Origin of the sequence: Paenibacillus sp. FSL P2-0136, assembly GCF_037975325.1 — a bacterium.
Taxonomy (GTDB): Bacteria; Bacillota; Bacilli; order Paenibacillales; family Paenibacillaceae; genus Paenibacillus_AQ; species Paenibacillus_AQ silagei.
Map to the genome: position 1 here is coordinate 4,956,825 of NZ_CP150244.1, position 57,671 is coordinate 5,014,495.

The following is a 57,671-nucleotide window of genomic DNA, read 5'->3' on the forward strand; positions in this document are numbered from 1 at the left end:
TCATTCACATTGATGAACTCATACCCGTGCTTCCCGGCTAATTGTTCCACCGCGCTGTTCGCTTCCAATAGAGCCGCATTGGTTCTCGTTCTGAAGTAGTTCTCCCGCATCTCCTCATCCATTCCGGGGAATTCAGCCTTGGCATTCACCGGATAATACGCCATGACATACACCTTGCACTCCGGCAGCCTCTCTCTAATTCGGGTCAGAATCTCATTGTAATTCGCAAGCAGCTTCTCCAGCTTATACTCCCCGTCCGCTGAGCTGATGTCGTTGGTGCCGATATTAATGAACAGCTTCGAAGGCGCAAGCGCAAGCACGCATACCTCCAGCACTTCAAGCAATTCCCGGGTTACATAGCCTGCAATCCCGCGGTTATAAATCACCGTCAGCTTCTCCAGCGTCTGCTGTAATTCATTCACCGGAAAAAACTCCATTAGCGACGAGCCGGTCATCACGGTCTGCCCTTTTAGCGCCAAGGTATTCAGAATGCTATACTTCTTCACCTTCTCTTCTTTCTCTCTCTGCCACTGAATCTCCATCATCTCGTCAAATTCTTCCTGGGTCATTCTATTCTCCTCCACTTCTATTGCTCTATTATTCTACCATTGTTATCCTTTATCTCTCAGCTTGCAACCCTTGCCCAATTGTGTCGGAAATATGGAAATTGATCTCCATGTAAGGTTTATGTTCTATGCACACGTGTTCTGAATAGGTTAGATATCGGGTGCAGTCAGAGGTGCACATCTGGCTGGATTGCCCGCAAGGTACCGGTACGCCGGACCTCAATTCTACAGTTGAAGGGCGGAATGTTTTTGAAAAAGGTAGTTGGCTTGCTCCTGTCGGTTGCATTGTTGTCTTCGTTCTATGTTGCCAGTCCCCCCGAGGTATCAGCCGCATCGCCAATTGTGGTGAATTCGACGATTGTAGTGAAGGCCGGTGAGACGTATAACGGCAATGGCCAGACGTTCGTCGCCAATCCGAGCACGCTCGGAGACGGCAGCCAGGCAGAGAACCAGAAGCCCATCTTCCGGCTGGAAAAGAATGCTACACTCAAAAATGTAATTATCGGCGCTCCCGGCGCAGACGGGGTGCACTGTTACGGGAATGCTACCATCTCCAACGTAACCTGGCAGGATGTCGGCGAGGATGCCCTGACCCTGAAGGCCTCCGGCACCGTCAATATTACAGGCGGAGGTGCGTACAAAGCCTACGATAAAGTGTTTCAGGCGAATGCTGCGGGCACCATCAACATTAAGAATTTCAGAGCCGATGATATCGGCAAGCTGGCCCGCCAGAACGGCGGCACCTCCTACACGGTGAACTTCACACTGGACAACTCGGACATTTCGAACGTCAAGGATTCCATCTTCCGCACAGACAGCAGCAGCAGCGCAGCCCGGATTACCAATACCCGCTACCGCAATGTGCCCACCCTATTCAAGGGCTTTGCCTCGGGCAAGACCAGCCAATCGGGCAACACGCAATATTGAGATAAAATAAAGTCAGGGCAGCTCGTGTGAATACACCCGTCTGATGCCCGCAACATACCGCCGTTAACAGTAACCGCCTTCATTTCCGGCTCTTCCGGGATGGAGGCGATTTCAGTATATACGGAGGATAAGCACACATGAACACAAGCATACACGGCGAGGCGGGATTAGATTTATTTTGGACACATCTGCCTCTAGGAACTCTATCGACATAAGCTCACATGATATGCTATTATGATAGCCTGATAACGTATTAACGAACTAAAGCAACCGATGCGGCAGGCAATCTACTAGGGGGATTAGAGAGATGAAGAGACAGGGAATATGGGTTCTATTAACCATCATGGCTATTGTACTAATTACAGGCTGCTCAGGGTCCGGTTCAGGCGGCAAGGACGGGATGCTGGTGATCGGCATAGACGACAAGTTCGCCCCGATGGGCTTCCGGGATGACGACAATGAGCTTGTCGGCTTCGATATTGACTATGCGCGAGCGGCTGTCAAGAAGATGGGCAAGGAGGTTACCTTCCAGCCAATTGACTGGTCCGCCAAGGAGTCTGAGCTCAACAGCGGGCGCATCGATATGATCTGGAACGGATACACCATCACGGACGAGCGCAAGGAGAAGGTGCTGTTCACCAAGCCTTATCTGGAGAATAGCCAGGTGGTAGTCGTGCTGGCGGGTTCATCGCTGTCTGCGCTTAAGAATCTGGCCGGCAAAGAAGTCGGATTGCAAAGCCTCTCCTCTGCCGCCGATGCCCTGGATGCCAGTCCGGTCAAAGCCGAGCTTAAGGACGTGTCCGAATACCCCGACAATGTCCTGGCTCTGACAGACCTCAAGTCCGGCCGTGTGGATGGGGTAGTTATTGATGAGGTTGTCGCCAGATATTACATAGCCAAGGAGCCGGATACGTACAAGCTGATGGAAGAATCACTGGCTCCTGAGCAATATGGTATTGGAATCAAGAAGGGCAATGATGAACTGCTGACAGAGCTGCAGAAGGCGCTGGACGAGCTGAACAGTGACGGAACAGCCGCTGAAATCTCAACCAAGTGGTTCGGAGAGAATAAGGTATTGAACTAGATGCTATCGTTTAGGAGCCGGTTAAGCCATGGATATCGATTATATTATTAGAATTTCCGGACCGATGCTGGAAGGCGCCCGGACTACGGTGCTGCTGTTCCTGATCGTGATCGTATTGTCCATTCCGCTCGGGATGGTGGTCACTCTGATGGCCAAAAGCACGCTAAAGCCGCTGGCCTGGATCGCACACGCTTATATTTACGTCATGCGCGGAACGCCGCTCTTGCTGCAATTGTTCTTCTTCTGCTTCGGCCTGCCGCAGATTCCCGTGATCGGGGAATATCTCGTTATGGACCGCTTTGTAGCGGCCAGCCTGGGCTTTATTCTGAATTACGGCGCTTATTTCGCCGAGATTTTCCGGGGCGGGCTGCTCTCGATCGATAAAGGCCAGCATGAGGCCGCCAAGGTTCTGGGCTTAAGCCGGTGGCAGACGCTGCGCAAGGTGATTCTCGCCCAGATGTTCCGCGTGGCGCTGCCTGCGGTCGCCAATGAATCCATTACGCTGGTCAAGGATACCGCTCTGCTGTATGCCGTGGCGGTGCCTGAGCTGCTGAATTTCGCCAAGACGGCGGTGAACCGTGATTTTACCGTCACTCCTTTTGTCGTAGCGGGCGTCATTTATTTGCTGATGACACTGGTGCTGACCTTGTTCTTCAAGCTGCTGGAGAAACGTTTCAAATTTGAGTAGAAGGGCTGTATCGCTATGAGTAGCATGATTGAAGTACGTCAATTGAAGAAAGACTTCGGCAGCCTCAGTGTGCTGAACCAGATTAGCTTTGACGTGAAGCCCGGCGAAGTCGTTGCGGTGATCGGACCCTCGGGCTCCGGCAAAAGCACTATGCTGCGCAGTCTCGTGCATCTGGAGGAGGTCACCGGGGGCAGCATCTCAATCTGCGACAAAACGCTGGTTGAGAACGGACGCTACGCCAGTACGGCGGCAATTAGAGACATCACCTCAAGGATGGGGATGGTGTTTCAGCATTTTAATCTTTTTCCGCATCTCAGTGTGCAGGACAACCTGGAGCTTGCCCCGCGCACCCTGAAGCGGGAGAGTGTGCAGCAGATTACGGCCAAGAGCCGTGAGCTTCTCTCGAAGGTAGGCCTGGCCGACAAAGCCGACGTCTATCCCTCCACGCTATCCGGCGGGCAGAAGCAGCGGGTTGCCATCGCCAGAGCGATGATGCTGAGCCCGGATATTCTCCTGTTCGACGAGCCGACCTCGGCGCTTGATCCTGAATTAACTGGCGAAGTGCTGCGCGTCATCCGCCAGCTCGCCGAGGAGAACATGACGATGATGATCGTCACCCATGAGATGAGCTTCGCCCGCGATGTCGCCGACCGCGTGTTCTTCATGGACAACGGGGACATTGCCGAATCCGGCACACCGGAGGAGATCTTCGGCAGCCCGAAGCTGGAGCGGACGCGGACGTTTTTGATGCGGGAGTAGGCTTACTTCCGCATACATCCGCCCACGTGTCTTCTCGCGAGCACAATGTGATCGGTTTTTCGATTACATTTGCTCCGTGTGCCCTCGCCCAGCACTATGTGATCGGTTTTTCGATTACATTTGCTCCGTGCGCCCTCACCCAGCACAATGTGATCGGTTTTTCGATTACATTTGCTCCGTGCGCCCTCACCCAGCACAATGTAATCGGTTTTTCGATTACATTTGCTCCGCGTGCCCTCACCCAGCACATTGTGATCGGTTTTTCGATTACATTTGCTCCGCGTGCCCTCATCTAGCACAATGTGATCGGTTTTTCGATTACAATTGCTCCTCGTGCCCTCACCCAGCACAATGTGATCGGTTTTTCGATTACATCTGAACCACATGTCTTCACGCGAGCACCAGCATACTGTATCTCATCTTTGCAAACAAAGGACCGGAACGCCACTACGGCGGTTCCGGTCCTTTTCTGGCAGTTCACTGCCCTGTCAATCCCTCATGCCTCCGGCACCTGCTCCGGCTCTACCGGTCCCATCGGCGCTGCCGGCTCCGGCTCCTCCTCATCCCAGCGTTTGCGGAGGAAGAGCTGATAGAGCTTGACGATGATGATCTTGAGCATCATGTAGACCGGAATAATGACCAGGATGCCGATGATTCCGCCGAAATCGCCGCCGGCCAGGACGAGAATGATGGTGGTCAGCGGGTGGATATCCATGCTTTTGCCGAAGATATAAGGGGCCACGAGGTTATCCTGAATCTGCTGCGCAACGAGTACCACCACAATGGACCAGACCGCCGTAGACGGGGACTCAATCAGACCGATGATGAAGATTGGCACGGTAGACAGAATGGCTCCGATAAACGGGATAAAGTTCATCAGCACCGCCACCAGCGTCAGCAGCAGCGCATACGGCAGGCCGATGAACAGGAACCCGATGTACATGAGCACGCCGAGCGCCAGATTGACCAGCACTCTGCCGACGATGAAGCTGCCCATCACGTTATCAATCTCGGCAACCACCCCCGCGCCTTCCTCATGATACCGTTTGGGGAAGAAGCTCACGAGCTTATCGCCGAACTTCCCACCCTCCTTCAACATGTAGAACAGCAGGATCGGGAAGGTGAACAGCACAACTGCAAAATTAGAGACAAAGGAGAACAGCCCGGACACATAGCCCGTTGCCAGCGAGAAGCCTGTATTCAAATAGCCCATCAATTGGCTGGACAGGTTCATATTCTCGGGAATCAGTCCCGACAGCAGCTCAGTGTTCTCCAGCTTACTTAGCTGCTCCCCCACTGCTCTCAGCACACCCGGCATATTGTTGACCAGGTTCAGCAGCTGACTTTGCAACGATGGCCAGACGCCTACCGTGAAGCCCAGCAGCAGAACAGCAATGACCAGATAGACCAGCAGGATCGCCAGCGTCCGCTTCAATTTGCGCGAGGACAGGAAGTCGATCAGGGGCCGAAGCAGATAATAGAAGAATACGGCCAGCATTAACGGCACCATCACAACATTGAACAACGAGATAACAGGGGTAAAAATAAAGTCTACCAGTGAGCCGACATAGATAATGCCCAGCACCAGCAGCACGGCAATACACACGCGGATAAACAAATTCAATTTGGCCATAGTGGGCTCCCGTTCCGTTATTTTGAACAGCGTTTCTTGTTCACTTAAATATAGCCGGGGTTTCTTAATTCAGACTAAACCAAGTCTAAAGATAAGCTAAAGATTTGGTCTCCAGGCCGGAATACGGCTATGTTTAATTTCGTCATGAAACGGCTCTGAGATAGACGGGTATGATTTGCCGAAAAGAAAGCTGCCGTCCGCGCGGTTAGCCAATAGTTTCGACCACATTACCTTCCTGGTCTTTGATGTAGGTCTTGCGGATCTGCACCTTCAATTCCTTGGCGGCAGACAGCAGGAGCTCCCCTTCCTTAGGCTGGAGCTTCTCTTCCAATTCCAGGACCACCTCTTCCGTCAAGCCGATGCGGACAAAATCCTCGTTGACCACAGTCCCGTTAGCGGGCTTCCGCTCCAGCATCACTTGCCGCTGCTTGCTGGTCAGTGTCAGCGGCTTCCCCTTCAGCAGACGGCCGCGCAGCAGCTTGGCTATAGTCGGTGCCTGCCTTGCTCCTATGGTCAGGACAGCAGGTGCTGCACTGAACAGGCGGCTTGTACCCGGCTCATAATCCAGTTCATCTACATACAGAATGCCCGTCTGTGATCCGTCACGCTCAATGCCCTGACGTACCGCTTCCTGGATGACAGGTAGCCGGAGCAGCGAATCCCGGGAAAGATCGGTGATGCAGAGAGGGAGCACCTCCTGGCTGGCCTCCAGGAAGGCGTTGGTATTCCAGGACATCATCGTTTCCAGCTCATCCGCTGTGATTCCTACCATCTGCAGGAATTCCACACGGCCGTTGGGCGTATCTACAGCCGGAAGCTCCGGGTCATCGGTGAACGCCAGCGCCGTCAGCCGAGTATCCGCCCCCAGGCAAATCGGGCCATTGGCATCCAGGTGATGGCCGGAAGCAAAGATATTTCCGCTGGAGAATACATATCTGGCCATGTTCTGCAGCAGATTGATCGCCCAGGCTGGAGGCTCCTGCTCGCCTGCACTGCGTGCCAGACGGAAGGTCAGCTCGAAGCCGTATCCGCTGTACTCAGGATCTTCGGACTCCTTCTCGAACAGCTCGGAGAAGCCGAAGGTTACGAAATGCCAATGCGGATAAGGCTGCTCGGCTGCATAGGCGCTGATTCCGTTCAGCGGGTCATTGCCTCCCAGGCTATACGGCAGCATTGCCGCGTAATGCTTCGGCTCCTGTTGCCCGTACAGTCCCTTCATCTGATCTTCAATGGCATCCCAGCCGATAGCTTCCACTTCTTGCTCACTCATCTTGTTCCCTCCCGGTTCATATTTATGTACAGACGGAATTCCCGTATCCGGCCCAGAATCTCCCGTTCATTACCCCAATTCCATCATCACAAACCCCAAACCATATAAATTCCGCAAAAAACGGCAAGCTCATCTTACGAGCTTGCCGTTTGGTGTATCTTCATTAATATAGGTATCAGTTAATGCCGACCAGCAGGTCCTTGCGGGCTACGCCGCTCTTAGCTGCCGCTTCAGCTACAGCCATGCGGATTCTCTCTACTACACGCGGATCGAAGGCGTCTGGGATGATATATTTCTCATGCAGCTCAGACGGGTCAATCACTGAGGAGATCGCCTCTGCTGCCGCCAGCTTCATATCTTCATTGATATCCGTAGCTTCACAATCCAGCGCCCCTCTGAATATGCCCGGGAAGCACAGCACATTGTTAATCTGGTTCGGATAGTCGGAACGTCCGGTCGCCATGACTCTTACATGCGGCGCGGCAATCGCGGGATCAATCTCCGGCATCGGGTTCGCCATGGCGAACACAATCGGATCTGTGGCCATGTTCAGCACATCTTCCAGCTTCAGCACATCCGGTGCAGAGACTCCGATGAAGACATCTGCGCCTTTGATCACATCGGACAGACTTCCGGTTTCAAGATATGGGTTCGTAATCTGGGCGTAATCGCTCCAATGGCTGCGCTCATAATCCGCCAGCCGGTTAATAGCGCCCTCCCGGTCCACGCCGATGAGGTTGACCGCTCCGGCATGCAGCAGCATTTTGGAGACGGAGATGCCGGCTGCACCTATGCCGTTGACTACGATTTTGACATCCTTGATATTCTTGCCGCATACCTTAAGCGCGTTCAGTAGTCCCGCAGTAACCACAATCGCCGTCCCATGCTGATCATCATGGAAGACCGGAATGTCCAGCTCGGCTCTTAGTCTGGCTTCAATTTCGAAGCAGCGCGGAGAGGAGATGTCCTCCAGGTTAATGCCGCCGAACGTCGGGGCAAGCGCTTTTACAATCGCAATAATCTCTTCGGTATTCTTGGTGTCCAGGCATATCGGCACGGCGTCGACGTCTGCGAACTGCTTGAACAGCGCCGCTTTGCCCTCCATAACCGGCATGGCCGCCTTCGGCCCGATATCGCCAAGCCCCAGTACAGCCGTACCATCAGATACGACAGCTACGGTATTCTTCTTCGTGGTTAGCTCATAGGCCTGGGACTGATCGTCGGCAATCGCCTGACAGACCTTCGCCACACCCGGCGTGTAGACTTTGGACAGGTCGTCTTTGCACAGAATCGGATGCTTCAGGGTAGTTTCGAGCTTACCGCCTTTATGCAGCAGCATAATTTCTTCTAATAGTTCCATGAATAACTCCTCCATTCAACTGGTTAACCGTTTGCTTGCATCTATTCTCAGATCTTACTATATATAGCGGATATACCTGCATCCGGAACCGTACCAGACCCGTATGCAGGCCCGTCAACTCTGCATTTCATATACTCCCTTAGTCATTCTCCGCGATAATTATCGGATTGGCAAGATAAAAGCTGACACCTGAAAATTGTCCACGATTTAGACACGATTGGATACGATTTCATGTGATTCAGGCGCATCCTCTGCGGATTGAGCGCCTTGATCAGCCACCCCATACAGAGATGAGCAGCGTGGCTACAACTACTGTAATCGCACCGCCGATACGGGTGGAGATCTGTGCGAACGGCATCAGCTCCATGCGTCCCGAGGCAGACAGAATGGCTACATCGCCTGTTCCGCCAAGGCCGCCGCGGCAGCCGGTAACAATGGCCGCTTCAACCGGGTACATATTGACCCATTTGCCGGTAAAATAGCCGGTGATCGTCATCGCCACGATAACAGTAGCGCAGACAATAATATAAGGAAGCGAGATCAGGGCGGCGACATCCTTCAGCGGAATGTACAGCATCCCGAGGCCGACCATCAGCGGCCAGGTTAAAGTACCGGATACCAGCTTGTAGAGCTGATAAGCGCCCTGCTCGATTTTGGACGGGAGCAGCTTGGAAATCTTCAGTAATGCCGCTGCGAAGATCATCAGAATCGGACCCGGAATGCCGACAAACGGCGACAGCAGATGTCCGGTGATGAACAATCCGCAGGCGAACAGCAGGCCCGCGCCCATCAGCAGGAAGTCCGGCTTCGCGCTGTCATACGTGCTGCCCGCCAGCTTCTGGCCGTCCTTCGACTTCACCAGGACACCGTTCCCGGTGATGGACGGATTTTTGTCAGCCATCCGCTTGAGCAGGCCCGCTCCAATAATCGCAAACACGTTGCCGATCACCGCTGCCGGAATCATCTGGGCCACATAGGAGCCGGATTCCCCGCCGAGGATCTGCGAGAACGCGATCGACAACGGGAGAATCCCTTCACCGACACCGCCGCCGATAATAGGCACGATAATGTAGAATAGTGTCCGGTGTGCGCTATAACCAAGCAGCATCCCTACACCCAGGCCCGCAGCCACTGCGGCGAGGGTTCCGGCCATCATCGGAATGAAGATGCGAATGAAGCCGTTAATCAGCGTGGTCCGGTTCATCCCGGTAATACTTCCGGCTACCAGAATCGAGATGTACAGGTACAGGAAGTTCGAGGTCTTCATCAGCGTGTTGACCGATTCAAGCACCGAAGGATCAAGCACATTCCAGAACACCAGGAACGATGGAATCATTAGAGAGAGGATCGCAGGACCGCCGATATTCTTGAGAATCGGAAGCTTGAAGCCCAGATCACTGAGCAGCACCCCCAGTACAATAATTACTGCAAAGCCGCCGATCATGTCGTTTGGCAGTTCACCAAGCACAGAAGCCGCAAAAATAATAAGTGCAAATACCACATACAATGGGAGCGGAATAACGCCTACTTTTAAATGCAGAAGCTTCTGGACGAAACCCTGTTCTCCTTGCTTCAGTACAACAGGCTGCTGTTCCGGTACCGAAAGTGGGGGTTGAATTGCTTTTTGCATGTTAACCTTACCTCCTTAACTCTTTTACAAATTCATCATAGCTGCTTTGAAAGCGCTTTTGTTTTTATGAAAGTAATAAAGGGGTTTTGTAAATTATTAAAGTAAGCGCTATCAGGAGAGGGGCTGGGGGCGCTGGCATTGGTATAGAGGATTGGTACAGAGGATTAGTGAAGGGCAGTGGTAGAGGACATTGTTGGTAAATAATATTGGTAGAGCAGTCTACTTAGTCGATATAGGCGCCGGGGAGGGCGAGTGGTGGAATAGGTGAAGTCAGAAAGAGACAGGTAGTATCAGGGGGAGGCAGGTAACATTAGTTAGTATTAGGAGCTTTTGACGGAGCCAGGTTACTTCAGGTGCATTAGTGCTCTTCATTTGCGCTTACAGCCCACTTTCGGCCAATTCAAAGGGATTTATCCCTTTCCTTTCAGCATCCAGCCCACTTCCGCTGTCTGTGCAACACAAAAAGCTCCGCCGCAGGTTGCGTGGCAGGAGCTCCAATATTAGTTAGTTGTACTCAAATATACTTAGTAATCAATCCCTTACCATTCGGAGCGAGTCTGTATTTCTGTACTGGCCTGCCGATGCTCCCGTAGACCAGATCCATTTCCAGCACTCCCATCTCCGTTAGCCCGATCAGGTATTTGCCGGCGGAGACCCGGGAAATTCCGGATACCGCCGAGATCTCCTCAGCGGAGAACAATTCGCTGCCGCAGGCCTCCACCGCCCGCCAGATGGTCTGGAGCGTCTGACGGGTGAAGCCCTTGGCCAGTTCATGAGATGTCGTCCGTTCCTGCTTGAACCGGGACAGCCGGTCCAGCTCCGACTGGTTCAGCCGCTCCTGGCTGCGGAATAGCTTGTTCTGCTCCCGGTATCCATTAAGCGCCGCCCGGAGCCTGGAGAATTCAAACGGCTTAATCAAGTAGTCCACCGCTCCGTTCTGTAGCGCTTCCTGGATGCTCTCCTTGTCGCTTGCGGCCGAGATGACAATGACATCAATCTTCACGCCTCTGCGCCGGATCTCGGACAGCAGCTCCAGCCCGTTGCTCTCCTTCATGTAAATATCCAGCAGGATCAGGTCATAGGCCTGCTTCTCCAGCATCCCCAGCACTTCTTCCGCCGAGCTGGCCCAGCCATCTGCACGGAAGCCCTCCACCTGCTGCAGATAAAACTTGTTCATCTCCGACACCATGGGATCATCTTCAACGATAAGTACTTTTATCATAATGGCTTATCACCACTCTTCATGGGCTCTCCACCCTTTTCATGATTTATCTTAATTCTTTGCCAAATAAGGAATCTGCACCGTGAATTCAGTGCCTTCCCCTTCCCGGCTGTCATACGTAATCGTTCCGCCCAGCTTATCTACACTTCGCCGCACCAGATACAGCCCCACGCCCCGGTCGCCGCCTTTGGTCGAATAGCCCTGTTCAAACAGGTGGGCTCCATTCTCCGCAGCTATGCCTGTCCCGTTATCGCTAACCTTAAGGGTAAGCTGGTTGTCCTTATGCCTGAATCCAATCTCGATCTGCTTGTTGTCTGCGCCTTGCAGCGCCTCCAGCGCGTTGTCCAGCAGGTTGCCCGCTATCGTGACCAGCTCCCGCGCCACCTCATGATCCGCTACTTCAGGCAGCATACCGTCATCCCGGATCACCAGCCGCACATCGGCCTCCCTGATTCTGCTGAGCTTGCCGAGCAGGAAGCCAACCATCACCGGGTCTTTGACCTGCCGGACCACTGAGTCCGCCTCCGTCTGGATGCTCTGTACAATATCCGTGAGATATTCCTCAAGCCGGTCGTATCTGCGCATAGTATTCAGCCCCATGATGACATGCAGCTTGTTCATGAACTCATGCGTCTGCGCACGCAGTGCCTCGGCGTATAGGGAGATGCCGGAGAGCCGCTCCATCAGAATACTGATCTCGGTCTTGTCCCGGAACGTGGCAATCGCCCCTTCGATGATTCCGTTCACCCGGACCGGAACCACATTCACCAGCAGCGTGATGCCGCTCTGCTCCACTTCCTTATCCTGCAAGGCTTCCCCGGTCTCCAGCACCTTCTCCATCCGCAGCAGCGGCCAGAACTGCCCGGCCTGCCTGCCTACCGGTTCCTGGTTCAAGCCGACACTGCCCATCAGCCGCCGGGCCTCGGCATTCACCAGGGTAATCCGCGAGTCCTTGTCGACGGCCAGAATCCCTTCTTTGGTCGATTGCAGCATGGCGCTGCGCTCCTCCAGCAATTTGGCGATTTCTCCCGGCTCCATGCCGAACATCATCCGCTTGATTTTGCGGGCGAGCAGGATGGCACCGAATATCCCCATCAGCCCGCCGACCAGGATGCCTGAATAGATAATCCAGCGGTTCTGCTGAACGGCGGAACGGACGCTGCCAAGCGATATGCCTACAGCTACTGCTCCAACCTGCTTGCCGTCAGCGGCGAAGATCGGTGAGAACGCTCTCACAGAATAACCGAGCGAGCCTTCAGCCACGGATATGGTCTCCTTGCCATGCAGTGCATCGGTCTCATCCCCGCCCATGAAATGCTTGCCGATCAGGGCCGGATCAGGGTGGGAACGGCGAATGCCGCCCATATCCATCACCACCACAAATTGAACGTCATTAATAGCGCTGATATCGGTTGCATAACGCTGGATGCTGCCGAAATCAGACTCTGCAAGCAGCCCATCCACCACCCCCGGCGTGCGGGATACCGTCCGTGCAATGGTGATGGCCTTGTTCTCCAGAGAAGACCGGGCCTCTTCGGAGAATCGCATGCCGAACATTACATACACAATCAGCAGCACCAGCACGACGATCAGGCAGATCATCAGAGTAATGGTGGTTTGAAGGCGTAATCTTTTTGTACCAATTCTCACAATGCTCCACCTTCAGGAAATTTTTCTCGATTATAACGCAAAAGCCTTCAAAGCGCGATAATCACAATTCTAAGTAAATTCTGCTATGACTCCGTAATCACCGACTGGTTCCGCCCTCTGCTCTTCGCCAGATACAAGGCCTGATCCGCCTTCACGAGCAGTCCCGTAAAGTCCGCAGCATGCGAAGGATAGTGGGCGATCCCCTGTGAAATCGTAAGCTGCGCCGCAATCGGCGCCTGGCTCCGCTCGACAGCAAGACGGATTCGCTCAGCAGCGCTGAAGGCTTCCGCAGGTGTAGTCCGGGCCAGCAGGATAACGAATTCCTCCCCGCCGTAGCGGTAACAGACATCATCCGGGCGAAGCGAGGTCACAATAACCCGGACAACATGCTTTAGAACTTCATCGCCCAGCTTATGGCCGTACGTGTCATTGACAAGCTTGAACTTGTCTACATCCAGCATCACCAGTGAAAAAGGAATACCGGAGCTCATCCGCTGGCTGATCGTATGCTCAAGGGACCTGCGGTTCATCAGACCAGTCAGCACATCCGTTTCGGCTTCATGGGTCAACTGCTCGGTCTGCTGCTGGATATTGGCCAGGGCAAGCGACACGCCGTCTGTCAATAAATAGGCTTCCCTGCTCCAATACCGCTTCGCTTCCTGCAATTCTATCTGCTCCTTGCCCATCTTGCTCACAACATCTGCCAGATAGACGAAGGGGCGCGCAAACTTGCGTGCCAGAAGAATAACCCCCAGCAGCAGGACGATGAACGGCAGGGAGGAATACCCGATTAGGATACGAAAATGGCCCATCAGCTCCTTATGAATCTGGCTGATCGGGGAGACGACCACAATGCCCCAACCATTGGCGGGCACACTGGAGTATCCGGCCAGCATCTCGATGCCCCGGGTGTTCGTGACAGGCTGTTCTCCGCTTTGCTTATTCATCAGACGCTGCACAACCCCATTGCTGCTGACATCTGTGCCGATCCGCGCTTTATCCGGGTGATACACCAGATGTCCTTCGGAATCCACAATATAATAATAAGCCCCCGAATCATCCTCCTGCCCATTGTCAAAAATCTCAGACAGCACGTTATTCTCCTGAAGGTAGATGGTGCCGCTAAGCATTCCGGCGTAGGTACCCGCAGCATCGAAGATGGGCTGGCTCAAAAATACAATTAACCGCTTGGTATTGGCAGTCAGGTATGGAGAAGAGGTATACGGCTTACGGAGCGCTAATGCTTCCTTGCTATTCTCTGAGGTGATGTGCTTGCCTGTAGTCCCTATGCTGGCAGGTGAGACATGGCGGACGAATCCGCTGGCGTCGACCACGGTGATGGAATTGAAGAAATTGCTGCTACTGCGCATCAGATCCAGGGAATCATTCACTTGCTGAGCCGGCATAGCTTCTATGTCAGACAGCCTTGCGGCGTTGTATTTCAGACTCCCGCACATAGACTGAAATAATGAATCCATGGTCCTCGACATACGGTCAGCATTGATGTAATTCAAATGAAGCGTGGTCTCCATTAATGAACGTTTCTTAGACTCATAAGAACCCAGCAGAAGAATACTCGAAGTTAGGAGAACCACCAGTGTCACCAGACCCGTGAGCAGCGTGGTGAGACTCAGCTTTTTACTTTGACTAACCTTACTCTTTAACCCTTTAGACAAAACTGCAATCCTCCTTGGAGCAAGAAACGCAAAGATACACCCATCATACAGCAAATACTGATAATGTTCGACAGCGGATTTACGGCAGTACAGGCGGTGGATATCTCTCGGACATAGCAGAATAAGCCCGCACAAGCGAGGCTCATCTTCAAGCGATAAATCAGGTTCAGGTTAAGGTTAAGATCAGGTTGACCCTACGCCTGCAAAATCTCATCCACCCGTTCCTTGGCACCCTCCCAGGAGGTCATCAGCGGAAAAGAGTATTGCTCACGTGCTCTCAGATTCCACGGATGCGGGATGCAGAGCACCTTCTTCCCTGCCTGAACGGCGGGCAGCAGGTTATGCGGGCCGTCATCAATCAGCAGATCGTAGCCGATCAGATGCTTGCGCCTTGCGGTGAAGAAATTGTCGGCCGGGATATACGGCATATGCTTCTGCAGCCAGTTCCATTTCTCAGCCACCGACTTCGGCGAAGCCGCCGTAACAATGATGACATCATACGCATGGTGAAGCTTCTCCATCTCTTCCACTACATATTCATCGAACAGCTCCAGCTCCTCATATAAGCCGGGTCTCCCGAAAAAAAGCTCCATCGTGCTGTCCGGATGACGCAGGTGGTCCGTGTTCCAATCCATCATGTCCTCATAGCGGAGCGGGTGCGTAGGAAACTCAATGTTATTGTGGTATATCGCACGCTTCACGAGATGGCAGATGGTATCGTCCATATCGACGGCGATGATTGGTTTGCGCATTGAATCTCCTCCATATACATTTTCATTTATTATAGGCAACCGGGGAATAAGTGTCCAGACATCCGCCAGACTGCAAATGAGACACCTCCTTTTTGGTTTATGCGCATGATTTACGTACGACGCTCGGTGAGCACGCTCCGCAAACGGAATGTTGTTCCAATAAACCCTAATTCAAGTGCACTTCTGCTCTTCAATTACGTTCGCTGCCCACCTCCGACGAGATCAGGTGAACTAAACGCAGAATCCAATGTTATTCTTCCTTTCATGGCGGTGCTCCGCCTATCTCTTGCCAATTCTAAGCGTTATTTACTCACCCGCCGCTTGTAAGGGGTAGCATTGTTGCAATTCTTGCAGGATTTCAGCATAGACCGCTTCTATGAGGCACCATTGTTGCACTTCTTACAACAGACGTGAACTATAAATTCCCAAACAATAAAAAAGCACATGCCCTCCTACCGGAGCACATGCATTGCTGCCTAACGCAGCCACTGTGTATTGTGAACACTCAGGTTCACCATTCTGATCATTAGCCGTTATCTCCGCGACCGTCCCTTGACCAGGTTGATCACGAACAGGACCGCTGCGACAAACAGCAGAAGATGAATCATATTGCCCATGAAATTAAAGATGAGGCCTAACAGCCATACCACCACTACAAGTCCGATTAATCCCCACAGCATAAGCTTACCGCCTTTCTCTTCCGGTTTGATTTGTTTGTATTTTACCCTTGTGGAGGGGGATTTAAACGGCTAGTCCTTCAGATCCGGCTATGGAGATAGCTATTTTGAGCGCTCAGGACATTGCTTAATTGCGGCACAGGCTGTTATACTGTTTTTTAAATGATACAATTGTATTATATAAAAGGAGTCGAACCTAGTACCATGACCAACTCTTCCAGTCACCCGAAACCCGCTGCCCAAAAACTGCGGATCAGGCTGCTTAAGCTGCTGCTAATCCTTGTGTCCGCTGTCCTGCTTCTCGCAGGATCAGGGTTCCTGTATGAAGCCATCGCCTCTACCACTGACCGTAAAAACTATCCTGCACCGGGTCAACTGGTGGATGCCGGAGGTTATAACCTCCACATTCGCCAGATAGGAGCGGGAGCACCCACTATCATTCTGGAAGCAGGCAGCGGCGAAACCAGCCTGTCGTGGAGAGATATCCCTGAACAGTTAGCTGCACATGCCACCGTGGTCACTTACGAACGGGCCGGGTATGCCTGGAGCGAGCAGGCGGATACGGAACGCTCAGGCGCCAATATTGTGAACGAGCTGCACACCGCCCTTAAGAATGCAGACATTCCTGGCCCTTACCTGATGGTCGGCCACTCCCTCGGCGGCATGTACGCCCGGCTGTTCACTCAGACTTACCCGGAGGAAGTGACCGGACTGGTACTGATTGATGCCAGACCTGAGAATGACGATCGCGAGACGAAGCCGATTCTGGCCGCCGAGAAGTTTGCCGGCAACCCCAGTGCCTCCCTGCTGAGCCTGCTCAAGCGCTCCGGTGCGCTTCGGCTGTTCCAGAATCAGCTCCTGGAAGGCCTGGTTGCCGAGCAGGACCGCGGGGAATTCATTAACGTCATATCCACGCCAAGCTATTTTGCTGCCAAGGAGCAGGAAGCCGCCCTGGCCAGCTCAACCGAGGATGCAATCCGTGGACAGAGCTTCGGCTCGCTTCCGGTCAAGGTGATCGCCCGGGGCTTGCCCCAAGACTACGTCTCCTTCGGAGTATCCATTGATGCAGGCCGGCGACTGGAAGCGATCTGGCAGGCGGGCCAGCGCAGTATGCTGAGCCTATCTTCCAATAGTGAGCTTATAGTGGCGCAGAAGAGCGGACATATGGTCATTCACGATCAGCCGGAGCTGGTTGTGCAGACGATTCTGGAGATGCTTACAGATTAGCAGCGGGGTTAAGGATACAGCGGCTTGATTACATTCCAGTTAGCGTGCATGTGCAAGGTTACCGGGGAGCAGCCCTTGGGCATCAGAACGCCAAGTCCATAGCTATGCTCGAATTGTACTGCATAGTACTGCATCTGCAGATCTTCCCAGTAGCGGTATACGCCGAAATCGTCTTGCATAACCGCAATATCATGGAACAGAATAACGCCGTTATCCGCCAGCTTCGGCAGCCATGACTCATAATCATGCTTGACCGCCTCATAAGTATGAAGACCGTCAATATGCAAAAGGTCAATGCTTCGGTCTGCAAATTGAAGCAATGCCTCGTCGAAGGTCATGCGCAGCAGATGGGAGATCCCGGGGTAATAGGTGGCCGACGAGGATAGCACAGATTGATAACAGGATTCATCGTACAATCCCGAATGCTGGTCGCCTAGCCACGTATCGACTGCATAACATTCCGTTGCAAGCCCATAATCCTTGACGGCCTGGCAGAAGGCGAAGTGAGAAGCTCCATAATAAGTTCCTAACTCCACCACCCGGTTCGGCTGCATATGACAGACCAAGTCGTAGCCGAATCTGCGATGCCCTTCCCAAGCGGTATTCAGATGTATCCCCCGCTCATCCGTCTCAAACACAGGTCTATTGCTGTTCCATCCATTCACATAGGTGCCCTCCTAAGATCTCTGTCAGCTCTTGCTATGGTGATTTCTTATATAAGTTAGTCTATTCAGAGAGATACGGATTTGATTAAAGCTGATCCGCAAAATCCGTGAATTCCGCTCGCTTTCCGGCCGGAGCAAAAGTGTATTATTTTCACAGGATTGCGGGATAGCCGGCATTCGTATGTAAAAGAGCAAATAAGGCGCATCCCGCTTGGGACGCCCCTTATTTGCTGTATATAGCTTTCCTACCGCGCACGCTGGCGCAAAGGACTTCCTTTCTTCGCCAACGAATTCCGCTCTGTCCGGCCTTCCCCTTCGGAATCCTCCTTGCTGGGTCTTACCGCGAAGAAGCTCAACAGCCCGCCGACGGCTCCGACGCCCGCCATGGTGAAGAACAGAGTCCAATGTCCCCGGTTCATCAAGAGGGACACCACCGGCGGGCCCAGCGCGACCCCGATGAATCTCATACTGCTGTAGAGGGAAGTAATCGTGCCCCGGTTCTCCTTCTCGATGCCTTCGGTAATCAGCGCATCCATGCAGGGCAGGACCACCCCGATCCCGATTCCGCTTAGACTCAGGAACCCGACCATGTAATAGATGTTCTCATTGAAGCCGGTAATCAGCGTGGCAGCGGTCAGTAAAGCCATGCCTCCGAAGCCGAGCCATTTCATGAGCAGCTTGTTTTTGCCAATGATCTTGCCGCTTCCGTAAGAGGCCAGACATAGCAAAGCAAGCGGAATGGCCAGAACGAAGCCTTTGTAGGCACCGTGCAGGTTATATCTCGATTCGAGGATCTCTGACAAATAGAACAACACCCCGAAGGTGGCGAACATGCAGATGCCTCCGATGGCGAAGATGGCGTACAGCCAGCGGCCCTTCTCATGCAATACGCTCTTAATGCCGCCCAGGAATTCCTTAAGGCTGGTCTTCTCCGCTTCCTCCTCCGCCTTGGGCTTCTTAACAAGGAAGATCACAAGAATACAAGAGATCAGACACAGCACAGGAATGGCGATAAACGGCGCATACCATAGCAGCGTCCCCAGATAAGCACCCAGGATCGGGCTTACCACTTTTCCGAAGGTATTGGAGGTCTCAATAATTCCGAGCCCTTTGCTCACCTCCTTCTCATCCTTGAACAGATCACCCACGAAGGGAATGACAATGGGAAAAGCGCCTGCGGCACCGATCCCTTGGACGAAACGTCCGGCAAGAATGATCCAGTAAGCCGTCACTCCTGTGAAGAACCAGGCAGCGGCTACACATCCGGCACCGCCCAGGGCGGCCAGGATCAGGCTGGGCAGAATCACTTTTTTGCGCCCGAAGCGGTCCGATAAATAGCCGGCGATCGGAATCATCAGGATGGCGATCAGGCCATAGACCGTGATAATCATACTGACCCCAAAAGCGCTCACCCCCAGCTCCTTCGAGATCTGGGGCAGAATCGGCAACAGCATCGAATTGCCCAGTGTCATAATCAGCGGGATGGAGGCGAGCGCGATTAGCGCCCCTTTTGAACCCTTTTCCCCTTGGGATTCTTTTGACCCCTTCATGGACGAACCACCTTCTTTTATATTCGCATCCTGCTTATTGTCGGTCTAACGGCTGTATTTATACCCCTTGGGACCTGCCTTTAATCATCAGATACCAGCTGTAGCACAACGAACAGGCCAGTACATACGATATGGACGTCCAGCCCAGGTTCCAGCCGTGATCATACCTCACTTTGCCGCTAATGACCAAACAGAACTCAAACAAGGTTTTGCCGCACGTAAAGAGCAGGATCAGCAGCAGCGGATTCAGGGATGTCCTCCTCACCGTATAGATGAGCAGACAGGAGATCACCGGAAATACCCCCAGATTATATGGGAGATACGAAATAACTCCAGGTCCGGTCGGGGTGATACTCCACCACTTCATATGGTACCCGATCTCATCGAATGCAAAGGCGATTACACTGGCAATCGGTGCGATATGAAGGATGACTGCGCTGTCTTTTCTGAGAAAATAACTGCCGATACACCAGGGAATGATCCAGCCGATGATCACATTAATAAGCATAAGCCTCTATTCCTCCACCCTAACTTCACATCTGCTTATTATGGCATGACAGTCAGCCTTTTATCCGTGTAAACAAGTTCACAACTTCGCACTGTAATATCTCCGTTTCCTGCGGGACATGCTACTCCATGTTCAAATCCAACCGTAAAGGAGCTTACCTATGACAGGAATTCTAGGCGGCAACCCCAAGGAAGAGCCGATGCATTATGGAGAGATCTTTACCCTGTGGGAGACCTCAATGGCAGCAAAGGGTGCTTTATCCGGCTACAGAGCTCATATGTATCACGCCGGGGACAGCGACCTAAAAAAAATTCTGGCCGCCATGATCGACCAGGCGGAGCTGGAGATCAGCGAATGCGACTCGCTGCTTGCAGAGCAGGGCATTGCTGCTGCTCCGGCACTCCCGAACCGGCCTGAAGCGAGACTGGAGGATATTCCGGTGGGCGCACGGTTCACGGACCCTGAGATTGCAGCCATGGTTGCAGCCAGTCTGGCGGTTGGGATGGTAGCGTGCAGCCAGGCGATGGGTCAGTCCATCCGTGAGGATATCGGCGCATTGTTCGCCAAATATCATCTGACCAAGGCGGCCATCGGCCTGAAGAACCTGCATCTGCTGAAGAAAAAAGGCTGGCTGGTTCCCCCGCCGCTGCTGGTCAAGAGACCTGAAACGGTCCACGCGTAACGCAGCAGCTCCAGCATCTGTAAAGCAAGAGGCCCGCGATTCTTCGCGGGCCTTCTTCAGGTCTGGTTGTCCTATTATTGCCTTCTGCGGAATATGCTAATTATAAAAAGGAGGAGGACAACATTAACATATTCATAGGTTATATGGTTCTCGGGTTATCCCTGTCAGCCCCCATCGGGCCTATTAACGCCGCCCAATTGGACAAGGGGCTGCGCGGAGGCTTCCTGCCGGCATGGGTGGTGGGTCTTGGGGCCATCAGCGCCGATATTATCTACATGTTGCTTGTTTATTTCGGCATAATTCATCTGCTGGATGCCCCGTTCGTCAAGGCCTTCCTGTGGCTGTTCGGCTTCTTCGTGCTGGTCTACAGCGGCGTGGAGAGCATCATGCATTCGGGCGAACTCTCAGCAGCAGAGGTGCGCGGAAGCGGAGCTTCGCTGTCCAGATCCTTCGTGTCGGGATTCCTCATGTCGCTGTTTAATCCCCTCTCCATCCTGTTCTGGCTGGGAATCTATGGCTCTATCTTAGCCAAGGCCGTCAATGCGTATCCGATGCAGCAGTTATTGGTCTACAGCGGGGCCATTGTCCTCGGCATTGTGCTCTGGGATGTGACGATGGCGGCAGCCTCCAGCCTGTTCCGCACCTTCCTGACCCGGCGGGTACTGAAGGCGATCTCTGTCTTGTCCGGCCTGTCGCTGGTCGGCTTCGGCTTCTATTTCGGGATTCAGGCGGCCCGGCTGCTGTTCTCTCATTAGATCTTGTTCTTCCGCAGCCGGATGCCCTTAATCCGGAAGCCGGGTCCTCCCGGCAAGGAATGGAAGCTTCCCGTATGCGCTTCTGGGCGCTGTTCATCCCCTGCTCCCTCTTGCTTGTGCTTATTGCGGTAATGCTGGAGTATCCAGTCGCTTAGCGCAATTAAGACTACGATCAGCAGACTGATATAGAAGCCCGGACGGCTGAGCTTATGGAACAGCGTTCCGCTGACCGCAGCCAGAATCAGTACCAGCCCGCTCCAGCGCTTCACCCCACTTAGCGTACTTGGCTTCAGCAACTTGGCCGAGGAGAGCAGGATGAAGGCCCAGTTATAGAGAATCATCAGCCCGGCGGCGGTGGTGATGTATTCGTACACTTTTCCCGGCAGCAGCAGTGCCATAATTACAGCCCCCGTCAGACCGCCCGCGATCAGGCACAGCGCCAGCAGCGGATACTTGTCCTTCCACTTCCTGGAGAACACCTTGGGCGCATCCCCCTCCTGGGCCAGCGTAAGCATCATCGAGGTAATCGCATACAGCGACGCAGTCATCGTAGAGAACCCTGCAATGATCAGCACGCCGTTGAACAGATGGGGCACGAAGGCCAGATGGTCGCTGCGCAGGGCCAGCACAAACGGACTCTCCTTCGGGTTAAAAGCACTAAGCGGCACCATAATCACCGCCAGTCCAATGGACAAGATGTATACCGTTCCCAGCCCCAGCAGCATCACCTTCCCCGCCTTCGGCGCTTCCTCCGGCTTCTGGAGCCGGTAAGACATAATTCCCAGCACCTCGATCCCGCCATAGGCATAGAAGGCGAAGATGAAGGCGGACCATAACCCGATGCCCCCTGACGGGAACAATGCCTTATAGCTCATTGGCACCTTCGGAGTGAACTTGCCACCGCCAATCCAGCCTGCCAGAAGCAGGGCCGCAATCACCAGGAACATAAGAATAGCCGCCACCTTGATGACGGCCAGCACGTTCTCCACCCGGTCGAAGCCTTTGTTGCCGAAGAATACAATCCCCAGCGCGACCACCGCATACCCGGCTGCAAATATCCACATCGGCACGCCCGGGAACCAGAACCGCGAGAAGATCGACAGCGCCGTAAGCTGGCTGCCCATAATCAGCAGCTCCGAGAACCAGTATAACCAGCCGCTGCCGAACCCCGCCCAGTTGCCGAAGGCCTGCTTGGCATAGGAGCGGAAGGAGCCTTGCTCCGGCTGTGCCGCCGTCATCCGCGCCAGCGCATCGAAGACGGCATACGTTCCCGCCGCCGCAAGCAGATAAGCCAGCAGCACCGCCGGCCCGCCCATAGATATCGCCAGCCCCGAACCGAGGAAGTACCCCGTGCCAATCGTCCCCGCAATACCGAGCAGGCTGAGCTGCCACCACTTCAGTTTCTTCTCATTGCCCGTTGATTCAGAAGTCTGCTTCATGAATTCCGTCCTTATCGTGTTCAGAATTAGAGAGGTCTCTAAGAATTCTATAATTCCCTAAGGGCGGGAATTCATGAATTTAATTTCGGGACAGATGCCTGTAACCGGTCTGTATGCTCTGAAGTGAGGTGTAACGGGGCAGGTAGCCTATTTGGGTGGCACTATGGTTAAGTGAATAATAGTTATTCTTGGAGCCGGTTATCGAGTTATAGGAAGAGTTATCTTCTATTTCATACCTAAGCCCGTAGTGATCTGCAAAGTAATCCAGAATCTCAAACTTCGCCGCAGGCTTTAGTGAAAACACATCATATACCTCATTCCCTACCTCTTCCCTCATACACAGCTTGATAAGCTGGATCAAATCCTCGGGATGCACATAGTCCCTAACGATGTTGTCCGGTGAGGTGTGCAGTATCTCTCCCTTTCTAAGGTGGTGAATAATATCCGTCAGCAAATAACGGGAGTTCAAATCAATGAACGCGCTAAAAATACCGAAGACCCTTAAGTCCACAATGCGGTGCTGGCTCAGACTTCTGTGTTTGGCCTCCATGTTCAGCTTGGTAATCCCATAAAATTCCTGAGCGGACAGATGGTTGGGATCAAGCTTAAGCCATTTCCCGTCCGTAGCAGGCTGATCAAATTCAGACCCGTATACCGCCCCACTGCTCAGATTGATGTATATAGCAGCCGGATTCTTGTGCAGATAGTCCAGAATCAGATTGTCGTATTGCTCAGTAATCTGAAAGACCTGGAACGGATGTTGAACCAGGTTCTGCGGATCTCCAATTCCCACCCCGTTAATAATGACATCATAGTCCGCCGTTCGTGCAAATTCATTGTATTCACAGAGCTTAACACGCTCCTGAAGCTGGTTCTCCGTCAGGAAAAGGACCATTCTCTCCCTGGACCGTGAGAATAAATACAATTCATATTCCTGCGCCGCTGCAAGACCGAGAATCAGGTTCTTGGCGATATGACCCGTGGCTCCTAGAATGGCAATAGTCTTACGCTTATTGTTTATCATGGCCGCATCACCGAAATCTCCCGCAGCTTCAGCAGGCCATCCTCATAATAATCTTCATTCGCATAATAGTCCGTGTAATACTGCTCAAGGTTAGACACATCACTGGCAAATCTATTTCTAACAATTGTTCCGTACAACGGTAGAATCACATTGTAGAAGCGTTTCTTTTTTTCCTCTTGAATGGTCTCACTCTTCAAGGTACGGCCTTCATAATGGTGTAATGCATCCAGGAAATGTTTAATACATACCTCACCTACGTTGTATCCCTCCGGAATTATTCCTGCGTAAAGATAAAAATTACGATTGATAATGCAAAACTTAGGATCAAGAATTAGAATTTCATAGAACCAGTAGATTTGATTAATACTTGTATAAGCATATTTGCTTTTATCCTCAATTTGATCCCACACGGATTTTTTCATAGTATTCATGGAAATCTGCATTGCATTATTACTCGAATGAGCCAGGAATAAGTCACCGCCCTCTAAAGTATAAACCCGGTTATCAGGATGAAATGGCATCGTATGAATCAGCGCACAATCCAAATGCTCCAGAAGAATTCCGATGAAATCAATCAGCGCTCCATCCAGCCAGTAATCATCGTCTCCCTGTAGTTTAATGAAGCTGCCATTAGCCAGCGTACTGACATAAGCGATGTTCAAGTCGCCACCGATATTCTGTTCATTGCGGCTGTAACGAAAACTGGAGAATAGGTTAGTGTATACACGGCCTACCTCCTGTGTATTATCTGGCGATGCATTATCTGACACCACTACTTCAACTAGATCCTCATCGGAGACCTGATTATAGATGGATTGCAGATTATTGCCAAGATGATGTACGCGATTGTAGGTCGGAATCACGATCGACAGCAGTGGATGTTCTGTGCGGCGGGCAAGTGCGGACTCTCTCTCCGTATCACTGTTCACTTTAACCCACTCCAGTAACTCAGGAACGAATACTTGTGTAACAACAGCCGGATTACCCGAGACTCTGCAAAAGCTTGGAACATGATCCACAACAACACTGTTAGGCTCAATAATACTGAATTTCCCGATCTTGACCGGTCCGTCAATTACAGCGTGTGCACCGATTACGCTTCCATCGCCCACTATCAGTTCCCCGCTGGTTTTAAGAACATCTGTCGCTTGTGCCCAGCCTGGATAACCTGGTCTGACTGAAGCCGCTACAGAGTCCGTCAAGCTGACATAAGGCCCAATCATCACATTCCGGCCTATATGGACTTTATGGCTGCACTGCACATGCAAACCTGTCTCTAACCGGCTCCCATCCCTGATTGTAAGTTGGGGAGTATTGCCCGAAGCCGGTTCATGAATGTTCCAGTAATACCCGCCTTGCACCGTGACATTTCTACCTATTGAAACGCTGGATGGATTCGATATGTAACCCGTCTCCTTCAGAAGTGATGGTGGATTGTTCAAGAGAATAGCCCCTTTTTCATTAAGACATTTACATATACGTTATTCACTAACTGCACAAGTTATGAGTCCATCTGAACCGTCAGGTCCAGGAGAAAATCCGGATGAAGTGAATCTTATGGACCTATTCCCGCAAAATCCGCATATAAATAGGCTTATCAAGTCAAGTGAAGCCGGCATGCTATGGGTATGGCTGTGTTTCAGGAAGGAGGAAGCATAAATGAGAATGAGGGTTGCGGATTATATCACGCACTCTTTATATGATGAAGGCGGGGAGACCGTATTCCTGGTCACCGGGGGAATGATTATGCATCTGACCGATGCGCTCTACCAGCATGGCAAGCAGGAATATGTCTGCTGTCACCACGAGCAGGCTGCCGCAATGGCCGCTGAGGCTTACGGAAGGATGACCGGCAAGCTTGGCGTCGCTTACGTTACCGCAGGGCCTGGAGCGCTGAATACCATTACAGGCATAACCGGAGCTTATGTCGATTCTTCCCCAATGATTGTAGTTGGTGGGAATTCCAAGGTTGCGCTTGCCCAGGTGAAAGGACCGCGGCAATTCGCTCTGCAAGGCTTCGATTCTCTGGATATTTTTCGCCAGATTACCAAATATGCTGTCAGGCTGGAGGACCTCTCACAAGTCCGTTATGAAGTGGAGAAATGCATCTATCTCGCCAAGAACGGCCGGGTAGGTCCGGTCTATCTGGAGGTGCCGGTGGATCTGCAAGGCGCAGCCTTTGACCCGGATGACTTCCCGGGATTCACAGAACCAATAGCCAAGGTACACGAGATCACAGATGCTGAGCTTGATCAGGTTCTTGCTGCGCTGAAGCGCAGCAAGCGGCCTTGTCTGCTGGCAGGTGCAGGCGTCCGGCATGGAGATGCGGTGAAAGCGCTGCATGCATTCGCGGAAGCTACCGGCATTCCCGTACTGACCTCCCGTCTGGGAATGGACCTGATGGATCATGATCATCCCCTGTTTGTCGGCCGTCCCGGTACATACGGTGACCGGCCAGCGAATTTTACGGTACAGAATTGTGATCTTCTGCTAACCGTGGGCTGCCGGCTTGGGATCGGGCTGGTCGGTTATGATTTTGCCGACTTTGCCAAGAATGCCTTCAAAATCCATGTGGATATTGATGCCAGGGAATTGAATAAGCCCTCGGTTATTCCTGACATTCCGGTGCAGGGAGAAGCCCGCAATTTCTTCATAAGGCTCACTGCGTTATGGGACGGAGAAGCCTCTTATACCGGGTGGGTCCGGCAGACACAATACTGGAAGCAGCGTTACCCTGTTGACTTGCCTGAATATGACGATGACAGCAGCGGCATCAATTCCTACCGCTTCATGACCCGGTTCTCAGAGCTCGCACCAGAGGATGCCCTCTTCGTAGTTGACACCGGCTCCTGCTTCCATGTCCATGCCCAGGCCTTCAAAGTCAAAGCCGGGCAACGGCATATCATCACAGGCGGATTATCCACTATGGGTTATACGCCCGGTGCCATAGGTGCATCGGTAGCCGCTGGCCGAAGAGAGGTCTTCTGTATTACAGGTGACGGATCGTTTCAGATGAATCTGCAGGAATTGCAGACCATCCGTCATCATCGGCTGCCTGTGAAGTTCATTCTGATCAATAATGGCGGTTATCTGCTGATCCGCCATACCCAGTCCAACTTCATGGGCGGGCGTTATCTGGGGGAAGGACCGGATTCCGGGGTAAGCTTCGTTCCATTCGAGCGGCTTGCCGAGACGTTTGACTTAGGCTATCTGAGAATCTCACAGCTTGACCACCTGGATGATCAGCTTAACGAGCTGTTCCGCCACCCGGGGCCGATGATCTGTGAGATTATGACACCAACCGATCAACTGCTCATTCCGCGTGTATCCTCCCGTCAGCTGGAGGATGGAACGATGATATCTACAGCTTACGATGATATGTTCCCTTTTCTGCCGAGGGATGAATACCAATCTAATTGCTTGGAGTGACTGCCATGCGCACGAATCAGCTGAACGTTGCCATTCTGGGAAGCGGCAATATCGGGACAGACCTGCTTATCAAAGTTCTGCGCTCCGAGTCCTTGACATGTTCCCTCTTCTCAGGGAGAAACCCGGATTCCAGAGGACTTCAGCTTGCCAGGGAGCTTGGCGTACAGGTATCCGACAGAGGCATCAATGCCATTCTGGACAATCCCGGATGCTGCGACATTGTTATCGATGCTACCTCTGCCGCCGCCCACATCCGTCATTATCCCTTGCTGAAGGAACTGGGCAAGTTCGTGATCGATATGACACCCTCGCAGCTAGGGACAACGTGTATCCCGGCTGTGAATCTGCAGGAATGTCTGGACAGTAACGATGTAAATATGATCACCTGCGGCGGCCAGGCTTCCGTGCCGCTAGCCTATGCTATTGCCCAGTCCCAAAAGGAGTTATCGTATATAGAGGTTGTATCAAGCATCGCCTCTCTGAGCGCAGGACCTGCCACAAGAATTAACCTGGATGAATATATTGGAGCTACTGAGGATGCTCTCCGCAGCTATACCGGCTGCAGGCGGGCCAAGGCCATCCTTAATCTGAACCCTGCCATTCCCAGTATAGATATGCAGACTACACTCTTCGCCGTTGTTCCTGAACCAGATATGGATAGTCTTAGCAAGGCAGTAGAGGAAATGGTCACCCGAATTCAACACTATGTCCCAGGCTATCAGATTATTGTACCTCCGGTCATTGAGAACGGCAGAATCGCCATGATGGTCAAGGTCCAGGGACTTGGCGACTTCCTTCCCACCTATGCCGGAAATCTGGATATTATTAATTGCGCGGCGATCGCCCTGGCAGAAGAATATGCCAGACGCTCGCTTATTGTGTGCAAAGGAGAATGATCATGCTCCCACTTATCATTAGCGACCCTACGCTTAGGGACGGCTCCCATGCTGTGAAGCATCAGTTGACCCGGGAGAATCTGGATCTTTATTCCCGGATGGCAGAGAAGGCAGGGCTAGCAGTGCTGGAGGTCGGACATGGCAACGGCCTCGGTGCCTCCTCTCTTCAGCTTGGTGAAAGTCTGCTGTCTGATGAAGAGATGCTGTCCATCTGCAGAAGCAATCTCCGGCACACGCTGTTATCGATCCATGTCATTCCAGGGTTCGCTACAATTAACCGCGATCTGCGGGCTGCCCTGGATCTGGGAGTCGATATCGTGCGTGTCGCCTCCCATTGCACAGAGGCAGATCTGACAAAACGCCATATCGAATATGTGCGCGGACAGAACCGGACCGCTTACGGTGTTCTTATGATGTCTCATATGGCTCCCGCTGAGGTGCTGAGCATCGAAGCTCTTAAGATGCAGAGCTACGGAGCACAAGCCGTCATTCTGATGGATTCGGCAGGTGCTTATCTGCCCAAGGATGTCACCGGAAAGATTCAGTATTTGCGCAGCATCCTTGACATCCCTGTGGGCTTCCATGCTCATAACAATCTGGGCCTGGCAATCGGCAACTCACTGGCTGCCGCCGAGGCGGGAGCCTCCATCCTTGACGGCACAGCACGCGGTTTCGGCGCCGGGGCCGGCAATGCGCAGCTGGAGGTGCTGGTTGGAGCGCTTCATCAATCCGGCTGGGACACAGGAATTGAGCTCTATGCGCTGCTTGAGCTGGCAGAGCAAGCAGAGAGTGCCTTCGCCAAAGCGCCCAAACTCGGCAGCATGAGTATCGTAAGCGGTATGGCCGGTGTGTTCTCCGGCTTCGTGAAGCCGGTGGAACGGATTGCCAAGGAGTACAATGTTGATCCCAAGGCGGTCATGGTCGAGCTTGGACGCCGGAAGGTCGTGGCCGGTCAGGAGGATCTGATTCTTGAGGCAGCGCTGACCTTAGCGCGACATGACTTCCCTTGAGCTTCAATAAATACAATAAAGCAGGCAGTTGTAACCCACGGCTGCCTGCTTCTGCATTACTCTGACCTGCCCCGTCTTTCTTCCAGCACCTTCTGCAATTCGCTTCTTTGGCCAAGCAAGACCTGATTACCCGGCAGGTAAGCCAAGGCCTGCTCATTATGCTGCCAGGCCTGCTTCCATTCTCTTGCAGCGGCGCAGCAGCGGCTGACCAAGACATGAGGTAGCCAGGTATAATAAGCTTGGGAGACAGGACGGTTCCCCGGTCCTGCTGTCTGCCGGGCGATCGCCTGGAGATACCAGTAGATTGCACTCTCCCACTCTCTGCGCTCCTCGAAGAATCCGGCGACACCGCAGCAGACATCCGCCTGGGGTAGCCCGTAGCTGAAGGAGCGGAAGAGGCTATTCAGCCTGAGCCCCGCTTCCCCCAGCTCCCGGTAACATTCGGACAGCCGCAGACAAGCTGTAATCCGTTCATCTTTGCAGCCGTTTGGTTCCTTCAGCAACTCTTCATAGGAAGTCGCCGCAGCTTGATAGTCCCGTGTCTCGAAGCATTCATTCGCATAGTGAAAGAGCAGCCTTCCTTCAGCCTTGCCTTCCTCAGCGATCCAGCGCTTCAGAATCTGCAGGTTGCGTTCCGTATGAACAGCGGATGGACGATGGTCCATGTAAATATCCGTGTTCATGGAAGCGCCTGCTCCAATATCCAGTTCCTCGTGGACACGCCCATGCCACTGGAAATGCTGCCCGCTTCTGACAATCCGGGGACGATATTCCGAATGGACCACTACTAAAGCGGAACCCGCTTGGGAGGGCTGTGGAAATAGCCGGCTTCCCATCAAGATCACCTCTACACCGGCTTGTTCCTCCTTCAGTTGCCGTTTCAAGCGGGCCAGTTTCTCCGCTTCAGGTGCGGCCAGAAGCTCATCGGCATCCATCCAGAACACGTAAGGCATCGTCGCCTGTTCAAAGGAATAGTTGCGGGCCGCTGCGAAATCCTCATCCCACGGATAAGTGAACACCTTCTCTGTATACCAGCCTGCCACAGTGACAGTCCTGTCCGTCGATCCCGTATCCACAATAATGATCTCATCCATCAGGTCTCTGACCGAGTCCAGACAACGTCCTAACACAGCTTCTTCGTTCTTCACAATCATACACAGACTGAACAGACCTTCCTGTTCTGCTTCCATCTCCCCGCCTCCTGAGAATGATTCGATATACAAAAATATAAAAAAGAAACCATCCCGCAAAGGATGGCCCTTAAGCTCGCTGCAAAATAAAGCAGGTTCCTTTCAGGATCAGGTTAATCTGTGAACAGACCATACAACACCTGGATCTGTAGCACCTAAATCCAAATTAAGCGCCAATCCATCTGGCTGATAGATGAGGCTGATCACATCATTTGCCGCAAGCTCCACTTCACCTGCTAAGGTAACAGTACCGCTTCTAAGAAGTGTTCTAAGGGTTAAAGTTCCGGCGACAGCCACATCCAGTACCGGTAATAATCCGGTGACCAGATCTATAGCTGGAGCTGGCGTAGTTTTTTGGACCACTAATGACGGATTCACATCTGCACCTAACGCTGTGGTGACCGCAGCATCAAAAGCAAAGTTAATTGTAGCTTCAATAGAGTACCTACCTGCTTCTGGAACGGTGTATTCACCCAAAACTGCATCGAATGCCGCATTGCCGTAATACGGCGACGTTTCTTCCCAGCCAACAAACGTGGCCGTGGTGCCTGTCACCAAGGTTGGCAGAAATACCGAGAAGCCTTCACCTGCTAATACAGGACCAGTCGTTCCTGTGACTCCTGTCATTCCTGTAAGCCCTGTAGCTCCCGTTTCCCCGGTAAGACCCGTGACTCCGGTGGCTCCTGTGGCTCCCGTCTCCCCAGTAAGACCCGTGACTCCGGTAGCTCCTGTGGCTCCCGTTTCCCCAGTAAGACCCGTGACTCCGGTAGCTCCTGTAAGACCTGTGTCTCCCCGAGCTCCTCCTCCGGGCCCTGTGGTTCCTTGGGGGCCTTGGAATCCTGTAGTTCCTGTAGGTCCAGGTTCTCCTGTTGTTCCTGTAGGTCCTGAGGCTCCTGTGGCTCCTGTGGCTCCTGATTCTCCTCCCCCTTGCCCGGTAGGTCCTGTAGGTCCTGCTGGTCCAGCTTCTCCTGGCGCCCCTGGTAATCCTGCCGGGCCTCTCTCTCCTGCCGGGCCTGTTGCTCCCGCCGGACCTGTGGCTCCGCCGCCACTACCACCTCTGTCTGCCCCTAACAATTCTTCCGATACTAAACGGTGTGCCGTTACCAATTGACCCGCTGCGTTCTTGCCCCATAGCGAGATCTGCACCGGCTCAACTTCCTCCGATGAATTCGGTGAGGTAATAAATGTGAATTCATAAGCATTGACGTCGGCATAGTAATTCTTCGTGATTACCTGGTTCGCTGCAACATTGAGTAATTCGCTTACGTACATCACTCTCGTTCCGCCGGTCAATTGATAACCCTGAATGGTTAATGAGTACGCAGAAGCCTCGCTGCGGTTATCAATTTTGACTGTAACCTGCTGAGTAGGTCTCACTCCGTTCACAGGATTATTCTCAATAGGTCCTGTTGATAAAAAAGCCATTACATGGTCACATCCTTACAGATTTGGATTTCATTCCAGTATGCGCAGGGAATAATGCTCAACGGACAACCCCGGTCAGCAGCATACTTAATGATTAATATAGTAGTATTCAAGTGTACAGGTTTGGTGTGGACTTAGTGGATGAACTCATCAGAATGGGCTTCATCACCATCCACCAATTCTCCTCTGCTCTGTGAATACCAATATATGCTCCAAGTCCAGAATGTGTCCGTCAGTCAAGCTGGAACATTCTCTTCTGCGCTGTTCATGAATCTCAGCTACCCTCAACAAGAGATTCTTCTGCTATGCTGGACAAGTATTGTCCGTAGGTCAGCTTACGCAGCGGCCGGGCTAGCTCCAGCAGTTGCTCTCTGGTGATATAGCCTTTATTGAAGGCAATCTCTTCGATGCAGGCCACGTAGAGCCCTTGCCGCTTCTGGACGGTCTCGACCAGATTAGCGGCCTCCAGCAGCGAATCCGGCGTTCCGGTATCCAGCCAAGCCATCCCCCGGCCGAACACCTCCACATTGAGTTGCCCTCTGTTTAAATATTCCTGGTTAACATCCGTAATCTCGATTTCACCGCGCCGCGAAGGCTTAATGTGTCTTGCAATCTCCACGACCTGCCGGTCATAGAAGTACAAGCCCGGCACTGCATAATGAGAACGGGGATACAGCGGCTTCTCTTCCAGTGCAACCACTCGACCCATGTTATCAAATTCCACAACGCCGTAGGCGGAAGGATCCTGCACATGGCAGCCGAAGATCGTGGCACCTTCCCGCCGCCGGACGGTTCTCTCCAGAATAGAGCTGAAGCTCTGTCCATAGAAAATGTTATCCCCCAGAATCATACACACATGATCCGCACCAATGAATTCCTCCCCGATCAGGAATGCCTCTGCAAGCCCCCGCGGCTGTTCCTGCACCGCATATTGAAAGGATAGTCCGAGCTGTTCGCCGGTGCCCAGAAGGTCCTGGAATAATCGGACATCTCTTCCGGTCGAGATGATCAGAATCTCCCGGATGCCTGCCAGCATCAAGACAGATAGCGGATAGTAAATCATAGGTTTGTCGTACACCGGAAGGATCTGCTTGGAGATCGACTTCGTTAACGGATGCAGCCTCGTCCCCGAGCCGCCCGCCAGAATAATTCCTTTCATCTATCCACGCTCCCCAATTCTTAACATTTCTCCCCTTGTCCCCTTGTTATGGAGTGAAGATCAACACCTTGGTTTCCGGAACCGTATGGGTTGATCTTCATTTATGTTATTGAATTTGGACTACACTTCTATTTGCTCTGTGTCTTGTAATGTCCGCTAGAGAAACTGTAATATAGCGGTACGAGAGAAGGATCACTGTCCGGATTATAATTAATGGTCCGAATTGAGAAATCCGCCATGCTAATTATATAAATGTTCTCCCACCCGATATTAACTAGATATTGGCTATCGCCAGTGAAATTCAGTGCACCGAGTTTGAAGATATCTGTCATTGGAATAGTCTGTGTCGTCTGATTGCTGGTTGATATCAGCTTGAGCTCCTGGGTTCCCTGTACACACACCCATCGTTCATCCGGTGACAGAATGATCGTATACTGATTGATAGGCCCCCGCAAACTGTTTAATAAGTTACCATTAATGTCGATACGGCTAACATTCAATGGGATATGGTTGTCAGGAGTTTCCCCATTGTCCATGATATAGGCTTCGCCGGATTTTAACTGACGAATCCCCCACGTGCTGTTATGACCAGCTGCAGGCTTTAAGCCGGTGTTACTGAAATTTCCAATCTCTGCGTAGACGTATAAAGTGTTCTTCATGGACGGTGTCAGCCGCACTTCCATACTGTCAGGCGTAACCACGAGTGGATTGGAGTAAGCCGTTCTTTCCAATGCGACCGAATAAGCTCCAAAAATATTCTCGGTAAGCGTTCCCGTTGCAATCTCATACGCATGAACCGCCGGATTATACTGACCCCCAACGAGTAAGAAAAAAGCATAACGGCTGTCAGGAGACACCGCAGAGTATTGTACAACGGATGTCGTGGAGAAGGTATCAATAATACTTCCATTGACCAGATCAAAGACAATCGTCTGCACATTTCCAGTCGATATTCCAGTCGATAAAAAAAGATGGCGCTGATCAGGGGTTAATAGCAGATCTAATACTTGCGCACCCAGGTTTAAATCCACTGTCCAATCGAGGGCGCGGGATTGAATATTGAACCGGTACAATTTATCTACAACCGCATAGTAAATGTACTTGTCGTCTCCTGAGGCGGCATAAGCTACTTGCCCTAAGAGAAAGTTGATACTAGGATCCACAGGGATTATTTGAATGGTAGCCGACCGGGCATCCAGGATTCCAACCCCACCATCCTTCAGAAAATAAGCCGTTGCCTCGCTGACGACGTAAGGTGTCCCGCTGCCCATTACCTCTGCCGCCAGATACCGGTTCTCCATAATCAGAGAGAGCGCACTCGGAATATTTAAGTCAATTTGCACTTGAACAGAATAGACTCCCGGTCCGGCTTCGGGGATATGCGTCAGGCTGAACGGGAATTGCACACTGGCTCTTTTGCCGGGATCAGCTTCACCGCTGCCATAGCCTTGGACGATGGACCTGAATTCAAATGAGCGGATCACTGCATTATTGTAGAGAACATTGATTGAAAGAGGAATTCGAACAGCTTCTGCCAGCGGGAGATAGGAGACGCGGAGATCCCCTTGTAGTTGTACGCGTTGTCCGGCCTTCGTCTGCAATGTATCCAGGGTGAGAACCGTTTGTAGCTCAGAGGTCAATACCTGTGAATCAGCACGATATTGATATAAGGGAGAGGGCACGGATTCGCCTGTCGCTCCGGTTGCACCGGAAGAACCTGCCGGTCCCGTCGGGCCTTTGCTGCCGGTACCTGTCGGTCCAAGTGCGCCCCGCAGACCTTCCACCCCTTGTGAGCCTTGCGGTCCTTTGACACTATACCCTGTAGTCCCTGTTACGGCTATTCCGGTTGCACCGGTAGGACCAATTCCTGTGAGCCCTGTCATCCCGGTCAGACCAGTCGGACCGTAACCTGCTGTGCCTGTGAAGCTTGCGGGAAGCCCAGGTTCGCCTGTATCTCCTGTCGGACCGGTCACTCCGTACCCTGTTGCCCCTGTCACGCCCTTATTGCCGTAATCACCGCCGCCGCCCCTCGTACCTTGGGTGCCAGTCGTTCCAGTCGGGCCGGTCGGACCGGTATGCCCCGTGGCGGCTCTAACGGCATGAACAGAAGCTATCCCTGCAACGGCTCTGCCTATAGAAGGATCTGCCTTGACGTTAATATAGCTGACGACCCGGGCTCGTATAGTGTACGCATACGTTCCCGGATTCGCCGAATGGTTGACCGTAACTTGTAAGGTTCTGGTAGTCTCTCCCGTTCCGGTATGGGACAGCGTGACCAGTTGAGTCTGCAGTACACTGCCGGAGAGCATCGTTTCCAGCTCAATCCGCAGCAAGGATGGACCGGAAGTCACTGCCTGGAAGATAACAGGAATCTGGAACGTTACATGCGCCTTAGGCTGCGCTGCAACAATGTCAAGTGTCTCTGCCAGGTGAATAGCCGGTCCCGGTGTTCCCAGAGGGAGAGTGGTTAGATTCGACATCACTTCACCGCCTTTGATATTCTCTGCAACATCAGATGCTGTCAGGTATTACCGTTGAAGATAAGGTGCATTGATTAATATAGACATCCCTTTGATCTTGTTCCTCACCAACAACCAATATGGATAACGACAGGGTCGTTGCCGGGCCATCATACATAACGTAAAATGGTAAAACCTGTGCAGTTCGAAATAAATCCGTTTGTTTCTGCCAATAATCTGTATACATATACAATGTGTTCTGGGCAGTATCCGTAAGTGTAATTGTCATTTCCAATCCATTATTCTCTATAATTGAGTTACTCCAATATTCGATTTCTACCATCCCCTCTATTTGGCAACGGCTGCTTCCAGGATTCACCGGGAGAGATGCAATCAAGAAAGGCTCATTATAATTCACTGTGATGGAGGGACTGCTTCTTGTGTAAGTTAATGTTGGAATAAAAACTTCATTCGCTCCCGCTCCTGTAGGCCCTCTGGCACCTTCTGGCCCAGGATCTCCCTGCTCACTGCCTGCCCCGGGCGGACCCGTGAAGCCTGTAGGCCCAGTTCCACCGTCTGGCCCAGTGTCACCTGTTATTCCAGGACCGGTGGCTCCGACAGCCCCCATCCCTGTAACTCCTGTTGCTCCTGTGACTCCTATTCCGGTGGCACCGGTGGCTCCGGTAGGTCCATTGAGTGCTCCCATATAGGTTGTTGCCCCTGTGGGTCCTGTAGGACCTGTCAGGCCGGTCGGGCCTGTAAGCGAGACGCCATCCTCGCCCATTCTCCCCTCGCCACCAGATAGACCGGTACGTCCGGTTAGACCAGTGGGTCCTGTTGGGCCTGGAGGACCTATCGGACCGTTGAATATAACAGGCCCTGGTCCCGTCTGGACTAGAGGGGAGCCGACCCGAATATCCGAGGCGATGTTCTGAACATGCAGCAGTTTCATTCTCAGTTCGTATTGGTGAATACCTGCAGACAGTTCATCGGTGAATCTGACGGTGGCTTCAGTCTGAACAAGGCCAGCGGCCAAGGCTGTTGATTCTATCGATACACCCCGAGTTTCAGCAAGTGCATTAGCTCTCCATAGTTCAACATTTAAATGCAAATGATAATAACCAGGGGACCGTATATCCAGAAGCATTGGAATCGACAACTGCACTTGCGCAGATGCATACGGCTGTTCCACATCCGTCCGGATATCCGTAAGCACAAGCTCATTGCCGCTCTCAAGAGGAAGCGACGAATAGATGTCCATGTATATTCAACTCCTTTATTACTCAGATGCTGTTCTTCTGTACGATTCTTGAACAGATAGTTCAGTTCCCTCTTAGGAATACCTTCGCAGTTGCATTAAAGGATTCATAGCTGATAGTTGTGTTTGGAGTTATCGTACTAGCTGTAGCCGACAATGTGTAGCTGTGAAGACCTAATGGCGGATGATCATCAATGGCATAGAAGAACAGCGATTGTTCGGAAGGAATGGAATTAGATGATGGATCATTCGAATAATTATAGAACAACATCCAATTAAACAAAGCGCCTTCAGGAAGGTTGACTCCATCACGTTGTATCACATAAACAATATTATTGCTGTATTCGTAATCCGGGGGATTCCCGTAGCTGATCTGTAGAGTGCCAGCTACAACTACACATTGATCAGTCGAGGTAACCAGTACTGGCGGAAGTTGGCCTACAAGCTCACTCTCTTCTGGACTGCTCGACAGCAGAGCATCACTCACAACTACCGGCAATGCACGGCTGGGTCCGGTTACACCTGTGGGGCCAGTTGTCCCTGTATTACCGGTAAATCCTGAACCTGGACCTGTGTACCCGGTCTCCCCCCTTGCTCCGGTCGTTCCTGTCGGGCCCTGCAGTCCATACCCGGTCATACCCGTGGCTCCGATTCCTGTCATTCCGGTTGGACCGGCAGGTCCCACCCCGGTAGTTCCCGTAGGGCCCGTTGGTCCGGTTACGCTTCCCGATCCGGTTGCCACAACCACGCCCGTAGCTCCAGTGGGTCCCTTAGGTCCCTTCGTTCCCTTGATCCCAGGGCCGGTTGTACCGGTCGGACCGGTGCTCCCGGTCGGACCGTTAGGCCCACGTGTACCACGTGGACCTTGCGTACCCGTTGGTCCGGTCGGACCGATGTCATCCTCGTCAGCCGCGACTCCTTGTACAGAGACTGTAGGGAGGCCGGCCAGCGGATTCGCCGCAATATTCTGTGAAGACAGAACCCTCAGCTCCACTTCAAAGGATTGCTCCCATTGACCAAAGCTCCCTGTAATACTTGCATTCACATCCGCAATTAGCGCTTCCCCTGCGTTGCCGCTGCCGATATAAGGCTCGGTCAGAGTCTGAAGCATCGTTCCATCTTTCAGAACAGACAGCCCGACGATTAGGTGATAATTCCCGGTCTCCGCCGGCTTGAACGACAGAGGCACACTGAAATCAATTTGGAACGAGGGATGACTCTCTTCCAGCAATACCGGACTTGCCAGCCGGATTGCCGGTCCCGGACTTCCCAGTTGCACCGGAATTAATGATGACATGTGAACACAACCCTTCTGTCACTTTATAATTCGCCTTGTCCGCTTGATGTGAAAACAGATTAATCCCCGTAGTTTCAGAAACCACAGGGATTGACCTAAGCATAACTTGTGCAGCGCGCGTAACCTCGCTTTATTTACTCTGCGTTTTGTAAGCTCCGCTGGAGAGGGTGTAGTTCAGCGGCCGATTAGCTGGTTCTGGCGGAAGGCCAAAGGTTCGGATTGAACGATCCTCTAAGCTTATCGTGTAAATATTTTGAGTCCCTATAACAACTAGAAAACTACTGTCTCTTGTGAAGTTGACTCCTCCCCGGAAGGTTTGATCCGTTATTGCGGGGAATGAACTTCCTGCTAAAGTATTAGAATCAAGTACAGAGAGACCATATGCGCTTTGGATGCAAACAAACTGCTGATCCGGTGATAGAACCAGCGAGTATAATGGAACTCCAAATTGTACCAACAAATAATCTCCACTGGGTCTAAGAAGGTTGACATTAGCATACTGCACCGAATTATTTGGATCTACCCCGTTATCTATGGTTATACAATTTCCGTTATTTAACTGCACAATGCCCCATGACCCGTTACCGGATGTAGTTCTGAGACCCTTGTTATTGAAGTTACCAACCTCCGCGTGAGCATAAAAGACTTGTGCCAGACCTGGAGTAAACCTCACCTCGGTACTGTCAGGTGATACTACCAGCGGGTTGGAGTAGCCTGGATATAACTGAGGCTGAATAGGATACAATCCATTGAAGATATTCCGCTCCAGTGTTCCCAGGGCAATGTTGTAGGCATGAACCTCACCCGTATAGATATAGAAGAAGGCATAGCGGCTGTCTGGAGAAGCGGCGGAGAAGAGAACATTCGATTCCAGCGTCAGCGTTCGGACGGTAACACTGTTCACCAGATCATACACCTGCACCTGGGGACTGGCTTCATCCGAGATGAACAGATATCTCTGGTCAGGCGTAAGCAGCAGATCTGTTGCCTGCATATCCTGATTCAGATCGATTCCCCAGTTCACCACTTGGGCCTTTGTGTCGAACTGGTATAACCTGTCTTGTACCGCATAGTAAATGTCATCACCTGTTGAAGCGGCATAAGCTGCATTCGCGTTGAACTGGATATTGGGATCCATCGGAACCGATTGGGTGGGACCAACCAATGCATTGATGGTTTGCACCCCGCCCGCAGCCAGGAAATAAGCGTAACTGTTCGGGGAGGAGATGGTGCCGACATCGACTGCCTCTGCCACAAGATACCGGTTCTCCGCCGTCAGCGTCACATTATCCTGTGGATTAGAGTTCTGCGACAAAAATACAGTATATGTTCCTGTACCGGGTTCGGGGGCATGCGTCAGGCTAAAAGGAATCTGTACGCTGGCCCGTTGTCCGGGATCAGGCATATCGCTCCCATAGCCCTGGACTATTGTCTGAAAGTTAAACGAGTGGAAGAAGGAATTGATAGAAAAGTTATATGCAAAGCCAATAGTAACAGAAATTCTTGTAGCTACTGAGAGCGGGAGATACGTGATTCGGACATTACCCTGTAATAGAACGCGTTGTCCGGCCATAGTCTGCACGTTCGAGGTTAGAAAAACTCGCGGAGAATCAGTCAACACCATCGGATCAGTACGATATTGATATTGGGCAGGAGACAGCGGTTCGCCGGTTGAGCCGGTTGCACCAGTAGCGCCGGCTGGCCCTCTTGGGCCTGGACCCATCGTCCCTGTTGGTCCCGGCGCTCCTTGCAGACCTTCCTTCCCTGGTGCACCCTGCGTCCCCTTCACACTCGTACCTGTCGCACCTGTCACCGCATTACCGGTTGCACCTGTCGGACCTACTACGGTCAAGCCCGTCGCCCCTGTTGGACCAGTGGGCCCAGTGCCGATTCCGCCAGTGACGCTTGCGGGAGGGCCTGGTTCACCTGTATCTCCTGTCGGACCGGTCGCTCCATATCCTGTAGCTCCTGTCACGCCCTTGTTACCGTAACCGCCGCCGTCTCCCCTTTGGCCTTGGGTGCCGGTCGTTCCAGTAGGGCCGGTCGGACCGGTAATTCCTGTAGCAGCCCGAATTGCCTGAACAGAAGCTATCCCTGCAACAGCTCTGCCTATATAAGGATCGGCCTTGATGTTAATATAACTGACTACCCGAGCTCGTATAGTGTAGGCATACGTTCCCGGATAAGCCGGGTGGTTGACTGTAACTTGTATTGTTCTTGCAGTCTCCTCAGTTCCATTATTGGACAGCGTGACTAATTGAGTCTGCAGCACACTGCCGGAGAGCATCGTCTCCAGTTCAATCCGCAGCAGGGATTCGCCTGGAGAGCTGCTCTGGAAGATAACAGGGATATGAAAGGTCACATGCGCCTGAGGCTGAACTGCAGTGATTTCGAGCGTCTCTGCCAGGTGAATAGCCGGGCCCGGCGCTCCCAAAGGGAGAGTTGTTAGATTCGACATAATTTCACCGCCTTAGATATATTACGTAATGCTAGTTATTCGGAATTACCGTGGAAGTTAAGACAGCTGGAAGAATCACGATAATTAATCGTTCTTGATCATCACCGGTAATTACTTCAGTTAGCGTCAATGTAGTCGGTGGCCCGTCATACATAACGGTAAATGGAAATGTCTGAGCGAATTCAACATATTCAGGACCTTGTTTCTGCCAATAATCAGTATACTGATACAATGTATTTCCAACAGAATCAGTAAGTGTGATGGTTAACCGTATGCCAGAATTTAATCGAGGAGATGGTTTCCAAAACCATAAGCCTACAATCCCCTCTATTTGGCATCGTCCACTTCCAGGATCCACCTGGAGAGATGCAAGCAGTTCGGGCTTATTAATATACCCTACATCCCCTGGTGAAACTTTGTAAGTCAATATTGGAATAGATGCTCCATCCGCTAAGGTTCCTGTATGTCCCCTGGCACCTTGGGGTCCAGTTCCCCCCGTTTCGTTACCTGATCCGGGCGGACCGTTGAAGCCTGTGAGTCCTGTCGGACCATCTGGTCCGGTATCGCCAGTAATTGCTGTACCCGTTGCTCCGGCACTTCCCACACCCGTAGGTCCGGTTGCCCCTGTAACCCCTGTTCCGGTTGCTCCGGTTACACCGGTGGGTCCGGCAAAGTTTCCTACATAGCCGGTTGTCCCTGATGGACCCGTTGCTCCGGTTAGCCCGGTCGGGCCTGTAAGCGAGACGCCATCCTCTCCCATTCTCCCGGCGCCCCCAGATAGACCGGTACGTCCGGTTAGACCAGTGGGTCCTGTTGGACCTTGGGGACCTATAGGACCGTTGAATATGACGGGTCCCGGACCGGTCTGTAACCGGGGGGAGCCCACCCGGATATCCGAAGCGATATTCTGATAATGGAGCAGCTTCATTCTTAGCTCGTATTGATGAATGCCTGCGGGCAGTACATCATTGAATCTGACCGTTGATTCTGTCTGAACCAGTCCGGCAGACAGTGCTGTGGATTCTATGAATACATCACGTATCTCAACAAGAGCGTTAGCCCTCCATAGTTCAACATTTAGGTGCAGATGATAATAACCGGGGGACAGAATATCCAGCAGCAATGGAATCGACAACTGTAATTCCGCAGATGCATACGGCTGCTCCAAGTCTGCACGGATATCCGTGAGCACCAGCACATTGCCGGCTCCAAGGGGAAGCGACGAATAGATGTTCATGCATGTTTCAACTCCTTTATGTCTCAGTTGCCTCTTTGGAATACCTTTGCAGATGCATTGAAGGATCTATAGCTGATTGTTGTATTGTCAGACACATCATAGATATGAACGCGCAACGTATAGTTGTGAAGACCCGGGGGCGGATTCTCATCAATCGCATAGAAGGACAGTAATTCTTCAGAAGGATCGTAATTAGATGCCGGATTAATTGAATAATTGAATATTTTTGACCAAAAAAAGAAACCGTTAGTATCAAGTTCCTGACCATCTCGACGCACTTCATATAGAAGATTGTTATTGTAATGGTGATTAGAGGGATTCCCGTACATTATCTGAAGAGTACCCGATATGACTACACATTGATCTGTCGAATTGATCTGTACCGCCGAAAGTTGCCCCACAATTTCACTTTCGATGGGACTGCTCGACAGCAGAATATTGCTCACAACGAGTGGTAACGCCCGGCCTGGTCCGGTTACACCTGTGGGTCCTGTCGTCCCCGTGTCTCCAGTAATACTGGATCCGGGCCCCGGATTCCCGGTCATGCCAGTGCGTCCGGTCATTCCTGCCGGTCCAGGCACCCCATATCCGGTCATACCGGTGGCTCCAATTCCTGTCGCTCCCGTTGGCCCGGTTACTCCTATCCCGGCAAGACCTGTTGCGCCTGTAGCTCCGGTTCCGCTCCCCTCTCCCGTTGCCACCACTACACCCGTAGCCCCTGTGGGTCCCTTTGGTCCCTTCGTTCCCATGATGCCAGGGCCGGTTATCCCGATCGGACCGGTGGTGCCCGTTGGACCTTTCGTACCTTTCGTACCATAGGGACCTTGTGAACCGGTTGGTCCCGTCGGACCGAATTCATCAGCATCAGCCGCGGATCCTTGTACTGAGACTGCTGGAAGACCAACCAGCGGATTCGCCGCAATATTCTGTGAAGACAGAATACGCAGCTCCAGTTCAAAGGACTGCACGCCTTGCCCGAAGCTCCCCTTAATACTTGCATTCAGATCAGCAACCAGCGCTTCTCCGGCGTTGCTGTTGCCGATATAGGGTTCAGTAAGGCTATGGATGATATTTCCGTCTTTCAGAACAGATAACCCGATGATCAGGTGATAATTGCCGGACACTTCCGGCTTGAACGACAGAGGCACACTGAAATCAATTTGGAAGTAGGGATGACTCTCTTCCAGCAATACCGGACTTGACAGCCTGATTGCCGGTCCCGGACTTCCCAGTTGCACCGGAATTAATGATGACATGTAGACACAACCCTTCTTTCACTTTCATATTTGCTTGCCATTTGCGAACGGCAGAACTATTCAATCAACACCCCCAATACCAGTTTATGCTGCCTATAGATTGTCCAAGTCCATGCTATGCAGAATATTCATGGACCTCTCTGGTCCGGCAGCACATAGTATTCTATGCCGCTGAAGCCATGGGGTCTGGATTATTCGGCCACCAGCTCTAAAAAGGCGGATTCATTAGTCAATTATTAATATCCACACGCAGAAAAGCGCCAGAATTCAATTCTGGCGCATCTCGCTATAAAAAGATCATTTAATTAATCCTGATCAATTGGATGTTGGCATAGAAAGTGCCCTCACCTATAACGTCATTAGTATTATTAACTAACGCCACACCTTGTTCGGCTGTTGTCCCTATGATACCGGCTCCCGCTACGGTTGCAATTGCCGTATTGTTTAGTGTTGAGGATGCTATAGAACCAGTAACACCTTCTATTAGAGCTCCAGACGTCAGATCTACGGTCCACAATTGAAATTCCATGGTGTCCAGGCTATTATTCTGAGCATTGACATAGTATTGGACCAGGACTGTAGAATCAGCAGGCAAAGTAAAAAACTGATTTGTATCATTTATAGTAATAGCACCGCTTTCCGGTCCGGTTACGCTCCAGGTCACCATTTCATCAAACCCAACTTGAAACTCAGTAGAGATCGCAGAGAAGAAATCTGCGAAGAAGGCAAGACCCGTTAAGCCGGTCATCCCGGTCATGCCAGTCAGCCCGGTTAAGCCGGTTACACCGGTCAGCCCGGTTTCACCTGTTAAGCCGGTTAGCCCTGTAGCACCCGTTATGCCGGTGGCACCCGTTATACCGGTTACGCCAGTCTCTCCGGTTAAGCCTGTCAGTCCAGTCAGCCCGGTTAAGCCTGTGGCCCCCGTCTCCCCGGTTAGCCCCGTTAAGCCGGTTACTCCGGTTAGCCCGGTTAACCCCGTAGCTCCGGTTAGTCCAGTCTCTCCTGTCGGCCCCGTTAAGCCAGTCACTCCGGTCAATCCCGTCAGCCCCGTGGCTCCTGTCTCTCCCGTTTGACCAGTTATTCCTGCGGGACCTTGGATACCCTGAATGCCCTGCTCTCCTTGAGGTCCTGGAGGCCCGCCCGGATTCCCCGTAGCCCCCGTTGCACCCGTAGGCCCTACCATTATTGAAGCGTTCAGCACCGTCTCCAGCTTGTTGGTAAGAATGAATTCCTTCTTCACAATATCCCGCATCATATTTCTTACACTGTCGTTCATAGCCAGCACATCGCCAATGGTCGCTTCAGGAGCTGTAACTCCGGGTAAGGTACCCAGGATATATTGCAGCTTCTCTCCTTCGGCATTGATAATGTGGCTGAGTCCCAATTCTTCCATCGCAATGGAGGACAGCAGCAGGTTAACGGCATCATCCCTAGCAATGCTTATGGTTGGGGTGATGTTAGGCAGATTCGCCTGAGACATATGATCAACTCCTCTAGGTTAGTGGGCTTAGAACAATTTAAGAATAGATATCGAGGCATTAACATCTGTAATTGTACCGGCGCCGCTATTAATCATAACTAATGTATTCACTGCTTCACCAGTAACGGTGGGGAAAATACTCCCGCCCACTATAAGATTAGAAGTGGCAGCGACAGCTGTATGATACGATATTGCTTCGCTAGCTGGAAGGGTAGCCCCATTGAGCGTAAGGGCAACGCTAAAATTCTCCCCTGTCGGAGTAGAAGCATTAGCTGAATAATGAACGTAGTAGGTTGCCGGTTCCAAAACGCCTAGAACATCGTTATTTTGCAGATTGAAACCACCTATACTACGGCTGATATTGGAACCAGTGGAATAAGCATCGGCATCAAAGACTATTGGACCTCTTGGACCTATTGGACCTCCTGAAGTAAGGGTGGACAACCACCGGTCAATAGGCGGCTCACCTGTTCCTCCGGTTACTCCGGTCAAGCCGGTTACTCCTGTAACTCCTGTTAGACCCGTTAGGCCAGTAGCCCCCGTCTCTCCCGTTAGCCCCGTAACGCCAGTTACTCCCGTTACTCCTGTTAGTCCCGTGAGTCCGGTAGCTCCCGTCTCTCCGCTTTGCCCTGTTACGCCAGTCTCGCCTGTTTCTCCTGTCAGACCCGTTAACCCGATAGCCCCGGACTCCCCAGTGAGGCCAGTTGCCCCGGTCAATGCGGTCAATCCAGTGGCCCCAGTTATACCTGTAGCCCCTGTTGCCCCTGAAGGTCCCTCTATGCCTGGGAAGCCGCTAACTCCCGTGGTACCGCTCGGGCCATCGTCTCCAGTCTCTCCTATTTCGCCTTGCAGACCTCTTGGACCGATCGGACCCTCGTCTGGTCCTGTTACGCCTGTGGCTCCGATCCCGCCATAATCAACCGGTGCTGCAAGCAGACTCTCTAACTGGCTGGTCTGCAGCCAGGCGCTTTTCACCGTTTCCCCCAGCATACTACGGATACTATCAGTGATGTCCTGAAGATTGGAGATGTTCACCACCGGGGCAGTAACTCCAGGAAGAGTGCCGAGCGCGTACTGCATCTTCTCCCCTTCTGCATTAATTACATGGCTAAGTCCTAACTCTTCCATGGCGATGGCTGCCATCATCATGTTGATGGCATCGCTCCGGGTGAGTGTAATGGTTGGTGTAATGTTAGGCAGATTAGCTTGAGACAAATTAATCCTCTCCTTTCTGGTTTAGAATAGTCCATCATATGCCGCTCTGTACGATTGGTTCGGCAATTCGTCCAGGCTATGTAAGAAAAAACTGATATGTGTTACAGTTCTTATTATGTGAGAAAAGACCAGCCCAAATCAGGCTGGTCTTCATGAGAAACAAATTTAATAATTACAATCAAGGAAAATTCAGCTCAACTGAATTATAGTGACCTTGGCAGGGAAGAAGCCATAATAAACTCCATCCATATCAACAGTTAAAGCAGTCCCTTCATATACAAGCGCAAGTTGAATTGTTACTGGTTCATCCGCTTCTAAAATATAGGTTCCATTAAGATTAGAAGGCAGAGTGTTTATTGGAGCGGTAACTATTGATGTAGATTCTGGTGAACCATTATTAATCAATTCCAGACCTGCTGGTCTTGTATCAGAAGATAGGATGATGGCTTGATACATGATCAAATAATTTCCGGCTTCTACTACAAACTCATTAGTATCAGTAATTCCTGGCCCTATAGAAGTACCATTGCTGGATGTATAAACGATACTAAAGTGTGGAATAGGGAAATGATCACTTGTTGCCACCGTATTTCCCTCTGTGAGAACAAACTGGGCGTAATTCTGGGACAGAGCACCAGTCGGACCTACAAGACCAATACCCGTTGGTCCAGTCGCTCCCGTTAATCCAGTGACGCCAGTCGCTCCTGTTGCCCCTGTGAGACCTGTTGCTCCTGTCTCACCCGTAAGACCCGTTGCACCAGTTTCTCCCGTCAGGCCTGTTGTTCCTGTTGCTCCCGTTAACCCAGTGACGCCAGTCGATCCTGTTACCCCTGTGAGACCCGTTGCTCCGGTATCTCCAGTGAGTCCTGTTGCTCCCGTTGCCCCTGTTAATCCTGTAATCCCTGTTAAACCAGTGTTACCATCCTCACCTTTTGAACCTGGGCCTCCATTTATTCCGTCTTTACCTGCTTTCCCTGTTGTGCCCGTCACTCCCGTCATACCTGTTGGACCTGTTGGACCAGTCAGACCTGTTTGACCCGTCGCACCTGTTTCAACAACACTTAATCCAGTAACTCCTGTTGGACCAGTCACACCTGTAACTCCAGTGGCTCCAGTTTCACCAGTCAGCCCTGTCGCTCCGGTCTCTCCCGTGAGCCCCGTCGCCCCGGTCTCTCCCGTAAGACCCGTTGCTCCGGTTTCTCCCGTCAGCCCCGTCGCTCCGGTCTCACCAGTCAGTCCCGTCGCTCCGGTCTCTCCCGTGAGCCCCGTCGCCCCGGTCTCTCCCGTAAGCCCTGTTGCACCAGTCTCTCCCGTGAGCCCCGTTGCACCAGTCTCACCAGTCAGCCCCGTCGCCCCGGTCTCACCAGTGAGCCCCGTCGCCCCGGTCTCTCCCGTCAGCCCTGTCGCTCCAGTCTCTCCCGTGAGCCCTGTTGCACCAGTCTCACCTGTAAGCCCCGTCGCCCCAGTCTCACCAGTCAGCCCTGTCGCTCCGGTCTCTCCGGTCAGCCCTGTCGCTCCAGTCTCTCCCGTCAGCCCCGTCGCTCCGGTCTCTCCCGTCAGCCCCGTTGCTCCGGTCTCTCCCGTAAGCCCTGTTGCTCCGGTCTCTCCCGTAAGCCCTGTTGCACCAGTCTCACCAGTCAGCCCCGTTGCTCCAGTCTCTCCCGTGAGCCCCGTCGCTCCAGTCTCTCCCGTAAGCCCTGTTGCACCAGTCTCTCCTGTAAGCCCAGTTGCTCCGGTCTCTCCTGTAAGCCCTGTTGCACCAGTCTCTCCTGTAAGCCCCGTTGCACCAGTCTCTCCTGTAAGCCCTGTCGCTCCGGTTTCTCCCGTAAGCCCCGTTGCTCCAGTCTCTCCCGTGAGCCCCGTCGCTCCAGTCTCTCCGGTCAGCCCCGTCGCTCCAGTCTCACCAGTCAGTCCTGTCGCCCCAGTCTCTCCTGTGAGCCCCGTCGCCCCGGTTTCTCCTGTAAGCCCTGTTGCTCCAGTCTCTCCCGTAAGACCTGTTGCACCCGTTTCACCTGTGAGCCCTGTTGCTCCTGTCTCTCCTGTAAGCCCCGTTGCTCCGGTCTCTCCCGTCAGCCCAGTTGCACCAGTCTCACCTGTGAGCCCTGTCGCTCCAGTCTCTCCCGTAAGCCCAGTCGCCCCGGTCTCTCCCGTAAGACCCGTTGCTCCCGTTTCTCCAGTCAGCCCCGTCGCTCCGGTCTCACCAGTCAGCCCCGTTACTCCTGTTTCCCCGGTAAGCCCCGTTTCTCCTGTAAGCCCTGTCGCTCCAGTCTCTCCTGTAAGCCCCGTTGCTCCGGTCTCTCCCGTCAGCCCTGTCGCTCCAGTCTCTCCTGTAAGCCCCGTCGCTCCCGTTTCTCCCGTCAGCCCTGTCGCTCCCGTTTCTCCGGTCAGCCCTGTCGCTCCCGTTTCTCCGGTCAGCCCAGTCGCTCCAGTCTCACCTGTAAGCCCTGTTGCTCCGGTCTCTCCCGTCAGCCCTGTTGCTCCCGTTTCACCTGTGAGCCCTGTTGCTCCGGTTTCTCCCGTAAGCCCCGTCGCTCCAGTCTCACCCGTAAGCCCCGTCGCTCCAGTCTCACCCGTAAGCCCCGTCGCTCCAGTCTCGCCAGTCAGCCCCGTCGCACCAGTCTCTCCGGTGAGCCCCGTCGCTCCAGTCTCTCCCGTAAGCCCTGTTGCACCAGTCTCTCCTGTAAGCCCTGTTGCTCCGGTCTCTCCTGTAAGCCCTGTTGCACCAGTCTCTCCCGTAAGACCCGTTGCTCCGGTTTCTCCAGTCAGCCCCGTCGCTCCGGTCTCACCAGTCAGCCCCGTTGCTCCGGTCTCTCCTGTAAGCCCCGTCGCTCCCGTTTCTCCCGTCAGCCCTGTCGCCCCAGTCTCACCTGTAAGCCCTGTCGCTCCCGTTTCTCCGGTCAGCCCAGTCGCTCCAGTCTCACCTGTAAGCCCAGTTGCTCCGGTCTCTCCTGTAAGCCCTGTCGCCCCGGTCTCTCCCGTAAGACCCGTTGCTCCGGTCTCTCCCGTCAGCCCCGTCGCTCCGGTCTCTCCCGTCAGCCCCGTTGCTCCGGTTTCTCCCGTGAGTCCTGTCGCTCCGGTCTCACCAGTCAGCCCCGTCGCTCCGGTCTCTCCCGTCAGCCCCGTCGCCCCGGTCTCTCCAGTCAGCCCTGTCGCCCCGGTCTCTCCCGTCAGCCCCGTTGCTCCGGTCTCTCCCGTGAGTCCTGTCGCTCCCGTTTCTCCTGTGAGCCCTGTCGCTCCAGTCAGTCCTGTCGCACCAGTCTCACCTGTAAGCCCTGTTGCTCCGGTTTCTCCCGTAAGCCCCGTTGCTCCAGTCTCTCCCGTGAGCCCCGTCGCTCCCGTTTCTCCGGTAAGCCCTGTCGCTCCAGTCAGTCCTGTTGCTCCCGTTTCACCTGTGAGCCCTGTTGCTCCGGTTTCTCCCGTAAGCCCCGTCGCTCCAGTCAGTCCTGTTGCTCCCGTTTCACCTGTGAGCCCTGTTGCACCAGTCTCACCAGTCAGCCCCGTTGCACCAGTCTCACCAGTCAGCCCTGTTGCTCCCGTTTCTCCCGTAAGCCCCGTTGCTCCAGTCTCTCCCGTAAGCCCCGTCGCTCCAGTCTCACCTGTAAGCCCCGTTGCTCCGGTCTCTCCTGTGAGCCCTGTTGCACCAGTCTCTCCGGTCAGCCCTGTCGCCCCGGTCTCTCCCGTCAGCCCTGTTGCTCCCGTTTCTCCCGTAAGCCCCGTTGCTCCAGTCTCACCCGTAAGCCCCGTCGCACCAGTCTCTCCTGTGAGCCCTGTCGCTCCCGTTTCTCCGGTAAGCCCCGTCGCACCAGTCTCACCCGTGAGCCCTGTCGCACCAGTCTCACCAGTCAGCCCTGTCGCCCCGGTCTCTCCCGTCAGCCCCGTTGCTCCAGTCTCGCCCGTGAGTCCTGTCGCTCCCGTTTCTCCCGTAAGCCCCGTCGCACCAGTCTCACCAGTTAGCCCTGTCGCTCCGGTCTCTCCAGTCAGCCCTGTCGCTCCCGTTTCTCCCGTAAGCCCCGTTGCTCCAGTCTCACCCGTAAGCCCCGTCGCTCCCGTTTCTCCGGTCAGCCCTGTTGCTCCAGTCTCTCCCGTGAGCCCGGTTGCTCCAGTCTCACCCGTGAGCCCTGTTGCTCCAGTCTCTCCCGTCAGCCCCGTCGCTCCGGTCTCTCCCGTCAGCCCCGTTGCTCCAGTCTCTCCCGTGAGTCCTGTCGCTCCCGTTTCTCCTGTGAGCCCTGTTGCACCAGTCTCGCCAGTCAGCCCCGTTGCTCCGGTCTCGCCCGTGAGCCCCGTCGCTCCCGTTTCTCCTGTCAGCCCTGTTGCTCCAGTCTCTCCCGTGAGCCCCGTTGCTCCAGTCTCACCCGTGAGCCCCGTCGCTCCCGTTTCTCCGGTCAGCCCCGTCGCTCCAGTCTCACCCGTGAGCCCCGTCGCTCCCGTTTCTCCGGTCAGCCCCGTCGCTCCAGTCTCACCTGTAAGCCCCGTTGCTCCGGTCTCTCCCGTCAGCCCTGTCGCACCAGTCTCGCCAGTCAGCCCCGTCGCTCCGGTCTCTCCCGTCAGCCCTGTCGCCCCAGTCTCTCCTGTGAGCCCTGTCGCTCCCGTTTCTCCGGTAAGCCCCGTCGCTCCAGTCTCACCCGTGAGCCCAGTCGCTCCAGTCTCACCTGTAAGCCCCGTTGCTCCGGTCTCTCCCGTCAGCCCTGTCGCACCAGTCTCACCAGTCAGCCCTGTCGCCCCGGTCTCTCCCGTCAGCCCCGTTGCTCCGGTCTCTCCCGTGAGTCCTGTCGCTCCCGTTTCTCCTGTGAGCCCTGTTGCACCAGTCTCGCCAGTCAGCCCCGTTGCTCCGGTCTCGCCCGTGAGCCCTGTTGCTCCCGTTTCTCCCGTAAGCCCTGTTGCTCCCGTTTCTCCCGTAAGCCCCGTCGCACCAGTCTCACCAGTTAGCCCTGTCGCTCCAGTCTCACCAGTCAGCCCCGTTGCTCCCGTTTCTCCCGTAAGCCCCGTTGCTCCAGTCTCTCCCGTGAGCCCCGTCGCTCCAGTCTCGCCAGTCAGCCCCGTTGCACCAGTCTCTCCCGTGAGCCCCGTTGCTCCGGTCTCTCCCGTAAGCCCCGTTGCTCCGGTCTCGCCAGTCAGCCCCGTCGCTCCAGTCTCTCCGGTCAGCCCTGTCGCTCCAGTCTCTCCCGTCAGCCCCGTTGCACCCGTTTCACCTGTGAGCCCTGTCGCCCCGGTCTCTCCCGTAAGACCCGTTGCTCCGGTTTCTCCCGTCAGCCCCGTCGCTCCGGTCTCACCAGTCAGCCCCGTCGCTCCAGTCTCTCCCGTAAGTCCCGTCGCTCCAGTCTCACCAGTCAGCCCCGTTGCTCCCGTTTCTCCCGTCAGCCCCGTTGCTCCAGTCTCTCCCGTGAGCCCCGTTGCTCCGGTCTCTCCCGTCAGCCCTGTCGCTCCGGTCTCTCCCGTCAGCCCCGTTGCTCCGGTCTCTCCCGTGAGTCCTGTCGCTCCGGTCTCTCCCGTGAGTCCTGTCGCTCCGGTCTCTCCCGTCAGTCCTGTCGCTCCGGTCTCTCCCGTCAGTCCTGTCGCACCGGTCTCGCCAGTCAGCCCTGTCGCACCGGTCTCTCCCGTCAGCCCCGTCGCTCCAGTCTCTCCCGTCAGCCCCGTCGCCCCGGTCTCACCTGTAAGACCTGTTGAACCAGTCTCACCCGTAAGACCTGTCGCTCCAGTCTCTCCTGTGAGTCCAGTACGACCGGTTTGCCCTGTGAAGCCTGTCGATCCAACGCTACCTCTTGTACCTTGACTTCCGCTCCTGCCAAGAGGCCCTGTGGTGCCTGTTGGTCCGGTTGGTCCTGTTACTCCGGTTGGTCCTGTAGCCATTAGTTGTCAACTCCTCGCTGTCATGAATTTCCAATGATATAATAAAATACTCTTAACCTTATTTCTAACTCCCAAGATAGTAAGAAACGGGTACACACCCTTAGATAAGGATGGTATCCGTTTCAAATTTTATTTACTTGAGAGGAAAGTACATTCCGCAATTACATTAAGGCCAAAATAGTCACAGAAGCAGCTACAAAACCATTCGGAGAATTAATAATATCCGTTGATATTCTTGTACCAGCTTCAACGAGTACTACCTGCATATTTTTAGGTCCGTCTAAAGCATCTATAATTACCACCGCAGACACCGGAGTAACGGGTCTGTTACTTCCTGGAACCTCAGCTCCTGAATAAAATACATGAAATGAATCAATACTGCCATCCAATGAAATCGCAATGCCAGGTGACACAGTACTCGTATATTGAACAGAAGCTTGAATTGAGACATGATACATATGCCCTCCAGGCAATGCAAAAGTATCGCCGCCCTGTAACCCGATTGATTCTGCAGGATCAGTTACTAACGCATTAAAAAATCCAATGGGAGTATTAGCGGTACTCGCAACAGTGTACCCATTAACTACATATGTTCCAAAAATAGAAGTGATTGAACCTGTAATCCCGGTCATCCCCGTTTGTCCTGTAACTCCAGTTAACCCGGTTAATCCCGTAACTCCAGTAAAACCGGTTAATCCCGTTAATCCCGTGTTTCCTGCTCCCGTTGCTCCAGTCATTCCCGTGTTCCCTGCTCCCGTTGCTCCAGTCATTCCCGTGTTCCCTGCTCCCGTTGCTCCGGTCATTCCCGTGTTCCCTGCTCCCGTTGCTCCGGTCATTCCCGTGTTCCCTGCTCCTGTTGCTCCGGTCATTCCCGTGTTCCCTGCTCCTGTTGCTCCGGTCATCCCCGTTAATCCCGTATTTCCTGCCCCCGTCGCTCCGGTCATCCCCGTTAATCCCGTATTTCCTGCCCCCGTCGCTCCGGTCATCCCCGTTAATCCCGTATTTCCTGCCCCCGTTGCTCCGGTCATCCCCGTGTTCCCTGCTCCCGTTGCTCCGGTATGACCCGTCACTCCAGTTACTCCGGTGCTTCCATCGCTACCTTTTGAACCAGGGCCTCCATTTATTCCACCCTTACCATCTTTCCCCGTAGTCCCTGTTGGTCCTGTTGGTCCTGTAACTCCTATAGGCATAATCTGTAATCCCCTTTCAAATTTCTTGGTTTAAATATCCGTTCCTTCTTGAAGGCTGTCTGTTCTTAAGTATAATAGTACTACTCCGGCTGACATCTCCAGGTAATGCTATAAGCTCTCCAATGACCGGATTGCAGCCAAGAACAGCCTCCCGTACCGCAAGACGATTCCTCTCTACCACCCAGTGTTCCTGTTCTACTTCACCAGCCTGCAAGCATAGATTAAGAGAGAACATGGAATACGGACTGGCTTGTGAAGTCTTCATTGCAGATAGTGCTTCCCTCTCCTCTTCCCTCACTTCTTCGTAGGGATTCAGCCATAGTACGTGGGAAGAGGTAAGGAGCCCTTCCAATCTTCCCCATAGCTGTGACTGTTCTTCCTCGGAGGGGAGAGGAAGAACATGTGCATTCAGTACACTGGCAAGCTTATCAGCGTCTGCGCCTATTCCACCGTCGAGCACGATCCATTGATCGGCGAACGGCTGCCACTTGGCTGCCCATTCCCGCAGAGCAGAGAACGGACCATCTCCCTTGCAGAGCATTACGATTACTGACCAGGCATTAGCAGGAGTCGTATTACAACGAAGGGAATTTTTCCGATGAGAAGGTACAGAGAAGCTGCGCACACCCGAAGGAACCTCTTCCACCGCTTGCAGATCATCTTCCAGATGAGCTAGCTTCTCCGCCGCTTCCTTGAATGAGGGGGAGTACTCCAGCGCTCTGCGGTACCAGACTCTGGATTCACCAGACATACCCCTTAGCTCATAACAGTTCCCGATATAATAACAGGGGTAAAAGGTTCCCGCACCCTTGAGAACCATATAATGAAGAGCATTCTCTCCAAGCGTCAGACAATGCTCGAAAGCGGAGATCGCAGCCTCTACCTGGTCGGTATGCATAAGAATGCAGCCCTTATACAGATGCAGGTCCACATAATCCGGGTAGAGACTGATGGCCTTGTCAATGCCGGGCCAGCCTTCCCTGAAGCTGCCCCTCGCCAACAGACAGCCATACTTGAGCTTGTAAAAAAGCGAGGGCGGCAATCTTCTCTGCCCCAGCGAAGCGGCAATGGCCTGATTAACCTGCTCGAAGGCAAGTGCATACTTCCCCACCCGCTGATACTCACTTGCTATATGATAAAGACTCCACGGATCGGGGTTCGGATTGTCTGTTACAGCTTCCTGCAGCAGCTTCAAATTGCGTTCATGTTTCGATTTAAGAGTAGTCACGGACTGGAGATATCCATAATGAAATAGCCGGACTGGAAGCTGGAACGGAGTGCTGGTATCCTCCCGGGTATAGGTGTCGGGCCAGCTCAATTGTTCATGAATGCCTCCAGTGAAATGAACCCCCTCTCCGTTACGGAACAAGCGGCACTGAGCCAGCCGGTAAGCTTCATCCGCCTGAGGCCGGAACAGACCATTGAAATGGATCGTTTCCACAGAGGCCAGTTTGTGTTCCTGAAGAGTGCTCACCATTCGAAGCTTCAGCGCATCATTCACAGCGAGCTCTTCGTCGGCATCCATCCATAGTATCCATTCCCCTGTTGCATGAATGAGGCTATAATTGCGGGCTTCCCCGAAGCTCTCCTTCCAGGGAAATTGAAGAATGGTTGCGCCGAAGCCGCGGGCAATGTCCATCGTCCTGTCACGGGAGCCCGTATCCACAATAATGATCTCATCTACCCCTGCGCGTACGCTTGACAGACAGCGTGCAATCCAGGGCTCTTCATCCTTGACGATCATGCACAGGGAGATTAGTGGGACGGTCGCCCTCGCTGTGTTCTGCCATAACGGGACTGCCTCCTTCCATAATGGATTTACCGGACTATGCGGACGAATCCGGTCAGGTGATACACATTGATTGACATCACCTCTTAACCTTATGACGGTTTCTGCCCGCATAGAACATTGTCGGATAAAGTCGGACAATCTAAATATGAAATCCTTGGGCGTTACCGGCATCAATCGCCGGGAATGTATTCCTTCCGTTTTTCCTGGTCCGATGCTGGAAGCAAATGCTTCAGATGATCTGCTGCATCTTTACGGGCAACCAGAATGCCCCCGGGACCCGCCGCTACGATCACATCATCCAGCCCGACAAGTATGACCGGAATATCCAGCTCGTTGACAATCTGGCAATTCAAGGAGTCCGCACTGATGTGGCCCCATCCCAGAACGGAGGAGGCCAATTCTTCAGAGAGCGTGTTCCAGGTCCCCAAGTCCTTCCATCCGTCGTGATAGGGCACACAGATCAGACGGTTGTTGCCTTCCAACACCTCAACATCGAAGCTGCTCTTGGGAAGGCGGTGGTATTGCCTCTGCAGCTCTGCATAATCCCTTGGGAAGCCTGCTGCTTCCAGCCGGTTGAGCTGATCGCATAACCGAAAAGCGAAGATGCCGCAATTCCACATCGCCTGCTGCTCTAGCAGTGCCTCTGCCGCCTGCCTGTCTGGCTTCTCCACGAAGCAATCGACATGCACATAGGCCGGATTCTCCTGCTTCCCTGCTGAAGAGACAGCGGATAGGGCTGGAACAATGTAACCATATTTCCCTGACGGGCCTTCTGGCCTCGCACCAAGCAAAGCAATTTCCGCACCGGAGTGGCGCAGCGCCTCATCCAGTTCTGTCAGCTTGAAGAAGAATTCGTCGCTCACGTAAGCATCTACCGGCAGCACAATAACCGTCTCCTCGGGTGATATCTTCTCCACCGAGTATAGATAGGCTGAGGCAAGACTGACTGCAGGAAAGGTATCCCTGCGCCGCGGTTCAATAATGACCTTCGGAGCTGTGCGAAGTTGCTTGCGGATCAATGTCTCTTGTCCGCTTGACGTTGCAATATAGACTTCATGGCCGAGGCCTGCAGCCGACAACTGCCGCCAGATCCGCTGAAGCATGGACTCGCGCCCGCCTCCCGGAGCAGGCAGCACCTGAAGGAACTGCTTGCTCCGGATACTGCTGGAGAGCGGCCATAAGCGTGTGCCGGAACCACCGGATAGAAGCACTAGCTTCATGGTTCATTCCTCCTTCCCCTACTGGAAGTCGTCTGCAGTCAGATTGACTGCGCTGAACTGCTCTTCTGTATCCCAAAAGGTCAGCATTCCGTACTTTTTGCGGTTATCCAGGTATTGAGGAATTCCCGCCTTTCTCAAACCGTCGCTCATAATGACATATTCGTAGCGGTTGGTGCCGTCACCGTACCGGACATGCTCCAGAATGTCACGGCGCATCACATAGGTGCAATGGATGACGTCAACCTGCACAAGACCTTTCACGCTCTGATATAAGTAATAGAAATACAAGTCGTTGCTCTTGAAGTAACCATCTTCATCCACCATATTATGATAGTTGGAATATAGACTTAACGGAGCCTCAGCCACAGTAAGCAGTGGCCCGACCACCGGCAGATTCGTAGAGAGCAGGCTCTCCAGCGTATCCGGGGCAATGAAATTATCGCAATCTGCTACAAAATAATGGGTATTTCTCGATTTAGCCCATTCAATTGACTCTTGGCGCAGCCTGCCGATTACTCTTAAGCGTTCATAAGTCCATTCATGCGGAGCATAGTCCTGTACAGGCTCTTCCACATCACTGGTATCCAAATGCACCTCATGGTATCTCTCGCCCACCCGTTCGACCCATTCTCTAAGGATCTCTTCAGTCCGGTCATTGTTGTTGTTGGTCCGAATGTACAGTTTGATCCTTGAGGCAGGATACGTCTGCCGCTCTATAAGTTCCAGATAGAGCGGCAGTACATGCGCCTTGTCCTTAGCTAATATAGCAACCGTTACCAGATCCTGTTCCATGATTGCCCTCCTGTTAAAATATTCTTCACCTTCTTATATTTCTATTGCCTGGACGCGGCAGTCTCTCGGTCTGCAGCAGTTAACCGGGTGCTGATGGTAGCATGGCTGACGATACCGAAGAATGGACTCTGCCTTGGCTGCTCAATATCCTCTGGATAGAGCTTGCCGCTATCCTGTCTGATCATATACCGGGCACCTTCCGCACAGCGGAGGGAGACCACTTGATATTGGTGAAAGAGGGACAGCTTAAGACCAATGAATCTCCGGCGCTCATCTACAGTGAGCACATCACCCTCCTGCAGCCAGAGAATGTAAGGCTCCGTTGCCATATGGACAATCCATTCCCGCAACATCCGCATGTCCAGCTCCCCCTTCACAGTGTAGACCTGCCGTGTATAGCGGGCGGCGGTTTGCGCGATGCGTTCATTGCCGGAAGGGTCCACGACAATTATTTGTTCTGTTACCTCTGCAAACGAAGCGAGTGTCTCTTCCAGTGCGGCTTCATTGCCGGATGCAATAATTCCCACGCATACGCGCACGGGTGGACTATAGATCAGGCTGTGAATATCCGCACCCCATTTCTGAAAAGCCTTCTTCTTGTTCTGCTGCAAAAGCGTTTGGAGATCGAAGGAAGGGGTCTGCCCCATACTGGCATGGCCGATATGGTGGATGAATGAATCCTCCGCAATCAGGAGCTTATAGCCATGCTGGATCGCCCGCAGGCACAGGTCGTCATCCTCGTAATTCCCCAGACCGTATCGTTCATCGAACCAGCCAATCTCATCCAGAACACTGCGCTTGACCAACAGACAGAAGCCGATCAGGCGGCGGACCTCCTGTACCTGCCCACGCTTTGCTTCACAGTACCCTGCCGCGAATGTCTCCATATCCTTAAGTTCACTGTAAGTCACCGGAATACGCTGATGTCCGCTGATATAATTCGTAACAGGTCCTGACATGCCGACCGCACTGTCACTGTTCAATGCATGGAGCATGGGAGCCAGCCACCCTGGGGGAACAACAGTATCATTGTTAATGAACAGAACTGCTTCGCCTTCCGACGCTTCTCCCCCTTGATTGCAGCCTTTGGCAAATCCCAGGTTCTCCTTGTTCTCAATCAGCTTCAGCTCAGGATAATGACTCTTCAGGAATGGCACGGTTTCGTCACTTGAGCCATTGTCAACAATAATAATCTCATGTTCTTCGGGAGTATTTCGCTTGATGCTCTCCAGACATTGAACTGTTAAAGACAACTGATTAAGGGTGAGAATGATAATGCTCGTCTTCACTGGACCAACTCCTTTTGTTCTTCTGGTA

45 protein-coding genes (2 of these 45 cut by a window edge) are annotated in these 57,671 nt (G+C 53.0%); 11 read left to right on the forward strand and 34 right to left on the reverse strand.

The features are described 5' to 3' along the window. A protein-coding gene (locus NYE26_RS21055; protein ID WP_339249862.1) for a GDSL-type esterase/lipase family protein crosses the window boundary here: on the reverse strand, positions 1–569 show its 5' portion. 112 nt of this gene lie to the left of the window's left edge; 569 of the gene's 681 nt are visible here — the first part of the coding sequence; it begins with the start codon at positions 567–569; its stop codon lies off the left edge, out of view. 240 nt (positions 570–809) lie between these two features. On the opposite strand from NYE26_RS21055, the gene NYE26_RS21060 reads away from it, so the two are divergent. The 4 genes from NYE26_RS21060 (at position 810) to NYE26_RS21075 (ending at position 4,024) form a co-directional block, all read left to right on the forward strand. After that, positions 810–1,493 (forward strand): pectate lyase, encoded by a 684-nt coding sequence (locus NYE26_RS21060; RefSeq protein WP_036731535.1) that lies wholly within the window; start codon positions 810–812, stop codon positions 1,491–1,493. 307 nt (positions 1,494–1,800) lie between these two features. Next, entirely contained in the window at positions 1,801–2,577 is a 777-nt protein-coding gene (locus NYE26_RS21065) for an amino acid ABC transporter substrate-binding protein (RefSeq protein WP_339249864.1), read from the forward strand. Positions 2,578–2,605: 28 nt separating this feature from the next. Next, on the forward strand, positions 2,606–3,265 hold the full coding sequence (locus NYE26_RS21070) for an amino acid ABC transporter permease (RefSeq protein WP_036731532.1): 660 nt from the start codon (positions 2,606–2,608) through the stop codon (positions 3,263–3,265). 15 nt (positions 3,266–3,280) lie between these two features. Continuing rightward, entirely contained in the window at positions 3,281–4,024 is a 744-nt protein-coding gene (locus NYE26_RS21075; protein ID WP_339249868.1) for an amino acid ABC transporter ATP-binding protein, read from the forward strand. Positions 4,025–4,520: 496 nt separating this feature from the next. Here NYE26_RS21075 and NYE26_RS21080 read toward each other — a convergent pair whose 3' ends face one another. From NYE26_RS21080 to NYE26_RS21120, 9 genes are all read right to left on the reverse strand, one after another. Beyond that, a complete protein-coding gene (locus tag NYE26_RS21080; protein ID WP_339249870.1) occupies positions 4,521–5,657 on the reverse strand; it encodes an AI-2E family transporter in 1,137 nt (378 codons plus the stop codon). Positions 5,658–5,862: 205 nt separating this feature from the next. Next, entirely contained in the window at positions 5,863–6,927 is a 1,065-nt protein-coding gene (locus tag NYE26_RS21085) for a suppressor of fused domain protein (protein ID WP_339249872.1), read from the reverse strand. 175 nt (positions 6,928–7,102) lie between these two features. After that, positions 7,103–8,287 (reverse strand): malic enzyme-like NAD(P)-binding protein, encoded by a 1,185-nt coding sequence (locus NYE26_RS21090; RefSeq protein WP_209871643.1) that lies wholly within the window; start codon positions 8,285–8,287, stop codon positions 7,103–7,105. Between the two features lie 271 nt (positions 8,288–8,558). Beyond that, the gene (locus NYE26_RS21095) at positions 8,559–9,917 is read right to left on the reverse strand and encodes a 2-hydroxycarboxylate transporter family protein (RefSeq protein ID WP_036731526.1); all 1,359 of its coding nucleotides are present in this window, start codon (positions 9,915–9,917) and stop codon (positions 8,559–8,561) included. Positions 9,918–10,431: 514 nt separating this feature from the next. After that, positions 10,432–11,139 (reverse strand): response regulator, encoded by a 708-nt coding sequence (locus NYE26_RS21100; RefSeq protein WP_339249874.1) that lies wholly within the window; start codon positions 11,137–11,139, stop codon positions 10,432–10,434. A 51-nt stretch (positions 11,140–11,190) separates the two neighbouring features. Further along, positions 11,191–12,789, reverse strand: coding sequence for a DcuS/MalK family sensor histidine kinase (gene dcuS, locus NYE26_RS21105; protein WP_339249876.1), 1,599 nt, complete (start codon positions 12,787–12,789; stop codon positions 11,191–11,193). Positions 12,790–12,872: 83 nt separating this feature from the next. Then, complete coding sequence (locus tag NYE26_RS21110) at positions 12,873–14,465, reverse strand: diguanylate cyclase (protein ID WP_339249878.1); 1,593 nt, start codon at positions 14,463–14,465, stop codon at positions 12,873–12,875. Positions 14,466–14,659: 194 nt separating this feature from the next. Then, positions 14,660–15,217, reverse strand: a complete 558-nt coding sequence (locus tag NYE26_RS21115) for a hypothetical protein (protein WP_339249880.1) — start codon at positions 15,215–15,217, stop codon at positions 14,660–14,662. A 533-nt stretch (positions 15,218–15,750) separates the two neighbouring features. Further along, entirely contained in the window at positions 15,751–15,897 is a 147-nt protein-coding gene (locus NYE26_RS21120) for a lmo0937 family membrane protein (RefSeq protein ID WP_143804202.1), read from the reverse strand. A 201-nt stretch (positions 15,898–16,098) separates the two neighbouring features. Here NYE26_RS21120 and NYE26_RS21125 point away from each other — a divergent pair, with 201 nt between their 5' ends. Further along, positions 16,099–17,121 (forward strand): alpha/beta hydrolase, encoded by a 1,023-nt coding sequence (locus NYE26_RS21125; protein WP_339249882.1) that lies wholly within the window; start codon positions 16,099–16,101, stop codon positions 17,119–17,121. An 8-nt stretch (positions 17,122–17,129) separates the two neighbouring features. Here NYE26_RS21125 and NYE26_RS21130 read toward each other — a convergent pair whose 3' ends face one another. From NYE26_RS21130 to NYE26_RS21140, 3 genes are all read right to left on the reverse strand, one after another. Beyond that, positions 17,130–17,786: a class I SAM-dependent methyltransferase gene (locus tag NYE26_RS21130; RefSeq protein WP_339249884.1), complete on the reverse strand. Its 657-nt coding sequence runs from the start codon at positions 17,784–17,786 to the stop codon at positions 17,130–17,132. Between the two features lie 245 nt (positions 17,787–18,031). Next, complete coding sequence (locus tag NYE26_RS21135) at positions 18,032–19,336, reverse strand: MFS transporter (protein WP_339249886.1); 1,305 nt, start codon at positions 19,334–19,336, stop codon at positions 18,032–18,034. Between the two features lie 58 nt (positions 19,337–19,394). Then, positions 19,395–19,844 carry a CBO0543 family protein gene (locus NYE26_RS21140; protein WP_339249888.1) on the reverse strand — a complete coding sequence of 150 codons (450 nt, stop codon included), beginning with the start codon at positions 19,842–19,844 and terminating at the stop codon, positions 19,395–19,397. 160 nt (positions 19,845–20,004) lie between these two features. On the opposite strand from NYE26_RS21140, the gene NYE26_RS21145 reads away from it, so the two are divergent. Both NYE26_RS21145 and NYE26_RS21150 read left to right on the forward strand, forming a co-directional pair. Then, positions 20,005–20,526 carry a DUF3231 family protein gene (locus NYE26_RS21145; RefSeq protein WP_036731512.1) on the forward strand — a complete coding sequence of 174 codons (522 nt, stop codon included), beginning with the start codon at positions 20,005–20,007 and terminating at the stop codon, positions 20,524–20,526. Positions 20,527–20,669: 143 nt separating this feature from the next. Beyond that, positions 20,670–21,281 carry a LysE family transporter gene (locus tag NYE26_RS21150; protein WP_235192055.1) on the forward strand — a complete coding sequence of 204 codons (612 nt, stop codon included), beginning with the start codon at positions 20,670–20,672 and terminating at the stop codon, positions 21,279–21,281. On the opposite strand, the gene NYE26_RS21155 is transcribed toward NYE26_RS21150, so the two are convergent. The 3 genes from NYE26_RS21155 to NYE26_RS21165 all read right to left on the reverse strand — a co-directional run bounded on the left by NYE26_RS21155 (position 21,278) and on the right by NYE26_RS21165 (position 25,186). Continuing rightward, positions 21,278–22,720 carry an amino acid permease gene (locus tag NYE26_RS21155; RefSeq protein WP_339249891.1) on the reverse strand — a complete coding sequence of 481 codons (1,443 nt, stop codon included), beginning with the start codon at positions 22,718–22,720 and terminating at the stop codon, positions 21,278–21,280. The two genes, NYE26_RS21150 and NYE26_RS21155, sit on opposite strands and share 4 nt — an antisense overlap. Positions 22,721–22,799: 79 nt before the next feature. Further along, positions 22,800–23,744: an NAD(P)-dependent oxidoreductase gene (locus NYE26_RS21160; protein ID WP_036731508.1), complete on the reverse strand. Its 945-nt coding sequence runs from the start codon at positions 23,742–23,744 to the stop codon at positions 22,800–22,802. After that, positions 23,741–25,186 (reverse strand): glycosyltransferase, encoded by a 1,446-nt coding sequence (locus tag NYE26_RS21165; protein ID WP_339249894.1) that lies wholly within the window; start codon positions 25,184–25,186, stop codon positions 23,741–23,743. Before NYE26_RS21165 ends, NYE26_RS21160 begins: the two co-directional genes overlap by 4 nt. A gap of 217 nt (positions 25,187–25,403) precedes the next feature. On the opposite strand from NYE26_RS21165, the gene NYE26_RS21170 reads away from it, so the two are divergent. The 3 genes from NYE26_RS21170 to dmpG are packed head-to-tail and all read left to right on the forward strand — an operon-like array spanning position 25,404 to position 29,079. Continuing rightward, the gene (locus NYE26_RS21170) at positions 25,404–27,173 is read left to right on the forward strand and encodes a thiamine pyrophosphate-binding protein (protein WP_339249896.1); all 1,770 of its coding nucleotides are present in this window, start codon (positions 25,404–25,406) and stop codon (positions 27,171–27,173) included. 5 nt (positions 27,174–27,178) lie between these two features. After that, complete coding sequence (locus tag NYE26_RS21175; RefSeq protein WP_339249897.1) at positions 27,179–28,069, forward strand: acetaldehyde dehydrogenase (acetylating); 891 nt, start codon at positions 27,179–27,181, stop codon at positions 28,067–28,069. Between the two features lie 2 nt (positions 28,070–28,071). After that, the gene (gene dmpG, locus NYE26_RS21180; RefSeq protein WP_036731500.1) at positions 28,072–29,079 is read left to right on the forward strand and encodes a 4-hydroxy-2-oxovalerate aldolase; all 1,008 of its coding nucleotides are present in this window, start codon (positions 28,072–28,074) and stop codon (positions 29,077–29,079) included. Between the two features lie 56 nt (positions 29,080–29,135). On the opposite strand, the gene NYE26_RS21185 is transcribed toward dmpG, so the two are convergent. The 12 genes from NYE26_RS21185 to NYE26_RS21240 form a co-directional block, all read right to left on the reverse strand. Then, positions 29,136–30,269 carry a glycosyltransferase family 2 protein gene (locus NYE26_RS21185; protein ID WP_036731498.1) on the reverse strand — a complete coding sequence of 378 codons (1,134 nt, stop codon included), beginning with the start codon at positions 30,267–30,269 and terminating at the stop codon, positions 29,136–29,138. A 108-nt stretch (positions 30,270–30,377) separates the two neighbouring features. Beyond that, positions 30,378–31,694, reverse strand: a complete 1,317-nt coding sequence (locus tag NYE26_RS21190) for a YVTN family beta-propeller repeat-containing protein (protein WP_339249900.1) — start codon at positions 31,692–31,694, stop codon at positions 30,378–30,380. 274 nt (positions 31,695–31,968) lie between these two features. Beyond that, positions 31,969–32,853, reverse strand: coding sequence for a glucose-1-phosphate thymidylyltransferase RfbA (gene rfbA, locus NYE26_RS21195; RefSeq protein ID WP_339249902.1), 885 nt, complete (start codon positions 32,851–32,853; stop codon positions 31,969–31,971). A 128-nt stretch (positions 32,854–32,981) separates the two neighbouring features. Continuing rightward, on the reverse strand, positions 32,982–35,333 hold the full coding sequence (locus tag NYE26_RS21200) for a hypothetical protein (protein ID WP_339249904.1): 2,352 nt from the start codon (positions 35,331–35,333) through the stop codon (positions 32,982–32,984). Between the two features lie 31 nt (positions 35,334–35,364). Beyond that, positions 35,365–36,573: a hypothetical protein gene (locus NYE26_RS21205; protein WP_051478535.1), complete on the reverse strand. Its 1,209-nt coding sequence runs from the start codon at positions 36,571–36,573 to the stop codon at positions 35,365–35,367. A 61-nt stretch (positions 36,574–36,634) separates the two neighbouring features. Further along, positions 36,635–37,867, reverse strand: a complete 1,233-nt coding sequence (locus NYE26_RS21210) for a hypothetical protein (protein WP_339249906.1) — start codon at positions 37,865–37,867, stop codon at positions 36,635–36,637. A 130-nt stretch (positions 37,868–37,997) separates the two neighbouring features. Further along, positions 37,998–40,325 carry a hypothetical protein gene (locus tag NYE26_RS21215; RefSeq protein ID WP_339249908.1) on the reverse strand — a complete coding sequence of 776 codons (2,328 nt, stop codon included), beginning with the start codon at positions 40,323–40,325 and terminating at the stop codon, positions 37,998–38,000. Between the two features lie 31 nt (positions 40,326–40,356). After that, entirely contained in the window at positions 40,357–41,562 is a 1,206-nt protein-coding gene (locus NYE26_RS21220; protein ID WP_339249910.1) for a hypothetical protein, read from the reverse strand. A 23-nt stretch (positions 41,563–41,585) separates the two neighbouring features. Further along, the gene (locus NYE26_RS21225) at positions 41,586–42,818 is read right to left on the reverse strand and encodes a hypothetical protein (RefSeq protein ID WP_339249912.1); all 1,233 of its coding nucleotides are present in this window, start codon (positions 42,816–42,818) and stop codon (positions 41,586–41,588) included. A 301-nt stretch (positions 42,819–43,119) separates the two neighbouring features. Continuing rightward, complete coding sequence (locus tag NYE26_RS21230; RefSeq protein WP_051478527.1) at positions 43,120–44,298, reverse strand: collagen-like protein; 1,179 nt, start codon at positions 44,296–44,298, stop codon at positions 43,120–43,122. A 27-nt stretch (positions 44,299–44,325) separates the two neighbouring features. Next, complete coding sequence (locus NYE26_RS21235) at positions 44,326–45,513, reverse strand: hypothetical protein (protein ID WP_339249915.1); 1,188 nt, start codon at positions 45,511–45,513, stop codon at positions 44,326–44,328. 189 nt (positions 45,514–45,702) lie between these two features. Continuing rightward, a complete protein-coding gene (locus NYE26_RS21240) occupies positions 45,703–50,790 on the reverse strand; it encodes a hypothetical protein (protein ID WP_339257570.1) in 5,088 nt (1,695 codons plus the stop codon). Between NYE26_RS21240 and NYE26_RS21245 the strand changes: the two genes are divergently transcribed. Continuing rightward, on the forward strand, positions 50,705–51,283 hold the full coding sequence (locus NYE26_RS21245) for a DUF4573 domain-containing protein (RefSeq protein WP_339257572.1): 579 nt from the start codon (positions 50,705–50,707) through the stop codon (positions 51,281–51,283). The two genes, NYE26_RS21240 and NYE26_RS21245, sit on opposite strands and share 86 nt — an antisense overlap. Before the next feature lie 238 nt (positions 51,284–51,521). Here NYE26_RS21245 and NYE26_RS21250 read toward each other — a convergent pair whose 3' ends face one another. The 6 genes from NYE26_RS21250 to NYE26_RS21275 all read right to left on the reverse strand — a co-directional run. Then, positions 51,522–52,550 carry a collagen-like protein gene (locus tag NYE26_RS21250; RefSeq protein WP_339249916.1) on the reverse strand — a complete coding sequence of 343 codons (1,029 nt, stop codon included), beginning with the start codon at positions 52,548–52,550 and terminating at the stop codon, positions 51,522–51,524. Between the two features lie 16 nt (positions 52,551–52,566). Continuing rightward, complete coding sequence (locus tag NYE26_RS21255) at positions 52,567–54,294, reverse strand: glycosyltransferase (RefSeq protein WP_339249918.1); 1,728 nt, start codon at positions 54,292–54,294, stop codon at positions 52,567–52,569. A gap of 218 nt (positions 54,295–54,512) precedes the next feature. Then, complete coding sequence (locus tag NYE26_RS21260) at positions 54,513–55,562, reverse strand: sugar phosphate nucleotidyltransferase (protein ID WP_339249920.1); 1,050 nt, start codon at positions 55,560–55,562, stop codon at positions 54,513–54,515. A gap of 18 nt (positions 55,563–55,580) precedes the next feature. Continuing rightward, entirely contained in the window at positions 55,581–56,354 is a 774-nt protein-coding gene (locus tag NYE26_RS21265; RefSeq protein WP_339249922.1) for a hypothetical protein, read from the reverse strand. 41 nt (positions 56,355–56,395) lie between these two features. Beyond that, a complete protein-coding gene (locus NYE26_RS21270) occupies positions 56,396–57,643 on the reverse strand; it encodes a glycosyltransferase family 2 protein (protein WP_339249924.1) in 1,248 nt (415 codons plus the stop codon). After that, on the reverse strand, positions 57,640–57,671 hold the end of the coding sequence (locus tag NYE26_RS21275; RefSeq protein ID WP_339249926.1) for a glycosyltransferase family 2 protein. The gene runs 1,147 nt beyond the window's last position; only the last 32 of its 1,179 coding nucleotides appear in the window; its start codon lies beyond the right edge, outside the window; the stop codon is at positions 57,640–57,642. Before NYE26_RS21275 ends, NYE26_RS21270 begins: the two co-directional genes overlap by 4 nt.

Bases quoted from the DNA above. Each gene is read 5' to 3' on its own strand.
- NYE26_RS21185 (WP_036731498.1), bottom strand. From the start codon at position 30,269: ATGGAAGCAGAACAGGAAGGTCTGTTCAGTCTGTGTATGATTGTGAAG.
- NYE26_RS21160 (WP_036731508.1), bottom strand. From the start codon at position 23,744: ATGATAAACAATAAGCGTAAGACTATTGCCATTCTAGGAGCCACGGGT.
- NYE26_RS21265 (WP_339249922.1), bottom strand. From the start codon at position 56,354: ATGGAACAGGATCTGGTAACGGTTGCTATATTAGCTAAGGACAAGGCG.
- NYE26_RS21205 (WP_051478535.1), bottom strand. From the start codon at position 36,573: ATGGACATCTATTCGTCGCTTCCTCTTGAGAGCGGCAATGAGCTTGTG.
- NYE26_RS21150 (WP_235192055.1), top strand. From the start codon at position 20,670: ATGGTTCTCGGGTTATCCCTGTCAGCCCCCATCGGGCCTATTAACGCC.
- NYE26_RS21120 (WP_143804202.1), bottom strand. From the start codon at position 15,897: ATGCTGTGGGGATTAATCGGACTTGTAGTGGTGGTATGGCTGTTAGGC.
- NYE26_RS21080 (WP_339249870.1), bottom strand. From the start codon at position 5,657: ATGGCCAAATTGAATTTGTTTATCCGCGTGTGTATTGCCGTGCTGCTG.
- NYE26_RS21115 (WP_339249880.1), bottom strand. From the start codon at position 15,217: ATGCGCAAACCAATCATCGCCGTCGATATGGACGATACCATCTGCCAT.
- NYE26_RS21230 (WP_051478527.1), bottom strand. From the start codon at position 44,298: ATGTCTCAGGCGAATCTGCCTAACATCACCCCAACCATAAGCATTGCT.
- NYE26_RS21220 (WP_339249910.1), bottom strand. From the start codon at position 41,562: ATGAACATCTATTCGTCGCTTCCCCTTGGAGCCGGCAATGTGCTGGTG.
- NYE26_RS21225 (WP_339249912.1), bottom strand. From the start codon at position 42,818: ATGTCATCATTAATTCCGGTGCAACTGGGAAGTCCGGGACCGGCAATC.
- NYE26_RS21100 (WP_339249874.1), bottom strand. From the start codon at position 11,139: ATGATAAAAGTACTTATCGTTGAAGATGATCCCATGGTGTCGGAGATG.
- NYE26_RS21090 (WP_209871643.1), bottom strand. From the start codon at position 8,287: ATGGAACTATTAGAAGAAATTATGCTGCTGCATAAAGGCGGTAAGCTC.
- dmpG (WP_036731500.1), top strand. From the start codon at position 28,072: ATGCTCCCACTTATCATTAGCGACCCTACGCTTAGGGACGGCTCCCAT.
- NYE26_RS21075 (WP_339249868.1), top strand. From the start codon at position 3,281: ATGAGTAGCATGATTGAAGTACGTCAATTGAAGAAAGACTTCGGCAGC.
- NYE26_RS21065 (WP_339249864.1), top strand. From the start codon at position 1,801: ATGAAGAGACAGGGAATATGGGTTCTATTAACCATCATGGCTATTGTA.
- NYE26_RS21250 (WP_339249916.1), bottom strand. From the start codon at position 52,550: ATGCCTATAGGAGTTACAGGACCAACAGGACCAACAGGGACTACGGGG.
- NYE26_RS21200 (WP_339249904.1), bottom strand. From the start codon at position 35,333: ATGTCGAATCTAACCACTCTCCCTCTGGGAACACCGGGACCGGCTATT.
- NYE26_RS21060 (WP_036731535.1), top strand. From the start codon at position 810: ATGTTTTTGAAAAAGGTAGTTGGCTTGCTCCTGTCGGTTGCATTGTTG.
- NYE26_RS21155 (WP_339249891.1), bottom strand. From the start codon at position 22,720: ATGAAGCAGACTTCTGAATCAACGGGCAATGAGAAGAAACTGAAGTGG.
- NYE26_RS21070 (WP_036731532.1), top strand. From the start codon at position 2,606: ATGGATATCGATTATATTATTAGAATTTCCGGACCGATGCTGGAAGGC.
- NYE26_RS21255 (WP_339249918.1), bottom strand. From the start codon at position 54,294: ATGATCGTCAAGGATGAAGAGCCCTGGATTGCACGCTGTCTGTCAAGC.
- NYE26_RS21085 (WP_339249872.1), bottom strand. From the start codon at position 6,927: ATGAGTGAGCAAGAAGTGGAAGCTATCGGCTGGGATGCCATTGAAGAT.
- NYE26_RS21135 (WP_339249886.1), bottom strand. From the start codon at position 19,336: ATGAAGGGGTCAAAAGAATCCCAAGGGGAAAAGGGTTCAAAAGGGGCG.
- rfbA (WP_339249902.1), bottom strand. From the start codon at position 32,853: ATGAAAGGAATTATTCTGGCGGGCGGCTCGGGGACGAGGCTGCATCCG.
- NYE26_RS21190 (WP_339249900.1), bottom strand. From the start codon at position 31,694: ATGGCTTTTTTATCAACAGGACCTATTGAGAATAATCCTGTGAACGGA.
- NYE26_RS21215 (WP_339249908.1), bottom strand. From the start codon at position 40,325: ATGTCGAATCTAACAACTCTCCCTTTGGGAGCGCCGGGCCCGGCTATT.
- NYE26_RS21170 (WP_339249896.1), top strand. From the start codon at position 25,404: ATGAGAATGAGGGTTGCGGATTATATCACGCACTCTTTATATGATGAA.
- NYE26_RS21125 (WP_339249882.1), top strand. From the start codon at position 16,099: ATGACCAACTCTTCCAGTCACCCGAAACCCGCTGCCCAAAAACTGCGG.
- NYE26_RS21145 (WP_036731512.1), top strand. From the start codon at position 20,005: ATGACAGGAATTCTAGGCGGCAACCCCAAGGAAGAGCCGATGCATTAT.
- NYE26_RS21210 (WP_339249906.1), bottom strand. From the start codon at position 37,867: ATGTCATCATTAATTCCGGTGCAACTGGGAAGTCCGGGACCGGCAATC.
- NYE26_RS21095 (WP_036731526.1), bottom strand. From the start codon at position 9,917: ATGCAAAAAGCAATTCAACCCCCACTTTCGGTACCGGAACAGCAGCCT.
- NYE26_RS21140 (WP_339249888.1), bottom strand. From the start codon at position 19,844: ATGCTTATTAATGTGATCATCGGCTGGATCATTCCCTGGTGTATCGGC.
- NYE26_RS21260 (WP_339249920.1), bottom strand. From the start codon at position 55,562: ATGAAGCTAGTGCTTCTATCCGGTGGTTCCGGCACACGCTTATGGCCG.
- NYE26_RS21175 (WP_339249897.1), top strand. From the start codon at position 27,179: ATGCGCACGAATCAGCTGAACGTTGCCATTCTGGGAAGCGGCAATATC.